The 56,552-nt window shown below is 71.8% G+C and carries 46 protein-coding genes and 2 pseudogenes (1 of these 48 running past the window's edge); 30 read left to right on the plus strand and 18 right to left on the minus strand.

Annotation, left to right across the window (positions count from 1 at the left end; all coding sequences use genetic code 11):
- Nucleotides 1-108: 108 nt before the first annotated feature.
- On the minus strand, nt 109-1,053 hold the full coding sequence (locus ACZ63F_RS38800) for a LysR family transcriptional regulator (protein WP_469718394.1): 945 nt from the start codon (nt 1,051-1,053) through the stop codon (nt 109-111).
- Between the two features lie 801 nt (nt 1,054-1,854).
- On the opposite strand from ACZ63F_RS38800, the gene ACZ63F_RS38805 reads away from it, so the two are divergent.
- Both ACZ63F_RS38805 and ACZ63F_RS38810 read left to right on the plus strand, forming a co-directional pair.
- Complete coding sequence (locus ACZ63F_RS38805; RefSeq protein WP_469718395.1) at nt 1,855-2,553, plus strand: RNA polymerase sigma factor; 699 nt, start codon at nt 1,855-1,857, stop codon at nt 2,551-2,553.
- Nucleotides 2,550-2,783, plus strand: coding sequence for a hypothetical protein (locus ACZ63F_RS38810; RefSeq protein WP_469718396.1), 234 nt, complete (start codon nt 2,550-2,552; stop codon nt 2,781-2,783). Before ACZ63F_RS38805 ends, ACZ63F_RS38810 begins: the two co-directional genes overlap by 4 nt.
- A 34-nt stretch (nt 2,784-2,817) precedes the next feature.
- Here the strand turns inward: ACZ63F_RS38810 and ACZ63F_RS38815 are convergent, their stop codons facing one another.
- Nucleotides 2,818-3,954, minus strand: coding sequence for a lactonase family protein (locus ACZ63F_RS38815; protein WP_469718398.1), 1,137 nt, complete (start codon nt 3,952-3,954; stop codon nt 2,818-2,820).
- Nucleotides 3,955-4,187: 233 nt separating this feature from the next.
- On the opposite strand from ACZ63F_RS38815, the gene ACZ63F_RS38820 reads away from it, so the two are divergent.
- A complete protein-coding gene (locus tag ACZ63F_RS38820) occupies nt 4,188-5,705 on the plus strand; it encodes an amidohydrolase (RefSeq protein ID WP_469718399.1) in 1,518 nt (505 codons plus the stop codon).
- Nucleotides 5,706-5,869: 164 nt separating this feature from the next.
- Here ACZ63F_RS38820 and ACZ63F_RS38825 read toward each other — a convergent pair whose 3' ends face one another.
- The 3 genes from ACZ63F_RS38825 to ACZ63F_RS38835 form a co-directional block, all read right to left on the minus strand.
- The gene (locus tag ACZ63F_RS38825) at nt 5,870-6,670 is read right to left on the minus strand and encodes a histidine phosphatase family protein (protein WP_469718401.1); all 801 of its coding nucleotides are present in this window, start codon (nt 6,668-6,670) and stop codon (nt 5,870-5,872) included.
- 179 nt (nt 6,671-6,849) lie between these two features.
- Entirely contained in the window at nt 6,850-7,962 is a 1,113-nt protein-coding gene (locus ACZ63F_RS38830) for a sensor histidine kinase (RefSeq protein ID WP_469718402.1), read from the minus strand.
- Entirely contained in the window at nt 7,959-8,627 is a 669-nt protein-coding gene (locus ACZ63F_RS38835; RefSeq protein ID WP_469718404.1) for a response regulator, read from the minus strand. Before ACZ63F_RS38835 ends, ACZ63F_RS38830 begins: the two co-directional genes overlap by 4 nt.
- 266 nt (nt 8,628-8,893) lie before the next feature.
- Here ACZ63F_RS38835 and ACZ63F_RS38840 point away from each other — a divergent pair, with 266 nt between their 5' ends.
- The 4 genes from ACZ63F_RS38840 (at nt 8,894) to ACZ63F_RS38855 (ending at nt 12,538) form a co-directional block, all read left to right on the plus strand.
- The gene (locus ACZ63F_RS38840) at nt 8,894-9,892 is read left to right on the plus strand and encodes a serine hydrolase domain-containing protein (RefSeq protein WP_469718405.1); all 999 of its coding nucleotides are present in this window, start codon (nt 8,894-8,896) and stop codon (nt 9,890-9,892) included.
- A gap of 61 nt (nt 9,893-9,953) precedes the next feature.
- Entirely contained in the window at nt 9,954-11,480 is a 1,527-nt protein-coding gene (gene miaB / locus ACZ63F_RS38845) for a tRNA (N6-isopentenyl adenosine(37)-C2)-methylthiotransferase MiaB (protein WP_469718407.1), read from the plus strand.
- A 43-nt stretch (nt 11,481-11,523) separates the two neighbouring features.
- Nucleotides 11,524-11,814: a hypothetical protein gene (locus ACZ63F_RS38850; RefSeq protein ID WP_351961693.1), complete on the plus strand. Its 291-nt coding sequence runs from the start codon at nt 11,524-11,526 to the stop codon at nt 11,812-11,814.
- A gap of 10 nt (nt 11,815-11,824) precedes the next feature.
- Complete coding sequence (locus tag ACZ63F_RS38855; RefSeq protein WP_469718408.1) at nt 11,825-12,538, plus strand: class III extradiol dioxygenase subunit B-like domain-containing protein; 714 nt, start codon at nt 11,825-11,827, stop codon at nt 12,536-12,538.
- A 96-nt stretch (nt 12,539-12,634) separates the two neighbouring features.
- On the opposite strand, the gene ACZ63F_RS38860 is transcribed toward ACZ63F_RS38855, so the two are convergent.
- Together ACZ63F_RS38860 and ACZ63F_RS38865 are read right to left on the minus strand one after the other, a co-directional pair.
- Complete coding sequence (locus tag ACZ63F_RS38860) at nt 12,635-12,922, minus strand: antitoxin (protein ID WP_352366862.1); 288 nt, start codon at nt 12,920-12,922, stop codon at nt 12,635-12,637.
- A 34-nt stretch (nt 12,923-12,956) separates the two neighbouring features.
- Nucleotides 12,957-13,265, minus strand: coding sequence for a hypothetical protein (locus ACZ63F_RS38865; RefSeq protein WP_469718410.1), 309 nt, complete (start codon nt 13,263-13,265; stop codon nt 12,957-12,959).
- Between the two features lie 183 nt (nt 13,266-13,448).
- Here ACZ63F_RS38865 and miaA point away from each other — a divergent pair, with 183 nt between their 5' ends.
- The 7 genes and pseudogenes from miaA to ACZ63F_RS38900 form a co-directional block, all read left to right on the plus strand.
- A complete protein-coding gene (gene miaA / locus ACZ63F_RS38870) occupies nt 13,449-14,387 on the plus strand; it encodes a tRNA (adenosine(37)-N6)-dimethylallyltransferase MiaA (protein WP_351961689.1) in 939 nt (312 codons plus the stop codon).
- Between the two features lie 107 nt (nt 14,388-14,494).
- Nucleotides 14,495-15,010 (plus strand): hypothetical protein, encoded by a 516-nt coding sequence (locus ACZ63F_RS38875; RefSeq protein ID WP_469718495.1) that lies wholly within the window; start codon nt 14,495-14,497, stop codon nt 15,008-15,010.
- Between the two features lie 205 nt (nt 15,011-15,215).
- Nucleotides 15,216-16,079, plus strand: coding sequence for a diaminopimelate epimerase (dapF, locus tag ACZ63F_RS38880; RefSeq protein ID WP_469718411.1), 864 nt, complete (start codon nt 15,216-15,218; stop codon nt 16,077-16,079).
- A gap of 295 nt (nt 16,080-16,374) precedes the next feature.
- Nucleotides 16,375-18,510 (plus strand): RelA/SpoT family protein, encoded by a 2,136-nt coding sequence (locus ACZ63F_RS38885; protein ID WP_469718412.1) that lies wholly within the window; start codon nt 16,375-16,377, stop codon nt 18,508-18,510.
- Nucleotides 18,511-18,579: 69 nt separating this feature from the next.
- Entirely contained in the window at nt 18,580-20,085 is a 1,506-nt protein-coding gene (locus ACZ63F_RS38890) for a M1 family metallopeptidase (RefSeq protein ID WP_469718414.1), read from the plus strand.
- Between the two features lie 238 nt (nt 20,086-20,323).
- The gene (gene hflX / locus ACZ63F_RS38895; RefSeq protein WP_469718415.1) at nt 20,324-21,817 is read left to right on the plus strand and encodes a GTPase HflX; all 1,494 of its coding nucleotides are present in this window, start codon (nt 20,324-20,326) and stop codon (nt 21,815-21,817) included.
- Nucleotides 21,818-22,033: 216 nt separating this feature from the next.
- Nucleotides 22,034-23,148: pseudogene (locus ACZ63F_RS38900) on the plus strand (IS630 family transposase); the annotation flags it as partial.
- 88 nt (nt 23,149-23,236) lie between these two features.
- Here the strand turns inward: ACZ63F_RS38900 and ACZ63F_RS38905 are convergent.
- The 4 genes from ACZ63F_RS38905 to ACZ63F_RS38920 form a co-directional block, all read right to left on the minus strand.
- A complete protein-coding gene (locus ACZ63F_RS38905; protein ID WP_469718416.1) occupies nt 23,237-23,926 on the minus strand; it encodes a response regulator in 690 nt (229 codons plus the stop codon).
- Nucleotides 23,923-25,146, minus strand: a complete 1,224-nt coding sequence (locus tag ACZ63F_RS38910; RefSeq protein ID WP_469718418.1) for a sensor histidine kinase — start codon at nt 25,144-25,146, stop codon at nt 23,923-23,925. The genes ACZ63F_RS38905 and ACZ63F_RS38910 overlap by 4 nt, the downstream gene beginning before the upstream one ends.
- Nucleotides 25,147-25,236: 90 nt before the next feature.
- A complete protein-coding gene (locus ACZ63F_RS38915; RefSeq protein WP_469718419.1) occupies nt 25,237-25,824 on the minus strand; it encodes a hypothetical protein in 588 nt (195 codons plus the stop codon).
- A 362-nt stretch (nt 25,825-26,186) separates the two neighbouring features.
- A complete protein-coding gene (locus tag ACZ63F_RS38920) occupies nt 26,187-26,999 on the minus strand; it encodes a class I SAM-dependent methyltransferase (protein WP_469718496.1) in 813 nt (270 codons plus the stop codon).
- A 147-nt stretch (nt 27,000-27,146) separates the two neighbouring features.
- Between ACZ63F_RS38920 and ACZ63F_RS38925 the strand changes: the two are divergent.
- Nucleotides 27,147-27,950 (plus strand): annotated as a pseudogene (locus ACZ63F_RS38925) (IS5 family transposase).
- Nucleotides 27,951-27,987: 37 nt separating this feature from the next.
- Here ACZ63F_RS38925 and ACZ63F_RS38930 read toward each other — a convergent pair.
- Nucleotides 27,988-29,211, minus strand: coding sequence for a trypsin-like serine peptidase (locus tag ACZ63F_RS38930; RefSeq protein ID WP_469718420.1), 1,224 nt, complete (start codon nt 29,209-29,211; stop codon nt 27,988-27,990).
- 358 nt (nt 29,212-29,569) lie between these two features.
- Between ACZ63F_RS38930 and ACZ63F_RS38935 the strand changes: the two genes are divergently transcribed.
- The 4 genes from ACZ63F_RS38935 to ACZ63F_RS38950 all read left to right on the plus strand — a co-directional run bounded on the left by ACZ63F_RS38935 (nt 29,570) and on the right by ACZ63F_RS38950 (nt 36,769).
- A complete protein-coding gene (locus ACZ63F_RS38935; protein WP_469718422.1) occupies nt 29,570-31,108 on the plus strand; it encodes a diaminobutyrate--2-oxoglutarate transaminase family protein in 1,539 nt (512 codons plus the stop codon).
- A gap of 588 nt (nt 31,109-31,696) precedes the next feature.
- Complete coding sequence (locus ACZ63F_RS38940) at nt 31,697-33,673, plus strand: IucA/IucC family protein (RefSeq protein ID WP_469718423.1); 1,977 nt, start codon at nt 31,697-31,699, stop codon at nt 33,671-33,673.
- Between the two features lie 151 nt (nt 33,674-33,824).
- Nucleotides 33,825-34,589 carry a GNAT family N-acetyltransferase gene (locus ACZ63F_RS38945; RefSeq protein ID WP_469718424.1) on the plus strand — a complete coding sequence of 255 codons (765 nt, stop codon included), beginning with the start codon at nt 33,825-33,827 and terminating at the stop codon, nt 34,587-34,589.
- A gap of 203 nt (nt 34,590-34,792) precedes the next feature.
- Nucleotides 34,793-36,769, plus strand: a complete 1,977-nt coding sequence (locus ACZ63F_RS38950; RefSeq protein ID WP_469718426.1) for an ATP-dependent DNA helicase — start codon at nt 34,793-34,795, stop codon at nt 36,767-36,769.
- A gap of 150 nt (nt 36,770-36,919) precedes the next feature.
- Here ACZ63F_RS38950 and lexA read toward each other — a convergent pair whose 3' ends face one another.
- Entirely contained in the window at nt 36,920-37,699 is a 780-nt protein-coding gene (gene lexA / locus ACZ63F_RS38955; protein ID WP_133028126.1) for a transcriptional repressor LexA, read from the minus strand.
- A 503-nt stretch (nt 37,700-38,202) separates the two neighbouring features.
- On the opposite strand from lexA, the gene nrdR reads away from it, so the two are divergent.
- On the plus strand, nt 38,203-38,754 hold the full coding sequence (gene nrdR / locus ACZ63F_RS38960) for a transcriptional regulator NrdR (RefSeq protein WP_469718428.1): 552 nt from the start codon (nt 38,203-38,205) through the stop codon (nt 38,752-38,754).
- A 164-nt stretch (nt 38,755-38,918) separates the two neighbouring features.
- Nucleotides 38,919-41,813, plus strand: coding sequence for a vitamin B12-dependent ribonucleotide reductase (locus ACZ63F_RS38965; protein ID WP_469718429.1), 2,895 nt, complete (start codon nt 38,919-38,921; stop codon nt 41,811-41,813).
- 87 nt (nt 41,814-41,900) lie between these two features.
- Here the strand turns inward: ACZ63F_RS38965 and ACZ63F_RS38970 are convergent, their stop codons facing one another.
- Nucleotides 41,901-42,434, minus strand: coding sequence for a TerD family protein (locus ACZ63F_RS38970; RefSeq protein ID WP_469718431.1), 534 nt, complete (start codon nt 42,432-42,434; stop codon nt 41,901-41,903).
- 150 nt (nt 42,435-42,584) lie between these two features.
- Between ACZ63F_RS38970 and ACZ63F_RS38975 the strand changes: the two genes are divergently transcribed.
- The 3 genes from ACZ63F_RS38975 to ACZ63F_RS38985 all read left to right on the plus strand — a co-directional run bounded on the left by ACZ63F_RS38975 (nt 42,585) and on the right by ACZ63F_RS38985 (nt 44,876).
- A complete protein-coding gene (locus ACZ63F_RS38975) occupies nt 42,585-43,190 on the plus strand; it encodes a YdbC family protein (RefSeq protein WP_351960235.1) in 606 nt (201 codons plus the stop codon).
- An 86-nt stretch (nt 43,191-43,276) separates the two neighbouring features.
- A complete protein-coding gene (locus ACZ63F_RS38980; protein ID WP_351960234.1) occupies nt 43,277-43,936 on the plus strand; it encodes a histidine phosphatase family protein in 660 nt (219 codons plus the stop codon).
- Nucleotides 43,937-43,946: 10 nt separating this feature from the next.
- On the plus strand, nt 43,947-44,876 hold the full coding sequence (locus tag ACZ63F_RS38985; RefSeq protein WP_469718432.1) for an ADP-ribosylglycohydrolase family protein: 930 nt from the start codon (nt 43,947-43,949) through the stop codon (nt 44,874-44,876).
- Nucleotides 44,877-45,565: 689 nt separating this feature from the next.
- Here the strand turns inward: ACZ63F_RS38985 and ACZ63F_RS38990 are convergent.
- The 3 genes from ACZ63F_RS38990 to ACZ63F_RS39000 form a co-directional block, all read right to left on the minus strand.
- Nucleotides 45,566-47,110 (minus strand): MFS transporter, encoded by a 1,545-nt coding sequence (locus ACZ63F_RS38990; protein ID WP_469718497.1) that lies wholly within the window; start codon nt 47,108-47,110, stop codon nt 45,566-45,568.
- A 251-nt stretch (nt 47,111-47,361) separates the two neighbouring features.
- A complete protein-coding gene (locus ACZ63F_RS38995) occupies nt 47,362-48,021 on the minus strand; it encodes a CoA transferase subunit B (protein ID WP_469718434.1) in 660 nt (219 codons plus the stop codon).
- Between the two features lie 2 nt (nt 48,022-48,023).
- Nucleotides 48,024-48,824: a CoA transferase subunit A gene (locus tag ACZ63F_RS39000; protein WP_469718435.1), complete on the minus strand. Its 801-nt coding sequence runs from the start codon at nt 48,822-48,824 to the stop codon at nt 48,024-48,026.
- Nucleotides 48,825-49,120: 296 nt separating this feature from the next.
- On the opposite strand from ACZ63F_RS39000, the gene ACZ63F_RS39005 reads away from it, so the two are divergent.
- Genes ACZ63F_RS39005 through ACZ63F_RS39030 form a run of 6 tightly spaced genes read left to right on the plus strand, consistent with a single transcriptional unit; the run spans nt 49,121 to nt 54,940 of the window.
- Nucleotides 49,121-50,356, plus strand: a complete 1,236-nt coding sequence (locus ACZ63F_RS39005) for a substrate-binding domain-containing protein (protein WP_469718436.1) — start codon at nt 49,121-49,123, stop codon at nt 50,354-50,356.
- A 4-nt stretch (nt 50,357-50,360) separates the two neighbouring features.
- Nucleotides 50,361-51,173, plus strand: a complete 813-nt coding sequence (locus tag ACZ63F_RS39010) for an ABC transporter ATP-binding protein (protein ID WP_469718438.1) — start codon at nt 50,361-50,363, stop codon at nt 51,171-51,173.
- Nucleotides 51,170-51,958 (plus strand): ABC transporter ATP-binding protein, encoded by a 789-nt coding sequence (locus ACZ63F_RS39015; RefSeq protein ID WP_469718439.1) that lies wholly within the window; start codon nt 51,170-51,172, stop codon nt 51,956-51,958. The genes ACZ63F_RS39010 and ACZ63F_RS39015 overlap by 4 nt, the downstream gene beginning before the upstream one ends.
- Nucleotides 51,958-52,845: a branched-chain amino acid ABC transporter permease gene (locus tag ACZ63F_RS39020; protein WP_469718441.1), complete on the plus strand. Its 888-nt coding sequence runs from the start codon at nt 51,958-51,960 to the stop codon at nt 52,843-52,845. The genes ACZ63F_RS39015 and ACZ63F_RS39020 overlap by 1 nt, the downstream gene beginning before the upstream one ends.
- Nucleotides 52,842-53,972, plus strand: coding sequence for a branched-chain amino acid ABC transporter permease (locus tag ACZ63F_RS39025; protein WP_469718442.1), 1,131 nt, complete (start codon nt 52,842-52,844; stop codon nt 53,970-53,972). The genes ACZ63F_RS39020 and ACZ63F_RS39025 overlap by 4 nt, the downstream gene beginning before the upstream one ends.
- Nucleotides 53,972-54,940 (plus strand): alpha/beta fold hydrolase, encoded by a 969-nt coding sequence (locus ACZ63F_RS39030; RefSeq protein ID WP_469718444.1) that lies wholly within the window; start codon nt 53,972-53,974, stop codon nt 54,938-54,940. Before ACZ63F_RS39025 ends, ACZ63F_RS39030 begins: the two co-directional genes overlap by 1 nt.
- Nucleotides 54,941-55,029: 89 nt before the next feature.
- Here the strand turns inward: ACZ63F_RS39030 and ACZ63F_RS39035 are convergent, their stop codons facing one another.
- A protein-coding gene (locus tag ACZ63F_RS39035) for a helix-turn-helix domain-containing protein (RefSeq protein ID WP_469718445.1) crosses the window boundary here: on the minus strand, nt 55,030-56,552 show its 3' portion. 433 nt of this gene lie beyond the right edge of the window; only the last 1,523 of its 1,956 coding nucleotides appear in the window; its start codon lies off the right edge, out of view — the gene reads right to left on this strand; it ends in the stop codon at nt 55,030-55,032.

Here is a 56,552-nt window from a genome sequence, read left to right on the forward strand (position 1 = left end):
CCCCCCCCCCCCCCCCCCCCCCCCCCCCCCCCCCCCCCCCCCCCCCCCCCCCCCCCCCCCCCCCCCCCCCCCCCCCCCCCCCCCCCCCCCCCGCGCCCGTGCTGCTCCCTACTCCCGCATCGACCGCATGGACCGCATGGACCGCATCGACTCCGCCGACCCCGCCGACCGGTCCAGCGCGGCGACGAAGCGGCCCAGGTCCCGGCGGCGGGAGTCGGCCGGCCACACCGCCCAGGTGCGCCGCACCAGCGGCGCTCCGGCCAGCGGTGACCAGGTCACGTGGTCGGGGAGCGGCTGCTGCCAGCCCGGCGGGGCCAAGGCGAAGGCCTGTCCGGAGGCGACGGCGGCCAGTTTCACGTCGGCGATCAGCGCCTGTCCCTCGGGGGCCTCGGGGCCGAGATCCAGGCCGTGGCCGCGCAGCACCGCGGTCAGCTCGTCGTACCAGGCGGGACTGCCGGCGCGCGGGAACCCGACCCACCGCAGGGTCCCGAGCGCGTCGAGCGGGATGCCGTCGGGTCCGGCGAGCTCGGCGGCCTGCGCGGCGGCGACCAGCACACCGAGCTTCTCCCGGACGACGAGCAGCGCGTCGAACTCCGGCCCGGACGGCCGCTCCCGCAGAAAGCCGACGTCGAGCTCACCGGCCCGCAACGCGGCAAGCTGCTCCGCCGTGGACAGGTGCCGGGCCTGCACCCGGGTCTCCGGATGCGCCGCGGCGAGCTCGGCCAGCGCCGGGTCGAGCAGCCCGGACGGCAGCTCCAGGGGGATGCCGATGCGCAGCGCCCCGCCGCCCGGACCGGCGTACCCGGCCATCACCCGCATCGCCTGGTCGTGCCGGGCGAGCACCGCCCGTGCCTCGCCCAGCAGCGTGGTCCCGGCCTCGGTGGCCTTCACCCCGCTGCTCCCGCGCACCAGCAACCGCACCCCCAGCTGCCGCTCCAGCCCGCTGATCGTCTGGGACAGCGCGGGCTGGCTCACATGCAGCCGCCGGGCGGCGGCCGACAGCCCGCCCTCCTCCACCACCGCGACGAACGCCCGCAACTCCCGCAACTCCATGCCGACATGCCATCACGGCCACGGACGGGAGTCACGCCGGGACGGTCGGCGCCGCGGCGGCCATCTCTTCCGGAGATAACCCCTATCTATGGCTTTCTCCATTGAGCGGAACATTTGAGATCATTTCGGACGTTGCTGTGTACGACGCTGAATAACGGAAGAAAGAGGTATTCACCAGGCGTGATAACCGCCCATCGAGGATCGGAGCCGGCCATGTCGCTGACATCGGGTGAACTGTCCTGCACCGCGCCCGCGGGTGCGGTGGCAGTGCAGGGCAAGAAGGGGGTCGAGTACGCGGGCGGGCGCGACGCCGACGGTACCGACCGGTCGCGCCCCGGCGCACTGCGCGCCGCGGTGTTCGGCGTCAACGACGGCCTGGTCGGCCGTGTTCGAGAGGTTCCGGCGTCCCGGGCAACGCCGTCCTGTTCGCCGGGGTCGCGGGGCTGCTCGCCGGCGCGTTCTCCATGGCGGCCGGCGAGTACATCTCGCCGCTGGTCTCCGGGGCCCGCCAGCTCTTCGTGGGCGCCCTCGCCGCGGCGGCCGTCCACGGGATCGGGCACGTGATCGGCGCCAGGGTCACCTGAGCCCGGCCGCCCGGACCGGCCGACAGCACACGTCTCACCACGCACGGATCAGACGGAACAGATGGATCAGATCGGCACCTGGCAACTCGGCGGGGACCGGGGTGCCTTCGCCGAGGAGGACGCCGCCAGAAAGGCCGTCCGGCGGGCCCGCGCGCTCGGGGTGCAGGGCCCTGAGCCCCGCCCCGGGGCCGGCGTCGGCGCGTCTACGATGGGGCGCATGGCGTCTGCGGTCGGACACGAACAGGGCGAGCACGCGCGGACCGCGGCCGTGACGCCGGCCGGCGGTGCGCGTGACCTCGATCCCGTCTCGGCGTCCTGGGTGCGGGAACTGTCCTCGACCGGCACGGTCTACGAGACGGCGTGCGCCCGGCTGCACGGCGATCTGCTGCGGATCGCGAAGCGCGAACTGGCCAGGCGGCGGCCCCGGTTCGGCTTCGACGGCCCCGAGGCCGACGACCTCGCCCACCAGGCCGCGGCGGACGCCCTCCTGGCCATCACCCGGAAGATCGGGGACTTCCGGGGGGAGAGCCGCTTCACCACCTGGGCCTACCGGTTCGTCGTCCTCGAGGTGTCGGCGAAGGCCGGCCGTCACTTCTGGAGCACACGGCGGGTGGAACTCGACGGCGAGGACTGGGACCGGCTGCCCGACCGGCTCGGGGCCGGTCCCGCGGAGTCGTCCGAGGCGCGTGCCCTGGCCGCCGCAGTGCGCACGGCGGCGGACGAGGTGCTGACCGACCACCAGCGCAGGGTCTTCGTGGCGCTGGTCCTGGACGCCGTGCCGCTGGACGCGCTGGCCCTGGAACTGGGGAGCAGCCGGAACGCCGTCTACAAGACGATGTTCGACGCCCGGCGCAGACTGCGCGACCACCTCGTGGCCCACGGCTACCTGGACGTGATCCCCGGGAGGCGGTCATGACGAACCCGGACCGGCTCTCCGTACGGGCGGCGCTGGAGCGGTTCCTGACCACGGACCCGCAGGACGTGGGCTGTGCGGAGGCCCTGGGTCTGCTCCACGTGTACGCGGACCTGAAGGCGGCCGGGGGCGATCCCGAGCGGCGGTGGCCGGGCGTCGCCGCGCACCTGCGCGCCTGCGGACCCTGCGGCGAGGACTACGAGGGGCTGCTCGCCGCCGTCCTGGAGACCTGACCGGTTCCCGGGCGCAGCGGCGAGCAGCCTGCCGTCAGGAGGCGGCGATGCCCTCGCCGCCGACGGCGTCGGGGACGACGACCGAACCGAGCCGGGTCAGGGAGCCGTCCTCGTTGACGCGGAACTCGTCGACGCCGCCCTCCTTGCCGGTCTGCGCGTACAGGAACCGGCCGTCCGAGGAGACGTCGGCGTCCACCGTCCCGGCGCCGGTCGCGGTGGTGCCGACCGCCGTGAGCGTGCCGTCCGCGCCGACCCGCAGGCCGGACAGGGTGCCGCTGCCCGCGTTGGAGGCGTAGACGTGCCCGCCGTCGCGGACGATCCAGCAGGTCGCCGCCTGGCCGGTCGCCACCTCGGAGACCTTGGTCAGCCGCAGGTCCGCGCCGACCCGGAAGGTGGCGACCGAGTTGGTGCCCGCCTCGGTCACCACCAGCCGCCCGCGGGCGTCGAAGGTGAAGCCAAAGGGCACCGCGCCGGGGGTCGGGGTGACCACGGGACGGGCGGCGATGCCGGACCGGCCCACCGGGAACACGTCTATGGTGTTCGCGCCGGCCTTCGTGGTCACCACCAGCGCGCGGCCGTCCGGGGTGAAGGCCACCTGCCCGGGGGTGTGCGTGAACTGCGGCGTGGCGGCCGGGTCCAGACCGAGGGAGCGGTGCCAGGCGTCCACCTTCACCAGGGAGCCGTGCACGTTCCGGAAGCCCTGTACGGAACCGCCGCCCAGCGCGTTGAGCACGTACACCAGGTCGCCGTGGACGGCCACGCCGACCGGGAAGTCGCCTCCCGACGGGACGACCTGACGGCGCACCAGCCGGTCGCCGCGGACCGCGAACACGGTGACCGTGTCGCTGCCGGCGTTCACGGCGTAGAGCAGGCCGTGCGCCTTGTCGTACGTCAGCGACCCCTGCGAGGCGAGGTGGTCGACCGCCGACCCGTCGAGGACACCGCCGAGCCCACCGGTCCGGTACACGCCGCTCTGGCGCAACTCTCCGTCCGCGGAACGGCTGTAGGCCACCACGGCGTTGCCGTTCACCCCGTCCGTCTGGACGAACACGGCACCGTGGGCACCGCCGGAGTGGGCCGACGCGGCTCCGGTGCTCAGCGCGAGAGACGCGGCGGCGGCCACGGTCACGGCGACCGCGGCGGCGGCCTTCGACTTCTTGCCCATCGTCATTTCCCTTGTGCTCCTGTTGACGTGGCGGCACAGCGGCCGCCGGCGGTGACGTGGGACCCGGTTCGGTCTCACACCGGATCTGCGTCGCCGGCGGCAAGGTCCTTTCCTCGCCGGACGGTCACGAAAGATCTCCGTAAGGACTCGGCGGGCCGGGGGAGTCCGGCACCGACCGCAGCCGAGTAAGGAACCCTGGGTGGGTGTTGTTGTCGCTGTTGTGGGCGGACGGAGGCTCGATGACGGAGGTCGCAGGCACACCGCGCAGGCCGGCGCTGACGCTTGGCCGGGTGCGACTGGGGGCGGGCGGACCACTGGTCGGGGTGCGGGTGGCGGACGGCAGGGTCACCCATGTGGTCCCGGACCCGGGGGCCGTGCCGCCCGCCGGGCCGGTCGCGGGCGAGCGGGTCCTCGACCTGGACGGGCGCGTCCTGCTGCCCGGCCTGTGGGACGCCCATGTCCACCTCGCCGAGTGGGCGAGCGCGCGCCGTCGGCTCGACCTCTCCGGCACCGCCTCCGCGCGCCAGGTGGCCGACCGGGTGCGCACGCACGGCAGTACGGCGCCCGGCGCGGGAACGGTCCTGTTCGGGTACGGCTTCCGGGACGCCCTGTGGCCCGACGCCCCGGACAAGCGGCTCCTCGACGCGGCCCTGCCGGACCGGCCGGTCGCCCTGGTCAGCGCCGACCTGCACGCCGTGTGGCTGAACTCAGCCTGCCTGGCGCTGGCCGGCCGCGCCGGCCACCCGACCGGCCTGATCCGGGAGGCGGAGGGCCACGAAGTCCTCTCGGCCCTGCCCGAGGTGCCGGCCGCGACACTCGACGACTGGATCGCCGACGCCTGCCGGGCCGCCGCCGCCCGCGGGGTCACCGGGGTCATCGACTTTCAGTACGGCGACACCGTGGGCGCCTGGGAGCGGCGCTCGGCGCAGGCCCCGCCGGCCGTACGGGTGTCCGCCGCCGTCTACCCGGGCCACCTGGACGCGGCCGTCGCGCGCGGTCTGCGCACCGGCTCCGAGATCGGCGCGTCCGGCGGCCTGGTGCGGGTCGGCCCGCTCAAGCTCTTCACGGACGGCTCGCTCAACACCCGTACCGCACTGTGCCGGGACCCCTACCCGGGTCTCGAGAACACCGAGGGCTCGCACGGCATCGAGCAGACGGCACCGGACGAACTGGTACGGCTCATGCGTCGGTCCGCCGCCCACGGCATCGAACCGGCCGTGCACGCCATCGGGGACCGGGCCAACACCGTCGCCCTGGACGCCTTCGACGCGGTGCGCTGCCGCGGCCGGATCGAGCACGCGCAGCTGCTGAGCCCCGGGGACCTGCCGCGCTTCGCCGAGTTGGGGGTCACTGCAGGGGTGCAGCCGCGGCACGCGACGGACGACCGCGACGTGGCGGACCGGTACTGGGCCGGACGCACCTCACGCGCCTTCGCCTACGCCGGCCTGCTGGCCGCCGGGGCGCGGCTGGAGTTCGGCTCCGACGCCCCCGTCTCGCCGCTGGACCCCTGGCTCGCCGTCGCGTCGGCCGTCACCCGGACCGACGACGACCGGCCCGCCTGGCACCCGGAGCAGCGCCTGCCGGTGCCCGACGCGCTGGCCGCGGCGGCCCGCGGACGCCGGCTCATCAGGGTCGGGGACCCCGCGGACCTGGTGGTCGTGGACGTGGATCCGCTGACGGCGGCCCCGGACACGCTGCGCGCGATGCCGGTGCACGCCACGATGACGGCCGGACGCTGGACCCACGGGCCGTACTGACAGCACCCGCCTTCGACGGCCTCGGACAGATTCCGTGGCCCGCAGGGGACCTTACCGTCCGGGCCACGGGAGTACGGGGGCGGCGGGTCAGGTCGCGCCGGTTCCCCTGATCCCGCCGGCCACTCCCCGGAGACGGGGTCGGCTGGGCCGCCGGGGCCTCTGGGTCAGGCCCTGAGCGGGTCCGACGAAGTCCGCTGCGGCCGAACAGCGCCCCGAGGGAGCGCGGGGAACTGCGCGACCGGCCACGACGGTGCCGCACACGCACCCGACTGACGGCATTCCTTCCCGCCGCCCCCGCCGTCCCTGTCGTCGCCGTCGTCCCTGTCGTGGCTGTCGTCCCTGTCGTGGCTGTCGTCCAGGCGGACGGCCGTCGGCCGAGAGAGCAGCCGCCGCTGTGCCTCCGGGAGGGAGCCGTGCCCGAACCGGACGTCCCAGTAGCTGCCTCGCCAGGTGAGGAGGATCGCGTCCAGGGGCGGCACGGACAGGTGCCAGAACGTTCTCGCCGGCATGGCCAGAGCGCGGATGAGCACGGCTCGGACGACGGCCGTCTCGGTGACCGCCACCGTGTGGCCCGAGCCCCGCGCCACGCTGCTCAGCCAGTCCGCCGACCGGCGGCAGAGCCCGCGTACGGACTCTCCGCCGTGGGGCGCGGCATCCGGATCCGTGAGCCAGGCGCTGAACCCGTCGGGGTCGGCCGCGGCGACCTCAGCGACGGTGCGGCCGCGCCAGGCGCCCACGTCGAGATCGCGGAGCACGGGTTCGGGTGCCGCCGTCAGGCCGATGGCGTCGGCGGTCTGCGCACAACGGGTCGAGGGCGTCCGGACGGCCTGCCCATGGAGAGAGAGCGCTGCTCTCGCGGCGCCTGCCAGGCGCAGGTCGCGCTCGCCCAGGGGGGCGTCGCCGAGCAGCGGGTCCAGAGTGGCGTCACCGCCGGGCGCGCGGAGAAGCGTCAGGTGGATCGACATGGGACCGGCCTCCTTCTTGGGCACGCGGTGCCTCACGTGCTCCAGAGTCGGCGCAGACCCCCCGGCCGGACCATCCGCCAGGTGGCCGGAACCACCCCGCCGACTGGCCGGCCTGTCCCCCTTGTCTCCCATGGTCTGCCCCACAGCGCGGCCGAACCGGCACGGTCACCCGTCACCCCTCACCGGTTCCGTTCGACGGGCAGTTCGAGGCGGAGCTCGTAGCCCCCCTGGGCCGTGGGACCGGACGTGACCGTGCCGCCCAGCAGCTCCGCGCGCTGGGCGAGGCCGACCAGACCGTTCTGGGCGCTCGGCAGGGCGACGGCGGGCCGGGTGGGGGCGGTGTTGGCCACGGTGGCGCACAGGACGCCGTCCCGGTGCCTGACGCGGACGGTCGCCGCGGCACCGGGGGCGTGCTTGCGGACGTTGGTCAGCGCCTCCTGGACGGTGCGGTAGACGGCGCGCTGCACCGTGGGCGGAAGCTCCTCCGGCAGGTCCGTCTCCAGCTTCGCCTCGATGCCGCTGGCCTCGACCAGGTGATCCAGGTCGGCGAGCGAAGGCTGCGGCGTGAGCTCCGTCGGCCTGCTGCCGGAGGCCCGCAGCACCCCGACCATGTGCCGCAGCTCCTCCAGGGTCTGCACGCTCAGCCGGCGGATCGTGGCCGCGGCCTGTCTCGTCTCGGCGTCCCGGCCGCTCACCTGGAGCGCTCCGGCCTGTACGGCGATGAGGCTGACCTGGTGGGAGACCACGTCGTGCATCTCCCGGGCAAGCTGGGCGCGCTCCTTCGCCAGCACGCTCTGGGCGGTCAGCAGCCGCTCCTGCTCACGGGCCTCGGAGATGTCGGCGAGCCGCAGCGACAGTTCGCGCCGGGCCTGGACCAGCTGGCCGAGGAAGACGGGAGCGGCAGCGGTGGCCAGCGTGTAGCTGAGATGGAACAGGTTGTTCGTCTGGGACAGCTCGGTGGCGTCCAGGGACGACCACGGCCAGGGCAGGAAGTCGATGATCGCGTAGGCCAGCGCGCAGCCGCCCAGCAGGGACCGGTGGCGGTTGAGGGAGGAGAGCGTGTACAGCGCGGCCATGGGGGCGACCACCGCGTCGGTGACCAGGGCGGTGGGGAGCGTGAGGACGAAGGTCGTCAGGGGCAGCCGGTGCCGCAGCAGCAGGGCGACGGCGCCGAGCAACGCGCAGTAGGCCGGCGGCTGGTCCTCGACCCCGACGTGTGCCCAGCCGTCCGCCAGCGCGATCGCGACGAAGCCGAGGTCGAGGAGCACGCCCGACGGCCGGCGGGAGCTCACCGGGCGCCCTCGTCCTGCGAGGGGGTGAGCAGGCCCGCGCGCTCGGCGATGAGGGCCGCCTGGACACGGCTGCCCACCCGCAGTTTGCCGAGCACGTTGGTGACATGGCCCTTGATGGTTCCGGTGCTCAGGTGCAGTCGTTCGCCGATCTCGGTGTTGGCGAGTCCTTCGGCCATGAGGACGAGCACGGCACGTTCCCGCTCGGTGAGCCGGGCGGTGAGCCGGACCGCGGCGGGCTCGCGCACGTTGTTGTCGAGATAGCCGCCCACCACCAGGCGGGTGACCTTGGACGACAGTACGGTCCCGCCCTCGGCCAGGGTGCGCACCAGATGGGGCAGCTGCTCGGGGTCGGTGTCCTTGAGCAGGAAACCGGCGGCGCCCGAGCGCAGCGCGGTCGCCACGTATTCGTCGGTGTCGAACGTGGTGAGCATGGCGACCACCGGGGCCTCGGGCATGCCGCGGAGGTCGGCCAGGATCGTGAGCCCGTCCACGTCCGGCATCCGGATGTCGAGCAGGACGACGTCGGGCCGCAGCTCCCGCACCGTGCGCAGGGCCTGGCCGCCCGCCACCGCCGCGACCACCTCGATGTCGTCCGCCGCATCCAGAATGTGCGTGAAACCCGTGCGGATCAGGGCTTCGTCATCGACCACCAGTACCCGGATCACGTGCGCTCCGCTCGTCGCATGCCCGGTCGATGCGTACCCCGCGGGCACGTTCCTTCCGGCGGCCGGCACGGAGAACCCGCCGGTTGGCCGCGTGACCTCAGCCGGTCGGCGGGGCGCCCGCCGCCGCGGCGGTGAGCCCACCAGCCCCGCGCGGCACCTCGGCGCACGGCGTCCGCGGCCCGCCCGTGGCGCAACCAGGACCTGCGCACGCGTCTGACTACGCTGAGCGACGGGACACCACACCGCCCAGGACAGATCGGGAGACCATGGCCCTCGACCTAGACATCGACCGCATCCGCGAGCTCGTCGGCGAAGGCGTCCGCGACAAGGTCTACCCCGGCGCCGTCTGGGCCGTCGGCGACCGCTCGAACATGGTCATCGGCACCCCGGGCGTCCTCGATCCCGACCGGCCCGACGAACCGATGCGGCACGACACCGTCTTCGACGTCGGCGCCCTCACGCAGATCCTCGCGGTGTGGTCAGCCATCGGAACCCTCGTCGAGGACGGCACGCTGCGGCTCGACGAGGAACTGGGCGAGCTCTGGTCCGCGCTGCGCGGCCGCCCCCTGGCCCGGGTGACCGCCCGCCACCTGCTCACCCACACCGCCGGCGTTTCGGTCCGCACCGGCCCGCCCCGGGACATCCGCGACGGCGTGCTCCACGACCCGGTACGCCGTCCGCCCGGGGAGGCCGTGGAGTACACCGACCGCGCCGCCCTCGTCCTCGGGCGCCTCGCCGAAGAGCTCTCCGGCCGGCCCCTCGACGTCCTCGCGGCCACCCGCGTGTGGCAGCCCCTCGACATGACACGCACCTGCTACGGCCCCCTGCCCGACGAAGCGGCCGCCCGCTGCGCGCCGACCGAACTGGACGACGCCACGGGCTCCCGCCTGCGAGGCACCGCCCACGGCTCACCGGCACACGCCCAGGGCGGGGTGTTCTCCGTCCTCCCCGACCTCGCGGCCTTCCTCCGCCACCTGCTCCAGCCGGGACACGGCGGCGGACAGCCCGGCTTCGGCCCCGCCTGGGTCCAGGAGTCGCTGCGCGTCCACACCGGCGACCTCACACCCCCCGGCGGCCTGTTCTGGCACCCGGTCCCGGAAACCCACGACATCTGGATGCCCCACGGCTCTCCGGGAGCAGGCGCGTGGCTCTCTCCGCAGCAGGGCCGCTGGGCAGTCCTGCTGACCAACGAGCTCTACTTCACGAGGGACCCCGCCCCCCTCAGCCACATCCGCGACACCTTCCCCACCCTCGCCTTCGCCTGACGGCGCTGCCACACCGGATGGGCCGGGGCAGCGGTCTCCGGGGACCGCCTACCCTTGACCCATGACCACCAGCAGCGACCGGAGCCCGGTAGTGGACGTTCAGGCACCCAGGACCTACGAAGTGCGCACTTACGGGTGCCAGATGAACGTCCACGACTCCGAGCGATTGTCCGGGCTGCTGGAGGACGCCGGGTACGTGCGCGCCCCCGAGGGGGCGGACGGGGACGCCGACGTGGTCGTGTTCAACACCTGCGCGGTCCGGGAGAACGCCGACAACCGGCTCTACGGCAACCTCGGCCGGCTCGCGCCGAGGAAGGCGTCCCGTCCCGGCATGCAGATCGCGGTCGGCGGGTGCCTGGCGCAGAAGGACCGCGATACCATCGTGAAGAAGGCGCCCTGGGTCGACGTCGTCTTCGGTACGCACAACATCGGCAAGCTGCCGGTCCTGCTGGAGCGCGCCCGGGTCCAGGAAGAGGCCCAGGTGGAGATCGCGGAGTCGCTGGAGGCGTTCCCCTCCACCCTGCCGACCCGCCGCGAGAGCGCCTACGCGGCCTGGGTGTCGATCTCCGTCGGCTGCAACAACACCTGCACCTTCTGCATCGTCCCGGCCCTGCGCGGCAAGGAGAAGGACCGCCGCACCGGTGACATCCTCGCCGAGATCGAGGCCCTGGTCGCCGAGGGCGTCTCCGAGATCACCCTGCTCGGCCAGAACGTCAACGCCTACGGCTCCGACATCGGCGACCGCGAGGCCTTCAGCAAGCTGCTGCGGGCCTGCGGGACCATCGAGGGCCTGGAGCGGGTGCGGTTCACGTCCCCGCACCCCCGTGACTTCACCGACGACGTGATCGCGGCCATGGCCGAGACCCCGAACGTGATGCCGCAGCTGCACATGCCGATGCAGTCCGGCTCGGACAGTGTCCTGAAGGCGATGCGCCGCTCGTACCGGCAGGAGCGCTACCTCGGCATCATCGAGAAGGTACGGGCCGCGATCCCGCACGCGGCGATCACCACCGACATCATCGTGGGCTTCCCCGGCGAGACCGAGGAGGACTTCGAGCAGACGATGTACGCCGTGCGCCAGGCCCGCTTCACGCAGGCCTTCACCTTCCAGTACTCCAAGCGGCCCGGCACCCCCGCCGCGACCATGGAGAACCAGATCCCCAAGGAGGTCGTCCAGGCGCGCTACGAGCGTCTCGTCGCTCTCCAGGAGGAGATCTCCTGGGACGAGAACAAGAAGCAGGTCGGCCGCACGCTCGACCTGATGGTCGCCGAGGGCGAGGGCCGCAAGGACGGCGCCACCCACCGCCTCTCCGGCCGTGCCCCCGACAACCGCCTGGTCCACTTCACCAAGCCCGACCAGGACGTCCGCCCCGGCGACGTCGTCACGGTCGAGATCACCTACGCCGCCCCGCACCACCTCCTCGCCGAGGGCCCGGTGCTCGGCGTACGGCGCACCCGCGCGGGCGACGCCTGGGAGAAGCGCAACGCGGCCGAGGCGGCCAAGCCGGCGGGCGTGCTGCTGGGGCTGCCCAAGATCGGCGTGCCCGAGCCGCTGCCGGCGGCGACCGGGGGCTGCGCGGCGCACTGATCACCCGCCATACTCCTCTCGTCGATCGGGAGCGGGGGGAAGCATGGCGCGCTGGGTGGTTGTCGTGCAGTTCGGGACCGGGGAGCACTACAGGGTCGACGAGGTCACCCGCTTCGAGAGCACCCCGGAGCAGGCCCGGGCCACCCTCTACGAGGTCGCCTGCACCCACCTGCCCCGCCCGGGCCTGCGCCAGCAGCGCCGCGAGGTGTTCCGGATGGGGGACGAGGACGCGTACTACGTGCACATCAACGGCTGGATGTCCACGTGGCGGGTGTTCTACCGGCTGGCGGAACTGGCGTGGAGCAGCGGTCCCGCGCCGGTGTACCAGCAGTAGGCTGCCGATCATGCTTGCCGCAGCAGCAGTCTGTCCCTGCCCGCCCGTCCTCGTCCCCGAGGTCGCCGCGGGAGCCGCGCCCGAGCTGGACGCCGCGCGTGCCGCCTGCGCCGACGCGCTCGGGGTGCTCGCCGCCGCCCGCCCCGACCTGCTGGTCGTGGTGGGGCCCGCCGAACAGCCGGGGCGGGGCCCGTTCCCGCAGGGCAGCAGGGGCACGTTCCGGGGCTTCGGGGCCGCGGTCGACGTGCAGCTGGGAGGCGGTCCGGAGGCGGTCGGCGGGCGCGAGCTGCCGCCCTCGCTGGCCGTCGGCGCCTGGCTGCTGGAGCGTACCGGCTGGGCCGACGCCCCCATCGAGGGGCTCGGCGTCGGCGAGCCGCTGGAGACCGAGCGGTGCGTCCAGGTGGGCCGGGAGATCGCCGGCCGGGCCGCCCGCGTGGCGATGCTGGTCATGGGCGACGCCAGCGCCTGCCGCACCCTCAAGGCGCCGGGCTACCTCGACGAACGGGCGGCCCCCTTCGACGCCGAGGCCGCCCGGGCGCTGGGCGCGGCCGACATCGAGGCGATCAAGGCCCTGGACGCCGACCTGGCGTACCGGCTCAAGGCCGCCGGCCGCGCCCCCTGGCAGGTCCTCGCCGGCGCGGCCGAGGACGCGGACCTCGCCGGAGCGCTCCTCTACGACGACGCGCCGTACGGCGTCTGCTACCTCGTGGCGACCTGGTCCTGAACGCGCTGAACGCGCTGAACGCCCGCCGGAACGGCGGACGGCCGGGAGTCGGGTGACTCTCGGCCGTCCGCCGATCTTCTCCGGGACCCGCCCGGCTCAGGAAGCCGGCGGCGGCCCCTCCGGCCTGGTCGGGGCGGTGGGACCGGGCGTCGTACCGCCCATGGCGTCCGGGTGCACGAACCGGTCCATGGCGCCCTTGGCCCTGCCCGTACCCGTCTGGATCTTGTCGCTGTACTTGCCCTTGGTCTTCTCGTCGACGACTCGCGCGGCCTTGTCGATGCCGTGCTGGAGCTTGTCGACCTTGTCCTCGTGCTGTTGCGCGAAGTGAGAGGCCTTGTCCTTGGCCGGGGCGAGCTTGGCCTTCAAATTGTCCAAAAGACCCATGGTTACCTTCCCTATGGCTTCCCCTCGCGGACCGTTATGTCCGGGCGCCCTCGCCGGCCTCGTTGTCGGCGGCCTCCTTGGCGGACTGCTGCTGGGGAATCTCGGTGTTGTCGGCGGCGGCCCCGGCGGGCTCCGGGTCCGTCCCCGCGTCCGCGTCCCGGCCGTCGTCCTCGCCGGAACCCTTCGGCGCAGCCTCGGCCTCGGCCGCCTCCTCCGCGGCGTTCTCCGGCCCGGGCCCCTCGGGCTCGGCACCGGCCGACGCGCTGACCTCCGGCTCTTCCGGGGTCGTCGGCTCTTCCGACGCCTTCTGCTTCTTCCCAAAGAACCGTGCAAAAACGCCCATATCCACTCCATACGTTACTCGTGCGAGCGAAATCCCGCGTGACCCCGGTGCGTCCGATTGCGCCGGACCGGTCGCGGCCTCTCGGCGGCGGTGGCGGGAACCTCGCAACGGGCAACGAAGCCGGACACGCTCCGTCACGTAACTCGTTCGAGACCCGCCTCCGAGGTTTGCGAGACTGGTGCGGTGAGCAGCGCACCCCTCGCCCCCCGTGTCATCGCCGTCGTCGGCCCCACCGCGGCCGGAAAGTCCGACCTCGGCGTCTTCCTGGCCCAGCGGCTCGGCGGCGAGGTCGTCAACGCCGACTCCATGCAGCTGTACCGGGGGATGGACATCGGCACCGCCAAGCTGACGCCCGGGGAGCGCGCCGGCGTCCCGCACCACCTGCTCGACATCTGGGACGTGACCGTCACCGCCTCCGTCGCCGAGTACCAGCGGCTCGCCCGCGCCCGCATCGACGCCCTGCTCGCCGAGGGCCGCTGGCCGATCCTGGTCGGCGGCAGCGGGCTTTACGTCCGCGGCGCCGTCGACAACCTGGAGTTCCCCGGCACCGACCCCGAGGTCAGGGCCCGCCTGGAGGACGAGCTCGCCCTGCGCGGTTCCGGCGCCCTGCACGCCCGGCTGTCCGCCGCCGACCCGGAGGCGGGCCGCGCGATCCTGCCCAGCAACGGCCGCCGTATCGTCCGCGCACTGGAGGTGATCGAGATCACCGGGCGCCCCTTCACCGCCAACCTGCCCGGCCACGACTCGGTCTACGACACCGTCCAGATCGGCGTCGACGTGGCCCGCCCCGAACTCGACGAGCGCATCGCGCTGCGCGTCGACCGGATGTGGGAGGCGGGACTCGTGGCCGAGGTGCGCGCACTGGAGGCGCACGGGCTGCGCGAGGGACGCACGGCCTCGCGCGCCCTCGGCTACCAGCAGGTCCTGGCGGCGCTCGCCGGCGAGTGCACCGAAGCGGAAGCCCGGGCGGAGACCGTCCGTGCCACCAAGCGCTTCGCGCGCCGCCAGGATTCGTGGTTCAGGCGCGACCCGCGGGTGCACTGGCTTAGTGGGGCGGCAGCGGACCGCGAAGAACTTCCCCGGCAGGCCCTGGCGTTGGTCGAACGACCGGTCACAGCCTGATCACGTCATGGCATCGGGATGCGCCACCGGTCATCGGGGCCTCCGGCGCCGTGCCATCATCGAGCTTCGATCGCAAGTGGAGTCCTAGGTTGGGAGGGCGCGTGGCGATGGAGGCCGGCCCTCGCGACACCGCACACGACACCGAGCACGTCGCCGTCGAGGCCCTTGAACCGGGTGTCGACGAGGAGGGTGAGGGGCGACTCTCGCCGGACGGTCCGGACGACACGGTGGGCGGCGGTGTCACCGCCGACGGCCCCGAGCCGGAGGAGATGTTCGCGAGCGGCCCCGAGGTCGAGGTCGAGCTCCGCCCGCAGCGTCGCCTGCGCCTGTGGCAGCTGGCCCCGATCGTCGGCCTGGCTGCGGTCGGCTCCCTGATGTTCGCCTTCCCGCTGGCTTTCGACTTCGGCGACAGCGGCGCGGTGATCGCCATGCTGGGTCTGCTGATCTGCTCCTGCGCGGCCGGCTGGGGAATGATGGCCGCGAGGAAGGTCGGTTACACGTGGCCCGGCATCCCGGCACGGGGCTCGGGCCGCAGGCCCGACTGGCGCGTGGTGCTCGGATACGTGGTCCTGGTCGCGATCGTGGTCGTCCTGGCGGTATGGCGCGTGGCGCGCCTGCGCTGACGTAACCCTGCGTCGACGTAGGCCTGCGCCGACGTGAGCCTCCGCCCGGAACGCCCCGCACTGGAGCGCCCCGAAAGGGGCGCTGGGGGTGCCCCCGGCCGAAGGCTGGGGGAGGAACTGCGCGACCAGCCCCCACCGGGCCCGCACCCGAGCCACTTCCGAACCACCTCCGAGCCATCCCTCCCCCCTCCCTTACCCTCGAAGAATGAGCATCCCCTTCCTCAAGGGCCACGGCACCGAGAACGACTTCGTGATCGTCCCGGACCCCGACAACGCCCTGGACCTCACCCCCGCCGCCGTGGCCGCCCTGTGCGACCGCCGGTCAGGCATCGGCGCCGACGGCGTGCTGCACGTCGTACGGTCCGCCGCGCACCCCGAGGCCAAGGGGATGGCCGCCGACGCCGAGTGGTTCATGGACTACCGCAACGGCGACGGCTCGATCGCCGAGATGTGCGGCAACGGCGTCCGCGTCTTCGCCCGCTACCTCCAGCACGCCGGCCACGTCACGGAGGGGGACCTCGCCGTCGCCACCCGCGGCGGCGTCAAGACCGTGCACGTCGCGAAGGACGGAGACGTCACCGTCGGCATGGGCAGCGCCCGCCTCTCCGAGGGCGACGTGATTGTGAGCGTCGGCGACCGCACCTGGCCCGCGCGGAACGTGAACATGGGCAACCCGCACGCCGTCGCCTTCGTCGAGGACCTCGCCGACGCGGGCGACCTCTACACCCCGCCCCCCTTCAGCCCCCCGTCGGCCTACCCCGAAGGGGTCAACGTCGAGTTCGTCGCCGACCGCGGTCCCCGTCACGTCGCGATGCGCGTGCACGAGCGCGGCTCCGGTGAGACCCGCTCCTGCGGCACCGGCGCCTGCGCCGTGGCCGTGGCCGCCGCCCGCCGCGACGGCACCGACCCCTCGGTCACCGGAACCCCGGTGACGTACACCGTGGACGTGCCCGGCGGACGGCTCGTCATCACCGAGCGCCCCGACGGCGAGATCGAGATGACCGGCCCCGCAGTGATTGTCGCCACGGGCGAGATCGACACCGAGTGGCTGGAAAACGCCGTCCGCTGAGCCGGTCGCCCGTCGGGAACCGAGGTCAGGGCCGTCCCCCAACGCCTGGATCCACGGCCTGCGTTGCCGCTCCTGGCGAGAAACATCGGCCACCCCCCGAACAGGTGGCGCAAAATCGTAAACCTCGAAATCGTCGCTCGATTGGGTGATCCGTTTCACGCTCGGCGGGAGCCGGTCAATCGGGCGCGATGGGCTCGATAGCATCAAGCACCGGCACGGACGGGGGAACGTCGCCAATCCCTGAGCCTCGTATGCCCTGGGGCCCCGTCCGCCGGTCCACGAGCCGGAGGTGCCCATGAGTGCGGAGGCCACGAACCCTGCGACGCCCGGTCCCGCAGCGCCCGCGGCGGCGGTCCGCAGGAAGGCCCGCCCCCGGATCGACCTGCGCCGGCTCGGCCGGGCCGCGCTGCTCGGCAACGCCGCCCGCGGCAGACTCCCCGACGCCATCGGCCACGTCGCCGAGGCGCACCGCGCCCACTACCCCGATGCCGACCTCGAACCCCTGCGCCGCGCCTACGTCCTGGCCGAGTCCTCGCACCGCGGCCAGATGCGCAAGAGCGGCGAGCCGTACATCACCCACCCCCTCGCGGTCACCCTCATCCTCGCCGAACTCGGCGCCGAGACCACGACCCTGACGGCCTCTCTGCTCCACGACACCGTCGAGGACACCGACGTGACGCTCGACCAGGTGCGGGAGCAGTTCGGCGAGGAGGTCCGTTATCTGGTCGACGGGGTGACGAAACTCGAGAAGGTCGACTACGGGGCCGCCGCCGAACCCGAGACGTTCCGGAAGATGCTCGTCGCCACCGGCAGCGACGTGCGGGTGATGTCGATCAAGCTCGCCGACCGTCTGCACAACATGCGCACCCTCGGTGTGATGCGCCGCGAGAAACAGGAGCGCATCGCCAAGGTCACCCGTGACGTCCTCATCCCGCTCGCCGAACGGCTCGGCGTGCAGGCGCTCAAGACCGAGCTGGAGGACCTGGTCTTCGCCATCCTGCACCCCGAGGAGTACGAGCACACGCGGGAGCTCATCGCCGCGAACGCGGCCCGCGCCGACGACCCCCTCGCGGGCATCGCCGAGGAGGTGCGCGGGGTCCTGCGCGAGGCCGACATCCCCGCCGAAGTCCTCATCCGGCCGCGGCACTTCGTCTCCGTCCACCGCGTCAGCCGCAAACGCGGCGAACTGCGCGGCGCCGACTTCGGCCGGCTCCTGGTGCTGGTCAACGAGGACGCGGACTGTTACGCCGTACTCGGCGAACTGCACACCTGTATGACCCCGGTGGTCTCGGAGTTCAAGGACTTCATCGCGGTACCGAAGTTCAACCTGTACCAGTCGCTCCACACGGCGGTCGCCCGCGCCGACGGACAGGTCGCCGAAGTCCTCATCCGCACCCACCAGATGCACAAGGTCGCCGAGGCAGGCGTCGTCGCCCTCGGCAACCCCTACGCCCCGGCCGCCGACGCCCCCACGGCCGAGGCCACGGGCGCGGCCGCCCCGGCCGACGGCGAGCGCGCCGACCCCACCCGGCCCGGCTGGCTCTCCCGCCTCCTCGACTGGCAGAAGGCCGCCCCGGACACCGACACCTTCTGGTCCACCCTGCGCGAGGACCTCGCCCAGGACCGCGAGATCACCGTCTTCCGCCCCGACGGCGGCACCCTCGGCCTCCCCGAGGGCGCCACCTGCGTCGACGCCGCCTACGCCCAGTACGGCGAGGACGCGCACGCCTGCATCGGCGCCCGCGTCAACGGCCGCCTCGCGACCCTCAGCACCGTCCTCACGGACGGCGACACCGTCCAGCTCCTGATGGGCCAGGACCCGGCCTCCGAGCCCTCCCGGGAGTGGCTGGAGCACGCCCACACCCCGGCGGCCCGGATCGCCATCCAGCGCTGGCTCGCGGCCCACCCGGACAGCACCGAGGAACCGCCGGCCCCCGCCCCCAGCCGCCCCGTACCCGACTTCCCCGCCTCGGGCACCGCCCCCCGGACCGCCAGCGCCGTGGTCACCGACCGCCCGGACGCGACCGTACGGCTCGCCGGCTGCTGCACCCCGGTACCGCCCGACGAGGTCACCGGCTTCGCCGTGCGCGGGGGAGTGGTCACCGTGCACCGCGTGGAGTGCGCCTCGGTGGCGCACATGAAGAGCACCGGGCGCCCCGAGACGGCCGTGAGCTGGGGCGACAGCAACGGCTGCCGGGTCACCCTGGTCGCCGAATCGTTCGGCCGGCCCCATCTGCTCGCCGACCTCACCGAGGCGATGGCCCAGGAGGGCGCCGAGATCGTCTCGGCGACCGTGGAACCTCCCAGCCAGCAGCGCGTCCGGCACACGTACACCGTGGAGCTGCCCGACGCGGCCCATCTGCCCGCCCTGATGCGCGCGATGCGCAACGTGCCCGGCGTGTACGACGTCGGCCGAGCGCAACACCAGTGACCTACTCGTTCGAGTGGATCGGGCGCGCGTCGGCTCCGTGAGCTCGGGGTGTGCTGGTAGCGGTGGTCCATGCCGCTCACCCTCCGCACCCGCCCGTCACGGCGTGCCACCCGACCGCTCCGGCACCGGCGGGCCGCCGCCCTCCTCGCCTCCGCCGTCTCCGTCGCCCTCCTCGGCGCGAGCGCCCCGCCGGCCCCGCTCGGCGTCGGCGACCGCCTCTTCCCGTACCTCGGCAACCCGGGGTACGACGTGGCGTCCTACGACCTGTCCTTCACCTATCCGGGCAGCAACGACAAGCCGCTGCAGGCCGTCACCACCATCGACGCCCGGACCACCAGCGACCTCGACCGCCTCAACCTCGACTTCGCGCACGGCAAGGTCGAGTCCGTCGAGGTCGACGGCCGGCCCGCCGCCTTCCAGAGCGCCGGCGAGGACCTTGTCGTCACGCCGGACAATCCGCTGCGCCGGGGCGACTGGACGCGGATCACGGTGAAGCACACCAGCGACCCGGTCTCCGCCAAGGGCCAGGACGGCGGCTGGGTGCGCACCACCGACGGGCTCGCCATGGCCAACCAGGCCGACGCCGCTCACCTGGTCTTCCCGTGCAACGACCACCCGTCCGACAAGGCGATGTTCACCTTCCACGTGACCGCCCCGAACGGCTATGCCGTCGTCGCCAACGGACTGCCCACCGGCTCCGTCCGGGTCGGCGGCCGGACCACCTGGACCTACCGCACCCTGCATCCCATGGCCACCGAGCTGGCCCAGGTCTCCATCGGCCGCTCCGCCGTGCTGCACCGGGCCGGACCGCACGGACTGCCCGTCCGGGACGTCGTCCCGAGCGCCGACGCCAAGAAGCTCGAACCCTGGCTGGCCAAGACCCCGGACCAGATCGCCTGGCTGGAGAGCAAGGTCGGCACGTACCCGTTCGAGACGTACGGCGTGCTCATGGCGCAGGCGTCCACCGGCTTCGAGCTGGAGACCCAGACCCTCTCCCTCTTCGAGAAGAACCTGTTCACCGAGCCCGCGTACCCCAAGTGGTACATCGAGTCGGTCATGGTGCACGAGCTGTCCCACCAGTGGTTCGGCGACAGCGTGAGCCCGCGCGTCTGGTCCGACGTCTGGCTGAACGAGGGCCACGCCACCTGGTACGAGGAGCTGTACGCGGAGGAGAAGGGCCACCAGCCCATGATCAACCGCATGAAGGCCGCGTACGGCGCCTCCGACCGCTGGCGCGCCGCAGGCGGACCGCCCGCCCTGCCCAAGGCCCCCGACCCCGGCCAGAAGATCAGCATTTTCCGCCCCAACATCTACGACGGCGCCGCCCTCGCGCTCTACGCCCTGCGCCAGGAGATCGGCAAGCCCGCCTTCGAGCGCCTGGAGCGGATCTGGGTCCAGCGGTACCGGGACGCCACCGCCACCACCGCCGACTTCGTCCGCCTCGCCTCCGCGGTCGCGGGCCGCGACCTCACCGGCTTCTTCGACGCCTGGCTCTACGGCGCGAAGACCCCGCCGATGCCCGGCCACCCGGACTGGAAGCAGGTCCCGGCGCCGAAGAAGCACACCAAGAAGTGACGGCGGGGCGGCCCCCCGAATAACACGGTGCCAGGACGGGGCGTACCGTGCGACCATCGTGGGGTCGGCACAGCCCGGCAGCGCCGGCGGCGCCGATTCGCAGGCGGGCTCGGACCGGCTCAGGTCGGCTCAGACCGGCTCAGGTCGGCACGGTACGGGTCGCGGGGAATCTCCCGGGGTACTCGTACGTTGAGAAGTCGACGGCCGGCTTCGGCACTCCCATCGACGTAAGGACCCAATGACCTCCTCTTCTTCCCCTTCCCAGGACACCAGGCGCCTCGCGCAGGACTACCCCGACGGTCTTCGGGCCGATGCCCTGATGGAAGAGGACGTCGCCTGGAGCCACGAGATCGACGGAGAGCGGGACGGCGACCAGTTCGACCGCTCCGAGCGCGCGGCCCTGCGCCGCGTCGTGGGCCTCTCCACCGAGCTCGAGGACGTCACCGAGGTCGAGTACCGACAGCTCCGCCTGGAGCGGGTCGTGCTGGTCGGCGTGTGGACCTCGGGCACCGTGCAGGACGCGGACAACTCCCTCGCGGAGCTGGCCGCCCTCGCCGAGACCGCGGGCGCGCTCGTCCTCGACGGCGTCATCCAGCGCCGCGACAAGCCCGACGCAGCTACCTACATCGGCTCCGGCAAGGCCCTGGAGCTGCGCGACATCGTCGTCGAGACCGGCGCCGACACCGTCATCTGCGACGGTGAGCTCAGCCCTGGCCAGCTGATCCAGCTGGAGGACGTCGTCAAGGTCAAGGTCATCGACCGGACGGCCCTGATCCTGGACATCTTCGCCCAGCACGCCAAGTCCCGGGAGGGCAAGGCGCAGGTCTCGCTCGCGCAGATGCAGTACATGCTGCCGAGGCTGCGAGGCTGGGGTCAGTCGCTGTCGCGCCAGATGGGTGGCGGCAAGGGCGGCGGCCTCGCCACCCGTGGTCCCGGTGAGACCAAGATCGAGACGGACCGGCGGCGGATCCGCGAGAAGATGGCGAAGATGCGCCGGGAGATCGCGGAGATGAAGACCGGCCGCGAGATCAAGCGCCAGGAGCGCCGCCGCAACAAGGTGCCGTCCGTGGCCATCGCGGGCTACACCAACGCCGGCAAGTCCTCCCTGCTCAACCGCCTCACCGGTGCCGGTGTCCTGGTCGAGAACGCCCTGTTCGCGACCCTGGACCCGACCGTCCGCCGTGCGGAGACGCCGAGTGGCCGCCTCTACACCCTGGCGGACACCGTCGGCTTCGTCCGTCACCTGCCCCACCACCTCGTCGAGGCGTTCCGCTCCACCATGGAGGAGGTCGGCGACTCCGACCTGATCCTCCACGTGGTCGACGGCGCGCACCCGGCACCGGAGGAGCAGCTGGCCGCCGTGCGCGAGGTGATCAGGGACGTCGGCGCCACCGACGTACCCGAGATCGTCGTGATCAACAAGGCCGACGCGGCCGACCCGCTGGTCCTCCAGCGCCTGCTGCGCAACGAGAAGCGCGCCCTCGCGGTCTCGGCCCGCACCGGCCAGGGCATCCAGGAACTCCTGGCCCTCATCGACAACGACCTGCCCCGCCCGTCGGTCGAGATCGAGGCCCTGGTCCCGTACACCCACGGCAAGCTCGTGGCCCGCGCCCACAACGAGGGCGAGGTCCTCTCGGAGGAGCACACCGCCGAGGGCACCCTCCTCAAGGTCCGCGTCCACGAGGAACTGGCGGCGGACCTGGCACCGTACGTCCCGGCTCCGGCTGCCTGACGGTTCGTAAGCGAAAGGCCCGCTCCCTGGAAAGGGAGCGGGCCTTTCGGCACCCTTTCAGGGGCGCGGGGAACCGCGCGAGCAACCCACGACGGCCGTCAGCCGCCCACTGACGGACAGCCCCCTGGCTAGTGCTGTGGACCAGGAAGGTTCACCGGGTTGGTGGTCGGAGCGGTTGGACATGGCGTGTCGTTCGATCCGGCTGTCGGGAGTGCGGTGGCTGAGCCCGTTCGTGTGCGCAGGTTGCCCGACCAGGAGGGGCAGAAGCTGCAGCAGATCGTGTGCCGTGGCAGCACCAGTTCGGTCCGCTACCGGCGGGCGATGATGTTGCTGGCCGCGACCGGCGGGAACCGGGTGCCGGTGATCGCGAAGCTGGTGCAGGCCGACGAGGACACCGTCCGCGACGTGATCCACCGGTTCAACGAGATCGGCCTGGCCTGCCTGGACCCTCGGGGCGGGAGGCCGTCCCCGCCTTCTCAGTCCGGACGACGAGGATTTCGTCGTCCGGACGGCCACCACCCGCCCGACCAAGCTCGGCCAGCCCTCCACCCGCTGGTCCATCCGCAAACTCGCGGCCTACCCGCGGATAGTGCACGGCCGCGTGATCCGGATCGGCCGCGAGGCGTTACGGTGCCTGCTCGCTCGCTGCGGCATCACCTTCCAGCGCACCAAGACGTGGAAGGAGTCGCCCGACCCTGCGCGCGCGGCCAAGTTCGACCGGATCGAACAGGTCTTGCAGCAGTGCCCGGACCGGGTGTTCGCGTTCGACGAGTTCGGGCCGCTCGGTATCCGGCCCGCCGCCGGGTCGTGCTGGGCCGAGCAGGGACATCCTGAGCGGCAGCCCGCGACCTATCACCGCACGCACGGGCGCGCTACTTCCACGGCTGCTGTTCGGTCGGCGACGACAAGGTGTGGGGCGTCAACCGCAGCAAGAAGGGCGCCGCGAACACCCTGACCGCGCTGAGGCCGATCCGGGGGCCCGCCCGGACGGCGCTCCGATCTACGTGATCCTGGACAACCTGCCTGCGCACAAGGGCGAGACGATCCGGCGCTGGGCGAAGAAGAACCGGGCCGAGCTGTGCTTCACGCCGATCTACGCGTCCTGGGCCGATTCGATCGAGGCGCACTTCGGGCCGTTGCGGCAGTTCACCGTCGCCAACTCCGACCACCGCAATCACACCGCGCGGACCCAAGTCCTGCACGCGTATCTGCGCTGGCGTAACGCCAACGCCCGCCACCCCGAGGTCCTCGCTGCCCAGCGTCGCGAACGTGCCCGCATCCGCAGCGAGAAGGGCATCCGCTGGGGCGGGCGCCCGCTCGCCACCGCGGCCCGAAGAACCCGGCGAACTGTGCCCCGGACGGACGAAGCTGCCGCAGGGGGCCATGAGTTGATCTTTAAGCTCTGAGGGGCCCGGCCTGTCACCCGTTCCGCTGGGCTGGATCCTCCTCGGTGCGGATCCCATGCCGGTGTGCGTACACAATGGCCTGCGGGCGGTCGCGGCTGCCGGTCTTGGCGAAGATCTGATGGATATGGGTCTTCACCGTGGAGCGGCTCAGGTATAGCCTGGCGGCGATCTCCGCGTTGGACAGGCCCTGCGCGATCAGGCCGAGCACCTGGGCCTCGCGTTCGGTGAGGCCGTCGGGGAGGGCTGCGTTCTTCGCGGCGTGTCCCGGGTCGGTGCGGCGGCTTGCGCGGATCAGGCGGGCGGCGGCGAGCGGGTCGAGCATGGCGTGGCCGCAGGCGGCGGCCTCGATGGCGCGGTGGATGTCCGCGGCGGAGGCGTTCTTGGTCAGGTAGCCGGTGGCGCCGGCTTCGAGCGCGGCGAGGATGGAGTCGTCGTCGGTATAGGTGGTGAGGACCACGACGGCCGTGGCCGGACGCTCGGTCCTGAGCCGGCGCGTGGCCTCGACGCCGTCGGTGCCGGGCATGTGAAGGTCCATCAGGACCACGTCGGCCTCGTGCCGGGCGGCGAGATCGACGGCCTGCGCGCCGTCCGCGGCCAATCCGGCGACGTGCACCCCGTCGACGGCGCCGAGGATGGTGGCCAGGCCCTCGCGGACGACCCGGTGGTCGTCGGCGATGATCACAGAGATCGGTGTGGGGCTCATCGGTCGCTCCCGTCGCTGCGGTTGTCCAGGTTGCCCCGTCGGTAGGGGATGCGTGCGGCGACCCGCCATCCGCCGTCGGACGTGGGGCCGGCCTGGAGATCGCCGCCCGCCTGCTCGACGCGTTGCCTCATGCCCTGGAGCCCGAACCCGCCGCCGCTCGCGCGCAGTGCCGCGGGTGTCTCCGGGTCCGGGGCGGGTCTGGTATTGCCGACCTGTACGGTCACGTCCTGCAAACCGAAGCCGACCCGGACGTTCACCTGCGTGCCGGGGGCGTGTTTGGCGGCGTTGGTCAGTGCTTCCTGGGCGAGCCGGTAGAGCACGAGCGTGGTGTCGGCGTCCAGCTCCTGCCGGCTACCGTCCAGTTCGAGTTCTGCCTGGTGCAGTTCGCAGAGCCGTTCGAGCTGCGCGGCCAGCGGCGTGGCCTCGCCGCGCAGCGCGCGGACGGCTTGGCGTGCCTCGTCCAGGCCCGTGCTGACCAGCTCGTGGCCGAGCTCGATCTGCGTGATGAGCTTCTCGCGCGATGCGTCGGCGCGGGCGAGGGTGTCGATCGCGGTGAGCTGGATCGACAGGGCGCCGAGGGTGTGGGCGAGGACGTCGTGGAGCTCGCGGCCGAGACGGTTGCGTTCGTCGGCGAGTTCCGCCTCGGCCCGGGCGAGCTCGGTACGCCGGCGTTCCGTGGCGACCAGCGTGCTGTGCCGGGCACGCTGGTCGGTCTCGCGTCGGCTCGCACCGGCCACCAGTCCGGCGAGGGCCACGGCGGCGGTGCTCAACAGGCGCCCGGGAAACGGCCCGTGGGGGATCGCCGCGAGGCAGTAGGCGACGGGAGCGGCGGTAGACAGCACGAGGGCGGCGACCGGATCGAACGCGACGGCGGCCTGGCTCGCCGCCACGCCGGTGAAGATCAGTCCATTGGCGTCGGTGACCGCGAGCACCGCCCCGGCCGCGCACATCGCCGCGGCGACCGCGGCCACGTGCGCACCCCGGGTGCCGGCGGTCAGCAGGGTGCCGGCGATCAGGACGAGCCAGGCCAGCGCGGCGACGGCCAGGGCGACGGGCACCACGCCCCCCGGGTCGGCGGGGAGCGTGGCGACGTTGATCCAGACCGACACGCCCAGCCCCACCAGCATGGCCGCGGCTCGCGCCCGCGGGTCGGGGATCATGCCGCTCAGCCCGATCCCGGGATGGTCCGCGGCCGGGCTGAATCTACTGGTGATAGTCATCGGTCCGGATTATCCCAGGACGGTGTGCCTGAAGAGCGGCCCGCAGCGCACGGACAGCGCAGGCGATCAGTGTGAGCAGCGGTAGGAGGATCACCGCGCGCCTCCCGTCGCATGCGCGGCGCCCATGACCGGGCCGGCCTGGGCCAGGCACGCGCGGCCTCGCACCCACAGCCCCAGGCTGCGGAACAGACTCATGCTCACGGACAGGAAGATGAAGCCGTTCGTCAGACCGGTGCCGCTCAGGTGGTGGTGGGTCAGGAACACGCCGAGCCCCACCGGAAAGACGTGCTGGGCGCCGTAGGCGAAGCCGAGCCGCGCGGCGGTCACGGCGATCCAGACCGCCGCGTAACCAGCCCCCGAGCGGCTGACCGCGGCGGGGCTGCCTGGGGTGGGCGAGGTGCGCGGCCAACGGCCTCGCCAACCCGGGTGGTAGTCGACGGACACCAGCAGCGGGCAGACCGAGAACAGCCCGAGTGCCGCCCCGGCCAGCGCGCCGGCGCCCTGCAGCAGCAGGTCGTTTTCACCGGTGGGCAGCGAGGTGAAGAAGAACGGCACGATGGCGGCGACGCCGACGATCGGCCGTCCCACGCGGAACCAGCCGATCTTGCGGCGGCCGAGATCGGACTCGAGCACCACGGCCAGAAGCGCCAGCTGCATGATCACGATATTCGCTGTCATGCACCCACCCTCGCCGCGACGCCCGGCCCTGCCATCGGCCTCCGGGCGGGTCCCCGGGCGGAGATGCGGGGGCGGGGGGTGGAGGCCACGGTCCACCCCCCTCCTGCCTGACGATCAGTGACAACCGCCACCATGAAACAGGACCAAACCCCTCAAGATCCCCTTCCGCTCAAGCACCACCCAGGCACCGCGCCTCGCCACACCACTGACCGCCAACCCGGTGAACCTTCCTGGTCACAGCTCTAGGGCGCGTATCGAGTCGTGATCAATCCGTGGCATTCGCCCGTCTCCGTGGGGCTGGACCGGGTCCTGTGACAGTGACCTTGACCGATTGCCACTGAAGTTGGGCTGCCTGGAGGCGTTTAGCGGACCGCCGAGATCAGTCCGCCGGGGCGCTCCTCGCGCTGCGGCGGGGTGCTGATCGGGCGGCCGTAGGCGGCAGCGCACTCGCGCAGGGTGTGGCTGTCGGCCTCCCAGCCGTGCCCGGCCAGCCAGCCCACCGGGTCGTCGGGCATCTCCGAGACCCACATGGACGCTGCCGATCCTGGCACGGCATCCGCGCCAAAGCGCTCGATCACGCCGCGCGAGCCCAATGTCAGCCCCATCCGACTGCCTGCCGCCGACTGCGCGCTGATCCGGGCCAGCAGCAGCTCCACCGCGTCCTCGGGCAGATAGATCAGCAGTCCTTCGGCGATCCACACGGTCGGCACCGCCGGGTCGTGCCCTGCAGCGGCCAGCGCGCCTGGCCAGTCCTCACGCAGATCCACCGCGACGGTGATCCGCTCGCAGCGTGCGACGGCCCGCTCCTGGCACAACACCGAAGCCTTGAAGTCCAGTGGCGCGGCGGTGTCGACCTCGAACAGCCGGGTGCCCTCGGGCCAGTCCATCCGGAAGGCCCGGCTGTCCATGCCGGCTCCGAGCAGCACCACCTGCCGGACCCCGGACGCGGAGGCCTGCTGCAACAAGTCGTCGAGGAACTTCGTCCTGATGACGATGGAGAACGCCACGCCCAGCCAGCGGCGGCGCGCGGCCTCGTCAGCGGGCAGCGGCGGCGAGGAGGGCCACATGCCGCCGGCGGTGGCGAAGGCCTGTGCCAGGGGGTCGCGGAACAGCGCGTTCTCCCGCTCGGTCTCCAGCGCCCGCACCCTGGCCACCCCCACCGCCGTGGCCCACACTCCCGACGGCTGCACGTGCTGCTGCTCATCAGTCACCACGCCAGCCTAGGTGATCGATTCCAAGGGGCTGATGAGTAGCGGTGGTCAAAGTTCAGTGGCAATCGAACGAGATTCGCTTTCACAGGACAGACTGCTAGATCGACTTGTATGACGAGGGCGCAACTGAGTGACAGCGAACGGGAGTTCGTTGAGCCGTACTTGCCGATCGGTGAGTACGGGCCGCACCCCGAGCGGCTGCGGCAGCAGTTCGAGGGTGTGATCCGGAGGTTCACGGTCGGAGGGCAGCGGCGTGAGATGCCGCGGGAGTTCGGTGCCTGGTCGACCGTTTCGAACCGCTTCCGGCAGTGGCGTGACGCGGGTGTCTTCGAGGCCCGCTGGAGGGCCTGATCGCGGAAGCCGCGAAGCGGGGCGAGGTGGACTTGCCGGCGCCGGCACAAGCTCCGGCTGAAGGCCGCCCTGGGACGCTCGCGGGGCGGGCAGACCAGCAAGGTCTACCTCGCCCCCGATCGCGAGTGTCGCCCGCTGGCGTTCGCCCTGACCGCTGGCCAGGAAGCCGACAGCCCGCAGTTCGTCCCGGTGCTGGAGAAGATCCGGGGACGGGGCCCTGCCGGCCGCCCCCGCACCCGCCCGGACGCAGTCGCCGGGGACAAGGTCTACTCATCCCGCGGCAACCGCGCCCACCCAGGCAAACGCCACGTCAAAACAGTCATCCCGGAGAAGAAGGACCAGACCGCCAACCGGAAGAAGAAGGGAAGCAAGGGCGGCCGACCCATCAGTCACGACACCGGCCTCTACAAGGAGAGGAACACCGTCGAGCGCCTGATCAACAAACTCAAGGAGTGGCGAGGCATCGCCACCCGGTACGACAGGACTCCGGACAGCTGTCTCGCCGGCCTCCGACTGCACGCCTCGACGATCTGGATCAAAGACCTCACCAGGGCCACCCCTTGATCACGACTCAATACGCACCCTGGAGGGCGAGCATCACTCAGCGGTCGGCGAACTCCCTGCTGACCCCCTCATAAACCCCCTTGGCCACGGCGCCGAACCGCGGCCCCGCCAGCCACCCCGAACTGACCGGGCCGATCGACGTGTTGGACACCAGCGCCGGCTTGCCGTCGGCGCCCGTCTCCACCCAGCCACCACCCGACGCCCCGCCGGTCATCGTGCACCCGATCCGGTACATCGTCGGCGCCGACGCGTCCACCGACAGCCGTCCCGGCTTGTCGGCGCACCGGTACAGCAGCGACCCGTCGTACGGCTTCGCCGCCGGATACCCCGTGGCGGTGATGCTCGACACCTTCGGCACCGCGGGTGCGTCGAAGTTCACCGGCAACGCCGAACCGACCGTCTCCTCGAGCGACTTGCCGCCACTGCCCTGCTCGGGCGTCACATGGATCACGGCGTAGTCGTACGACGCACCGTCGCCGCCCGTCTCGCCACCCTGGTCGATCCACTGCTGCGAGGTCTGCGCCCCGTCGCCCCACCAGACCCCGTACGGTGCGACCTCCGAACGGGTCGCCGCCGTGAGCGCCGAACCGGTCAGCCCCTTGTCGTTGTACGACGGCACGAACGCGATGTTGCGGTACCAGCCGCCGTTCCTGCCGGCGTGCACACAGTGTCCCGCCGTCCACACCAGGTTGGACTTGCCCGGGTGCGCCGGGTCCTCGACGACCGTCGCCGAACAGACCATCGTGCCCTCGGGGGAGTCGAAGAAGACCTTCCCGGCCGAGGCCGCGCTCGCGTGGTAGGTGGGCCGCACCGCCTGCGCCTGGACCGGCTCCGGCGTGGGGTCGGTGACCCCCTGGTCACCCGAGAGGTCGTTGTCGTCGACTCCCTTTCCCTTGTCGGGGTCGTTGGCGTCGCGCATCCGGTCCGGGTCCCACAGGCCCTTGATGATGGGGTTGATGAAGTCGTTGGCCTCGCGCAGCCAGTCGTCCTTGTTCCAGTTCTTCCAGGCCCCGTGCTTCCACTTGTCGATGTCGATCCCGTGCTGTTTGAGCTTGTTCCTGATGTCGTCCGGGATCTTGATCTTGCCGTCCCCGGTGTCGGCCGTGGCGGACGCGGACGCCGGGCCACCGGCGTTGTCGTCGCCGGAGCCGCCGCAGGCGGTGGCGGTCAGCGCCAGGGCCGAGGCGAGGGCGACGGCCGCCACCGCACGGGGCGCGCCCCCTCCACCTCGACGGGCGAACGGCGGCCGGATGGATCGCATGGTGGTGACTCCCCCTGTTGGCAAGGAACTTCAGCGCCACACACTATGCGCTCGCTGTGCGGCGCTCCCGATGGCCGGGCAACGGTTCTGCTACGGCCCTCACCGGCGAGGCAACCGCAGTTCTCGGGTGGGATCGACGCGTCGCGAGCAGCGGGTGTTGTGCGGGCGGCAGGAGTGGCCGGGGTCCGGGGTCGGGGTTGGAGTTGGGGTCGCGAGGTCCCGGCAAGGTCATGGCAAGGATCTTGAGACGACCCGTAACCCGTCGGCCGGTCCGGGGTTGTAGCGGTGGGGGTCCGGCTGCCTGTGTCCGGTGCCCGCCGAGCAAGTCGCCTCTGGACAGCGGGGAGGACAGCGAGCCGTGGCCGTGACGGAGCCGGTGACCGGGGAGACGTTCGGGGGAGCGCGCGCGGCACAGGAGGGGATCCTGAGGCGCCAGTCGGCGCGTGAGTCGCGGGCACGTACCTACGCGCGCGCCCTGCCCATCGTGCCGGTGCGGGCCCGCGGCCTCACCATCGAGGGTGCCGACGGGCGGCGCTACCTGGACTGCCTCTCCGGCGCCGGTACCCTCGCCCTCGGTCACAACCACCCCGTCGTACTGGAAGCGATCCGCAAGGTCCTCGACTCCGGTGCCCCGCTCTCCGTCCTCGACCTGGCGACCCCCGTCAAGGACGCCTTCATCACCGAACTGTTCCGGACCCTGCCGCCCGGCCTCGCCGACCACGCCCGCGTCCAGTTCTGCGGGCCCGCCGGCACGGACGCCGTCGAGGCCGCCTTCAAACTCGTCCGGGCCGCGACCGGCCGCACCGGCATCCTCGCTTTCACCGGCGCCTACCACGGGATGACCACCGGCGCCCTGGCCGCCTCCGGCGGAGCCGGCGACGTCCGCGTGGCCCGGCTGCCCTATCCCCAGGACTACCGTTGCCCGTTCGGCGTCGGCGGCACCCGCGGCGCCGAACTCGCCGCCCGGTGGACCGAGACCGTCCTCGACGACCCCAAGTCCGGCGTTCCCCTCCCCGCCGGGATGATCCTCGAACCCGTGCAGGGCGAGGGCGGGGTGATCCCGGCGCCGGACGACTGGCTCCGCCGGATGCGCCGGCTCACCGCCGACCGGTCCGTTCCCCTGATCGCCGACGAGATCCAGACCGGGGTGGGCAGGACCGGCGCCTTCTGGGCCGTCGAGCACAGCGGCGTCACCCCCGATGTGATGGTCCTGTCCAAGGCCATCGGCGGCAGCCTCCCCCTCGCCGTCGTCGTCTACCGCGAGGACCTCGACGTCTGGGAGCCCGGCGCCCACGCCGGCACCTTCCGCGGCAACCAGCTCGCCATGGCCGCCGGGACCGCCACCCTCGCCCACGTCCGGGAGAACGCCCTCGCCGAACGCGCAGGCCTGCTCGGCGCCCGGATGCTCTCCCAACTGCGGCGGCTCCAGGACGACTTCGCGTGCGTGGGAGACGTGCGGGGGCGGGGGCTGATGATCGGGGTGGAGCTGGTGGACCCGGAGGGCGAGGGGCCGCCGGGGGATACGGACGACCACGCGAGGGAGACGGGGGCGCAAGGGGGACGCCGTGACGCGGTTGCCGCGGCGCGGAGCGGTGCGGAGAGCGCTGCGCAGACCGGGTGGGACGGCGCGCCCCGGTACGGTCCGAGACCCGCCGCTCCCGAACTGGCCTCGGCCGTGCAGCGCGCCTGCCTGGAACGCGGCCTGATCGTCGAACTCGGCGGCCGCCACGCCGGTGTCGTGCGACTGCTGCCGCCTCTGACCATCACCGACGAGCAGGCGGACGCCGTGCTGGACCGCCTCGCCGACGCGGTGACGGCCGTGGCCCGCGACCCGGCCGCTCACGGTCATGTCGCCAGGCGCCGACGTCCCGAGGGCCGCAGGGAACCGGACGACTGACCGGCGCACCGGGAAGGCGAAGACCGGCCGGCGCACCGGGAAGGCGAAGGCCGGCCGGCGCACCGGGAAGGCCCAGGCCGCTCGACGCACCCGGCACGGGCCCGCCGACCGCACCGTCCGCAGGGAGCCCGCCGCCGGGATCGCCCGCACCGCCGGGGCAGCCAGGACCGCCGAGACCGCCCCGACCGCTCGGAGCATCCAGACGGCTAGGACGGCTGGGACGGCTGGGACGGCTGGGACGGCTAGGACGGCTAGGACGGCTAGGACGGCTGGGACGGCTAGGACGGCCCGGACCAGCCGGGCCGCGCCGAGCGTCCAGGTCGTCCAGATGATCCGGAACGCCCGGATCATCCGTACGGGACCTGCCGGACGCCGACCCGTCGACAGCGGCCCGACCGACCGGCGCACCCCGCACGAACCGTCCGGCCGATGGCCCCGCAGCGAACCGACTGCCCCACGAAACGAGCCACCGCACATCATCCGTAACCCCTCTCATCTGGACACTCCGCACTCGACTCGCCACCCCACCAGCCCGGTTCACCGGCACGACGCCGAACACCGCACCGCCCGAGCCCCGAGGAACCCTCCTTGAACGCCACCCCCGCGCCCGACGACAACGGAGATCAGGTCCCACAGGGACGCCCCGTTCCGCTCGCCGAGTCGGTCCCCCCGCAACGAGGCCGTACCTCCCAGCCCGAGCGGCCACGCGACGACACGGGAGACCTCCTCGAACACCCCGACCCGCACATCGCCGCCCAGGCCGCCGCCGTGGAGAACCTGCTCCGCTGCTGGGTACGCGAGACCAACCTGTCCGCGCCCGGCACCGACACCCTCCATATCCCGCTCCCCGCCAGCGGTACCGCACTGATCACCCCGGTCCGGCACTGGTCCCCGACCGGCTGGCACCGCTTCGGGGCACCCCGTTTGGCCGGCGCTCCCGACACCGCCCCCGCCGTCGACGCGGTCACCCTCGCCGCCCTGCTCACCCGCGAGACGACCACGGGACCAGCCGGTACGACCGAGCGCGCTGGGAGCAGCACCGGTCATGCCGAAGGCAGCACCGGCCAAACCCTCGCCCAGGCCACCTCCGACGACGGCGACCTCGTGGCCCGGGTCGCCGACTCCCTGCGTCGCACCGTCACCTTCATCGCGGACCGGCGCGCCCACCCCGCCGACAGCCCCGACCGGTTCCTCGCGGCCGAGCAGGCACTCCTCCTCGGGCACCCGCTGCACCCGACCCCGAAGAGCCGCGAGGGCCTGACGGAGTCCGAGGCCCCGCTCTACTCACCGGAGTTGCGCGGCTCCTTCCCCCTGCACTGGATCGCGGTCGCCTCCTCCCTGCTCGTCACCGACTCAGCCTGGACCGAGCGCGGCCGTCCCGTCCCCGCACCGCACCTCATGGAACGCCTGGCCGGAACAGCCCTGCCCCTGCCCCACGGCTGCGCCGCCGCCGTGCCCCTGCACCCCTGGCAGGCCCGCGAGATCAAGCACCGCGAGGAGACCGCGGCCCTCCTCGACGCAGGGCTCCTGCGCGACCTGGGCCCGCTCGGCGCCCCCTGGCATCCCACCTCCTCCGTACGAACCGTCCACCGCACCGGTGCCCCCGCCATGCTCAAGCTGTCGCTCGGCCTGCGCATCACCAACTCACGCCGGGAGAACCTCCGCAAGGAACTCCACCGGGGCGTCGAGGTGCACCGCCTGCTGCGCACCGGCCTCGCCAAGCAGTGGCAGGCAGCCCACCCCGGCTTCGACATCGTGCGCGACCCGGCCTGGCTGGCCGTCGACAGCCTGGACGGCCGGCCCGTACCCGGACTCGACGTGGTGATCCGGCACAACCCGTTCGCCCCCGGCGACGACGTGTCCTGCGTCGCCGGGCTGGTCACGCCCCGGCCCCTCGACGCCCCGGCGGTGAACGGCAGGCCCCGCCCGTACCGCTCCCGGCTGGCCCGGGTGGTCTCCCGGCTCGCCGAACGCACCGGCCGGCCCGTGGGTGCCGTCAGCGCCGAGTGGTTCCTGCGCTACCTGGAGCAGGTCGTCCGCCCGGTGCTCTGGCTCGACGGGGAGGCAGGCATCGCCCTGGAGGCGCACCAGCAGAACACCCTCCTCGTGCTGGACGCCGACGGCTGGCCGGCCGGCGGGCGCTACCGCGACAACCAGGGCTACTACTTCCGCGAGTCCCGACGCGGCGACCTCGACAGCAGGCTGCCCGGTATCGGCGAGCACAGCGACACCTTCGTCTCCGACGAGGTCACCGACGAACGCTTCGCCTACTACCTCGGCATCAACAATGTGTTCGGCCTGATCGGCGCGTTCGGCTCCCAGCGGCTCGCCGACGAGCGGCTGCTGCTCGCGGCGTTCCGCCGGTTCCTCACCGACGCGGCCACCGGACCCGCCCGGCTGCGCAGCCCCCTGCCCGGCCGTCTGCTCGACTCACCCGTCCTGCGCTGCAAGGCCAACCTGCTGACCCGGCTGCACGGCCTCGACGAACTCGTCGGCCCGGTCGACGGCCAGTCCGTCTACGTCACCATCACCAACCCCCTCCACTCCGCACCCTCGCCTTCCTGACCCAGCCGATTCCTGACCCAGCCGCCACCGACACCGTCACCGGCCTCTCCCGCTCCCACCCCACCGCCCTTCACTCGCCGCCTTTTACTCACCGCCTTTCATCCAGCAACCGAGGAACATGACCCACCTCGTCTCCTGAGAGGAGCGCACCATGCCTCCCACCGACGCGAGCGCCGACACAGGTGCCGTCCCGGTCCACCCCGGCCGTCCCGGACCCGCCGAGGACAGCGGGGACTGCGAGGACACCCTGGACCTCCGCCTGCCCGACGCATTCCTCGCCCTCGTCGCCGGGACGACGCCCGACTCGCCCGGCTCGTACAGCTCCCCGAGCCGGCTCGACGTGCGCGACCTGCTCGACCAGGTCGGCACCTGGGGCCCCACCAAGACCCCGGTCGGCCTCTTCCATCTGCTGCCGGTCCAGCTCGAACGCGACCTGCCGATCATCAGCGGCTGGATGAACGACCCCGGCGTCGCCGCGTTCTGGCAGCTGGCCGGCTCACGGGCGCAGACGGAGGACCATCTGCGGGCCCAGCTCGCGGGGGACGGACGCAGCGTGCCGTGCCTGGGCATGCTCGACGGCGCCCCGATGAGCTATTGGGAGATCTACCGGGCCGACCTGGACCCCCTCGCCCGCCACTATCCGGCCCGGCCGCACGACACCGGCGTCCACCTCCTCGTCGGCGAGGTCGCCGACCGGGGACGGGGACTGGGGTCCGCCCTGCTCAGAGCCGTGGCCGACCTCGTGCTCGACCATCGCCCCGCCTGTGCGCGCGTCGTCGCCGAACCCGACCTTCACAACACTCCCTCCGTGGCCGCCTTCCTCAACGCGGGCTTCCGCTACGCCTGCGAGGTCGACCTGCCTGCCAAACGGGCCGCCCTCATGATCCGGGACCGGTCCCTACGACATCTGATGTAGCGCTGAGTGATTGCGCGTACACATGTAGTACGAAGCGGCGACCGGTCGAGTTCCCGGCCGTCCGAAAGAATTCCGAGCACGTCGGACTTCGGCCTGCCCTTGTCCCTTGGCCTGGCGGTCCCGGAACCCCGGCCCTGATCCCACCCCCCTGTCCCTGCCTTGATCGCCCGGTTGTCAGTGCTGGGCCGTAGGGTGGTCGCGCTATGACGAAGCCCTCACTCCCCGAACTCCTGCATGCCGCTGTCACAGCTGTCGGCGGTACGGAGCGCCCCGGCCAGGTGACCATGGCCGAATCGGTCGCCGAGGCGATCGACGACGGATCCCATCTGCTGGTCCAGGCCGGCACCGGCACCGGAAAGTCGCTCGGCTACCTGGTGCCCGCGCTCGCCCACGGAGAGCGGGTGGTCGTCGCGACGGCGACCCTCGCCCTGCAGAGACAGCTCGTGGAGCGGGATCTGCCGCGCACCGTCGACGCCCTGCACCCGCTGCTGCGCCGGCGCCCGGAGTTCGCCATGCTCAAGGGCAGGTCGAACTATCTGTGCCTGCACCGGCTGCACGAGGGCATGCCGCAGGACGAGGAGGAGGGCCTCTTCGACCAGTTCGAGGCGGCCGCGCCCACCAGCAAGCTCGGTCAGGACCTGCTGCGCCTGCGCGACTGGGCCGACGAGACCGAGAACGGCGACCGCGACGACCTCACACCGGGTGTCTCGGACAAGGCCTGGGCGCAGGTCTCGGTCTCCTCCCGGGAGTGCCTCGGCGCGTCCAAGTGCGCCTACGGCGCCGAGTGCTTCGCCGAGATGGCCCGCGAGCGCGCGAAGCTCGCCGAGGTGGTCGTGACCAATCACGCCCTGCTCGCGATCGACGCCATCGAGGGCGCCCCGGTGCTCCCGCAGCACGAGGTGCTGATCGTGGACGAGGCGCACGAACTGGTCTCCCGTGTCACCGGCGTCGCCACCGGCGAACTCACCCCGGGCCAGGTCAACCGCGCGGTCCGGCGCGCCGCCAAGCTGGTCGACGAGAAGGCCGCCGACCAGCTCCAGACCGCCGCCGAGGGCTTCGAGCGGCTGATGGAGCTGGCGCTGCCGGGGCGCCTGGAGGAGGTTCCGGAGGATCTCGGTTACGCCCTGGCGGCGCTCCGGGACGCCGCCCGCACCGTGATCTCCGCGCTCGGTACCACCCGCGACAAGTCGGTCCAGGACGAGGACGCGGTCCGCAAGCAGGCGCTGGCCTCCGTGGAGACCGTGCATGACGTGGCGGAGCGGATCGTGAACGGCTCCGAGTGGGATGTCGTCTGGTACGAACGCCACGACCGCTTCGGCGCCTCCCTGCGGGTCGCCCCGATGTCGGTGTCCGGCCTGCTCAGGGAGAAGCTCTTCGCGGACCGCTCGGTCGTCCTCACCTCGGCGACCCTCAAGCTCGGCGGCGACTTCAACGGGGTCGGCGCGTCCCTGGGCCTCGCCCCGGAGGGTACCGAGGGCGAGGACCTCCCGCCGTGGAAGGGCGTTGACGTGGGTTCGCCCTTCGACTATCCGAAACAGGGCATCCTCTACGTCGCCAAGCATCTGTCCCGCCCCGCGCGGGACGGCGACCGCGCCGACATGCTCGACGAACTGACCGAGCTGATCCAGGCCGCGGGCGGCCGCACCCTCGGCCTCTTCTCCTCGATGCGCGCCGCACAGCAGGCCGCCGAGGAACTGCGCGTCCGGATTCCCGAGTTCCCGGTACTCCTCCAGGGCGAGGAGACCCTCGGTGAACTGATCAAGAACTTCGCCGCGGACCCCAGGACCTGCCTCTTCGGCACGCTGTCCCTCTGGCAGGGCGTCGATGTCCCCGGCCCCAGCTGCCAGCTGGTCGTCATGGACAAGATCCCGTTCCCGCGTCCGGACGACCCGCTGATGAGCGCCCGGCAGAAGGCCGTCGAGGACGCCGGCGGCAACGGCTTCATGGCGGTCGCCGCCACGCACGCCGCGCTCCTGATGGCTCAGGGTGCCGGGCGGCTCGTTCGCGCGTCCGGGGACCGCGGTGTGGTCGCCGTGCTCGACCAGAGGCTGGCCACCGCGCGGTACGGCGGATATCTCAAGTCCTCACTGCCCGACTTCTGGTACACCACGGACCGTAACCAGGTCCGCAGGTCGCTGGCGGCGATCGACGAGGCAGCACGGCAGGCGGAGGCGGAGTGATCGCGGGTTAGCCTGACCGGCGCCGGTCAGGCTAACCCGCGATCGCAGGCAGGCGGTCGCCGGGGTCCGGGCAGTGCAGGACCCCGGAACCGGCGCAGGGGTCCCGGGGCCCGGTCGGAGGGCGGGCGGGATGACCGCCCGCCGCAGGCGTCACACGCGTCGCAGGACCGCGACGACCTTGCCCAGGATGGTCGCGTCGTCGCCGGGGATCGGCTCGTAGGCCGCGTTGTGGGGGAGGAGCCAGACGTGGCCGTCCTCGCGCTTGAAGCGCTTGACGGTCGCCTCGCCGTCGAGCATGGCGGCGACGATGTCGCCGTTCTCGGCCACCGGCTGGCGGCGGACGGTGACCCAGTCGCCGTCGCAGATCGCGGCCTCGATCATGGAGTCACCGACGACCTTGAGCACGAACAGCTCGCCGTCACCGACCAGCTGCCGGGGCAGTGGGAAGACGTCCTCGACCGACTCCTCGGCGAGGATCGGTCCGCCGGCGGCGATCCGGCCGACCAGCGGAACGTACGACGCCGCGGGCTTGCCGGCGGTGTCCGTGGGCTGCACGGTCACGGCCTGGTCGGAGCCGCGCACCTCGTACGCACGCGGGCGGTGCGGGTCGCGGCGCAGGAAGCCCTTGCGCTCCAGTGCCATCAGCTGGTGCGCCACCGAGGACGTGCTGGACAGGCCGACGGCCTGGCCGATCTCCCGCATCGACGGCGGGTAGCCCCGCCGCTGTACGGAGTCCCGGATCACCTCGATCACCCGGCGCTGCCGGTCGGTGAGGCCCGAGCTGTCCGCCCGGATGCCTGGAGGTCGGCCCGGCAGGGAACGCTTGTGTCCCTCGGGATTCACGGCTTCGTTCATGGCATGCACCGGGTCGAGTCGGCCCTGGGAGCGGTCCTGGGCGGTGATGGTGGCACTGTCTGCGGTCGTGGTCACGTCGGCCCCTCTCGATGGTCTCCCTGCTGGACAACGGTAGTTGCTTTCGAAAGGTTGCGCCAAACACACGTTCGAGTGAAAAAACGCGGTTCACCGTACGTGATCGCAGGTCTGGGTGTATGGCTCACGCGATACCCGGCAGGCAAAAGGGCCCATTGTTGTACTCTTCACCGCCGGGGGACGGCCTTGTGGGTGTGCCCAGTCTGCCATCCGGGCCGCCGCCGACCGGGATGTCCGTCCCCATCTGCGCCGGAGTCGCACGTGACCTCCGTGCGGCGCCCACGGTATCTCCGTATCGGCCGTAGCGGTACGTGTGCGACACGCGCAACCTGGCGATGTATCTGCCAATCACCACATCTAGTGGTTGGATTGCTACAGCTGCCCACAAGTTGTGGTCCCCCGGGTCTCCGCTCTCTCTGAGATCGCCTATGCTTGGGGCTGCTTCGCGGGGCCCATGTGGCCCAGTGGGGCTATTGAGTCTGCTGTGAGGAGGGTTGGAGATCATGCACTGCCCCTTCTGCAGGCACCCCGACAGCCGCGTGGTCGACAGTCGTACGACCGACGACGGCACGTCGATCCGCAGGCGCCGCCAGTGTCCGGACTGCTCCCGTCGCTTCACGACCGTGGAGACGTGCTCGCTCATGGTGGTCAAGCGGTCCGGAGTCACCGAGCCGTTCAGCCGTACCAAGGTCATCAACGGCGTGCGCAAGGCATGCCAGGGACGGCCTGTCACCGAGGACGCACTCGCCCAGCTCGGCCAGCGGGTCGAGGAGGCGGTGCGGGCCACCGGAAGCGCCGAGCTGACCACCCACGACGTGGGGCTGGCCATACTCGGCCCGTTGCAGGAGCTCGATCTGGTCGCCTACCTGCGATTCGCCTCCGTCTACCGGGCGTTCGACTCGCTCGAGGACTTCGAGGCCGCGATCGCGGAGCTCAGGCGGGCGGCCCAGGATCCCGTCGCGGACGACGAAGACGCGGGAGCGGGGGGCCAGGAGGACGATGACGGGCCGGGCGGGGGCGTGCAGGTGCCCGCACCCGTTCACATCGCCGGCTGACGGACGGAACGGAACCGGGCGGAGGGCCCGGATCCGGTTGCCGGACGGCGATCCAGGACTTGTCGCGGGTGGCGGCTGAGGGCACCCGCGACGCGAAAACAGAACAGTGTGTCACGGGAACATCGTGGCATTTCAGGGCGTTTTAGCCCGTACAGGGAGGCGGCATGACAGAGACGGCGAGCGGTCCGGCACGGAGTTCCCGCGCGAAGGGCACCAAGGCCACCAAGGGACTGCGTATCGAGCGCATCCACACCACCCCCGGCGTACACCCGTACGACGAGGTGAGCTGGGAGCGCCGTGACGTCGTCATGACCAACTGGCGCGACGGCTCGGTCAACTTCGAGCAGCGTGGCGTCGAGTTCCCCGACTTCTGGTCGGTGAACGCGGTCAACATCGTCACCAGCAAGTACTTCCGCGGTGCCGTCGGCACCCCGCAGCGCGAGACCGGCCTCAGGCAGCTGATCGACCGCATCGTGAAGACGTACCGGAAGGCCGGCGAGGACCACAAGTACTTCGCCTCGCCCGCCGACGCCGAGATCTTCGAGCACGAGCTGGCGTACGCCCTCCTGCACCAGATCTTCAGCTTCAACAGCCCCGTGTGGTTCAACGTGGGCACCCCGCAGCCCCAGCAGGTCTCGGCCTGCTTCATCCTGTCCGTCGACGACTCCATGGAGTCGATCCTCGACTGGTACAAGGAAGAGGGCATGATCTTCAAGGGCGGCTCCGGCGCCGGCCTGAACCTCTCCCGCATCCGCTCCTCCAAGGAGCTGCTCTCCTCCGGCGGCAACGCCTCCGGCCCGGTCTCCTTCATGCGCGGCGCCGACGCCTCCGCGGGCACCATCAAGTCCGGCGGTGCCACCCGCCGCGCCGCCAAGATGGTCATCCTCGACGTCGACCACCCCGACATCGAGGACTTCATCGAGACCAAGGTCAAGGAGGAGGAGAAGATCCGCGCCCTCCGCGACGCGGGCTTCGACATGGACCTGGGCGGCGACGACATCACCTCCGTCCAGTACCAGAACGCCAACAACTCGGTCCGCGTCAACGACGAGTTCATGAAGGCGGTCGAGCAGGGCGGCCAGTTCGGTCTGCGCGCCCGGATGACCGGCGAGGTCATCGAGGAGGTCCAGGCCAAGAGCCTGTTCCGCAAGATGGCCGAGGCCGCCTGGGCCTGTGCCGACCCGGGCATCCAGTACGACGACACCATCAACCACTGGCACACCTGCCCGGAGTCCGGCCGGATCAACGGCTCGAATCCCTGCAGCGAGTACATGCACCTGGACAACACGTCCTGCAACCTCGCCTCGCTGAACCTGATGAAGTTCCTGAAGGACGACGGCAAGGGCCACCAGTCCTTCGAGGTCGAGCGCTTCGCGAAGGTCGTCGAGCTCGTCATCACCGCGATGGACATCTCCATCTGCTTCGCGGACTTCCCGACCCAGAAGATCGGCGAGAACACCCGCGCCTTCCGCCAGCTCGGCATCGGCTACGCCAACCTCGGCGCCCTGCTGATGGCGACCGGCCACGCCTACGACTCCGACGGCGGCCGCGCCCTCGCCGGTGCCATCACCTCCCTGATGACCGGCACCGCCTACAAGCGCTCCGCCGAACTCGCCGCGGTCGTCGGCCCCTACGACGGCTACGCACGCAACGCCGACGCCCACAACCGCGTCATGCAGCAGCACGCCGACGCCAACACCGTCGCCGTCCGCATGGACGACCTGGACACCCCGGTCTGGGCTGCGGCCACGGAGGCCTGGCAGGACGTCGTGCGTCTCGGCGAGAAGAACGGTTTCCGTAACTCCCAGGCGTCCGTCCTCGCCCCGACCGGCACCATCGGTCTGGCCATGTCCTGCGACACCACCGGCGTCGAGCCCGACCTCGCCCTGGTGAAGTTCAAGAAGCTGGTCGGCGGCGGCTCGATGCAGATCGTCAACGGCACGGTCCCGCAGGCCCTGCGCCGCCTGGGCTACCAGGAGGAACAGATCGAGGCGATCGTCGCCCACATCGCCGAGAACGGCAACGTGATCGACGCTCCCGGCCTCAAGCACGAGCACTACGAGGTCTTCGACTGCGCCATGGGCGAGCGCGCCATCTCCCCGATGGGCCACGTCCGCATGATGGCCGCGATCCAGCCGTGGATCTCCGGTGCCATCTCCAAGACGGTCAACATGCCGGAGTCGGCGACCGTCGAGGAGGTCGAGGAGATCTACTTCGAGGCCTGGAAGCTCGGCGTCAAGGCGCTCGCGATCTACCGTGACAACTGCAAGGTCGGCCAGCCCCTCTCCGCCAAGACCAAGGAGAAGGAGAAGGCCGAGGTCACGGAGAAGGCCGAGGCGACCATCCGCGAGACGGTCGAGAAGGTCATCGAGTACCGCCCGGTCCGCAAGCGCCTCCCGAAGGGTCGTCCCGGCATCACCACGTCCTTCACCGTCGGCGGTGCCGAGGGCTACATGACGGCCAACTCCTACCCGGACGACGGCCTGGGCGAGGTCTTCCTGAAGATGTCCAAGCAGGGCTCGACCCTCGCGGGCATGATGGACGCCTTCTCCATCGCGGTCTCCGTCGGCCTCCAGTACGGCGTGCCACTGGAGACGTACGTCTCGAAGTTCACCAACATGCGCTTCGAGCCGGCCGGCATGACGGACGACCCGGACGTGCGGATGGCGCAGTCGATCGTCGACTACATCTTCCGCCGCCTGGCGCTCGACTTCCTGCCGTTCGAGACGCGCTCCGCGCTCGGCATCCACTCCGCCGAGGAGCGCCAGCGGCACCTGGAGACCGGTTCGTACGAGCCGTCCATCGACGATGACGACGTGGACGTCGAGGGGCTGGCCCAGTCGGCGCCGCGCGCCCAGGAGCTGAAGGCCGTCGCCGCGCCCAAGATCGAGGTGGCCAAGCCCGCCCCGAAGCAGGCGCACACCAGCGCCGAACTGGTGGAGATGCAGCTGGGCATCCAGGCGGACGCCCCGCTCTGCTTCTCCTGCGGTACGAAGATGCAGCGGGCCGGTTCCTGCTACATCTGCGAGGGCTGCGGCTCGACCAGCGGCTGCAGCTGACGAGTCGATGTGACGTGAAGTAAGGGGCGCCGGCCACGGCCGGCGCCCCTTACCGTTCACCTGTCCCGGCCGGTCGGCCGACCGCCGTCAGGGGCGGCCGAGTCCGCCCATCTCCCGGCTGAAGACCACCGGATCGTCCTCGAACCCGTGCAGCCCGGGCCGGAAACCCCAGTCGCCGGACCCGTCCCGCACGAACTCCGCCACAGTGGCCGCCGTCGCCCCGAGGACCGAGCCGAAGTCGTCCTCGGCCAGCACGTTGTAGCCCTCTCGGACACGGACGGCCGGGTTCAGGACGTTCACGAACGTCCGGTGCGCGGCCCGCTGCTGGATGACCACGCCGACGACCACGCGCGTGTACCGGTCGCTGAGCCGGTCCAGTTCGAGCGTCATCACCTCGTCCCAGCCGAAGCCCTTGCCGTCCTGGCTGTCCCGGTTGAGAAAGATGGTGCCGTCGGGCGAACGGCTGTCGAAGTGCACCAGATAGGCCGGAGCTCCGTACGGGTCGGCCGTCGTGAACGTCCCGGCGATGACGTCGAGGTCGGTGGGCGGCTGCCCGGAAGGGCTGGGATCCCACTTCACCGCGACCTCGACCTTGCGGAGCGTCTTGCTGAAACCGCTCACCACGCGTCCCCTTCCCCCTAGAGGTCACTACCCCAACTGATGGCTTGCCAAGGCTCTTTGTCCATCGTGCCACGCGCGCGGGGGCGCATGCGCGGGTGATCTCAGCCGGAGCGTGACCGACGCCACGCCCTGTGGCCTTACGATGGCGCGGTGCTGGTCAAGTGGATTCGCTGCACCGTGGTTGACCGCCGGGGCTTCGAGCGGGGGCAGCGGAAATGGGCGGGGCTTCCGGGGGAGCCGGGATTTCGGGGACAGGGCGGGGGCTGGAGTCGGCAGCGGCCTGGAGTGGCGCACATCTTCGCCTTCTGGGAGAGCCGTGCCTTCTACGACTCCTTCATGGCGCGTTCGCACGACCGCCTGGCCGCGTCCCAGTCCGGCACGTACAAGGATCAACAGGTCAAACTGTTCGAGTACCGGTTCGACGTGAAGACCGGTTTCGAGCCCCGCTTCACCGACAGCGACCTCGTCCGGGTGGCTTTCTGCCGGGTGCACGAGGAGCGTGTCGAGCACTTCACGCTGATGCAGGAGAAGGTCTGGAACCCGGCGATGGCCGGTTCGCCCGGCATGATCCGCGGCATGTTCGCGGAGGCGCCGGAGCACGAGTTCATGATCCTCTCGATGTGGCGGTCGGCCGCCGAGCACGGCAAGTACCGCACCGAACGGGTGGAGCGGCTGGCGCTGCGGGCCCAGACGGAGGCTGACATCGCCGCCCTCACGGGTGACATCGTGGAGCTCGAACCGAGCTGGATCGTTTGAATACCCAACCCTCGATTTGTGTGACCTGCGCCGTATGGGGCCCCTCCGAGTGCTCGATTTTTCGTCACTCGATCTAGGGTTTTGGCATGGCACGACCACGGCGCATCGTCCTTGTCCGGCACGGCGAGTCAACCGGCAATGTCGACGACTCCGTGTACGAGCGGGAACCCGACCACGCGCTGGCCCTCACCGAGCGGGGCTGGCGGCAGGCCGAGGAGACCGGAAAGCGCGTCCGGGAGATCTTCGGCCAGGAGCGCGTCAGCGTGTACGTCTCCCCTTACCGCCGTACGCACGAGACCCTCCGCGCCTTCCACCTCGACCCGGATCTCATACGCGTGCGCGAGGAGCCCAGGCTGCGAGAGCAGGACTGGGGAAACTGGCAGGACCGCGACGACGTACGGCTGCAGAAGACGTACCGGGACGCGTACGGGCACTTCTTCTTCCGCTTCCCCCAGGGTGAGTCGGGGGCCGACGTCTATGACCGCGTCGGCGGCTTCCTGGAGAGCCTGTTCCGTAGCTTCGAGGCGCCGGACCACCCGCCCAACGTGCTCCTGGTGACCCATGGCCTGGCGATGCGGCTGTTCTGCATGCGCTGGTTCCACTGGACGGTCGCGGAGTTCGAGTCGCTCTCCAACCCCGGGAACGCCGAGATGCGGATGCTCGTTCTCGGGGACGACGGCAAGTACACGCTCAACCAGCCCTTCGACCGCTGGCGGGACCCGGAGCCCTACTGGATGAGCGGCTAGGCTGGCGGCGATGACCTCCTCCTCTGATTCCCCGATCCCGGGGCGCCTGGAGCGCGCCCTGGCCAGCCTGCGCGGACTCGCGGTCGGCGACGCGCTGGGCTCGCAGTTCTTCGTGCCGGTGAACTACCCGCTGCTGAAGCGCCGGGAGCTGCCTCCGGCCCCCTGGCAGTGGACCGACGACACCGAGATGGCCTGCTCCGTCGTCGCCGTCCTGGCCGCCCACCACCGCGTCGACCAGGACGCACTGGCCCACTCCTTCGCCGCGCACCACGACTTCGACCGGGGGTACGGCCCCGCCGTCAACCGCTTGCTGCGCCTCGTCCGGGAGGGCGGCGACTGGCGCGAGCTGGCCGCCGGGCTCTTCGACGGGCGCGGATCGTGGGGCAACGGCGCGGCGATGCGGATCGCACCCCTGGGTGCCTGGTACGCGGACGATCCTGAGCAGGCCACGCACCAGGCCGAGATCTCCGCCTACCCCACCCACCAGCACCGGGAGGCCGTGGCCGGGGCCATGGCCGTGGCGGCCGCAGCGGCCATGGCAGCCGCGCCCGGCGGCCCGCCGGACCCCGAGGCACTCCTCGACGGGGTCGTCGCCCTGGTCCCCAAGAGCGCCGTCGGCCAGGGCCTGCGGCGCGCCCGCGACATGCTCGACTACGCCGACGCGGGCACCGTCGCGGCCGTCCTGGGCTGCGGACGCCGTACGACCGCCCATGACACCGTCCCCTTCGCCCTCTGGTCGGCGGCTCGTGCCCTCGGTGACTACGAGAAGGCGTTCTGGGCGACCGCCCAGGTCGGCGGCGACGTGGACACCACCTGCGCCATCGTGGGCGGCGTGCTCGCGGGCGCCAGGGCGGGAACGCCGCCGACCGCATGGACGGAGCGGACAGAGGCGCTGCCGGAATGGGTGCCTACGGGGGCGGAGACCGGCGTCGGCCGGTGACCGGCTGAGGCCGGGGTGCGGAGCCTGTGCGGACCTTTGTGCACAACGTTGCGCGGACCGTTGTGCGGACCGTGTGTGGTGACGACGCGGTTCGGTGACTCTTCGGAGCCGGCTCGTGCCAAGAGCCGCGAGGGCCGCGCCGCCCCCAGAGGCGATTGGACGCATCGGAGACGTGTGACGGGGCCGGGGCGCTGGTGCCGTGGCGGACTGGCTGTTCGAGCCTGTCGAAGCGCGTCAGCGCAGAGCCTCGTCGGTGGGAAGCGGGATCCGGCCCCGGCGTCTGCGGGGCCTGGCTCCGACATCTGCGGCCCGAGTCGAAAGCCGCCGTCCGTATAGGAAACTCTCCGTACCTGGCGGGAACTCTACGTGACCATCAGGCGTTTTCCCCACAGCCGCCTCCCGGCGCATGCGCCGGGAGGCGGGCGGGAGGCGGGCGGGAGGCGTAGTCGCGGGGAGGTGTCGGGGTGTGGGTCGGGTCGGCACTGCCGATGGTGCGCGCCGTGCTGATGATCGCGGCGCCGGTGTTCGTCATGGGGACGGCCGTGATGCGAGTGGCCGTGCTGCCCGGGGCGATGAGGCGGGAGGTCGTGATGCGGGAGGTCGTGATGCGGGAGGCCGGACGTCGCTCCCTGCCGTCTGTTTCCCGGCGGAGGTCCGGCCGTCCGCGGCTCCGTGCGGATCCGGTGCGGTCAGCCCGTCCCCGGCCCGGCCGTGCCGGCGAGCGCGTCGAGGTCGCTCTTGCGGACCTTGATCACCAGCCATGCGGTGAGGAGCCCGAGTCCGGCCATGACGGCGGCGGGGATGAACGCGGTCGAGATGCCGTGCGCGAGCACTTCGTTCCCCCAGGGCGCCGGCAGCTGGTGGGTCTTGGCGAACTCGCCCTTCTGTTCCGGCGAACCGCCGGCGAGGAACTTCGGCAGCTGCTTCTTCGCCTCGTCCTTGCTGGCCGAGCCGAACACCGTGGTCAGAATGGACAGCCCCAGCGAACCGCCCACCTGTTGCATGGCGTTGAGCAGCCCGGAAGCCGCTCCGGCCTCGTGCTGGGCGACACCGGAGACCGCGGTGACGGTCGCCGTCACGAAGTTCAGCCCCATGCCGAAGCCGAAGACCAGCATGGGTCCGAGGATGCCGCCGAGGTAGGAGCTGTCGGGCTTGATGAAGGTCTGCCAGGTGAGTCCGACGACCACGAGCGCCGAACCGGCCATCATGAACGGCTTCGGGCCCAGGACGGGCAGGAACCGCTGCGAGAGCCCCGCGCCGACGGCGATGGCCGCCGTCACGGGCAGGAAGGCCAGACCGGCCCTGATCGGGCTGTAGCCGAGCACGTTCTGCACGAACAGCACGATGTAGAAGAACATGCCGAACATCGCTGCGGCGAGGCTGAGCATGATCACGTAGGTGCCGGAGCGGTTGCGGTCGGCGAACATCCGCAGCGGGGTGATGGGTTCCTTCGCCCGCGTCTCGATGAAGACGAAGGTCAGCAGCAGGATCACCGCTGCGGCGAACGAGCCGAGTGTCAGACCGTCGCGCCAGCCGTCCTCCGCGGCCCGGATGAAGCCGTAGACCAGGGCGGCCATGCCGAGGGTGGAGGTCAGCGCACCCGAGATGTCGAAGCGCCCGGGGTGCCGCTGGGACTCGTTGATGTACTGCGGGGTGAGGACGGCGATCAGCAGCCCGATCGGTACGTTGACGAAGAGCACCCAGCGCCAGTCGAGCCAGTCGGTGAGCATGCCGCCGGCCAGCAGACCGATGGCCCCACCGCCCGCGGAGACGGCGGCGAACACGCCGAACGCCCGGTTCCGCTCCGGACCTTCGGGAAACGTCGTGGTGATCAGCGCCAGCGAGGTCGGCGACGCGATCGCGCCACCGACACCCTGAAGGGCGCGGGCCGCCAGCAGCTGCCAGGGTTCCTGGGCGAGACCGCCGAGGAGCGAGGCGAAGGTGAACAGCAGGATGCCGGTCATGAACACCCGGCGCCGGCCGAGGATGTCGCCGGCCCGTGCGCCGAGGAGCAGCAGGCCGCCGAAGGTGAGCGTGTAGGCGCTGACCACCCACGTGAGGTCCGTGGTGCTGAACTTGAGCGCCTCTTGAATGTGCGGGAGCGCGATGTTCACAATCGTCGCGTCAAGCACCACCATCAGTTGGCACGCAGCGATGACCGTGAGCGCGATGCCGGGGTGCGATGAGCGTGAGGCTGGACCTGGCGGGGCTGGGACGGGTGACTGCGTCTGTATCTGATCGTGCGTCACAGGGGGTCCCCCAGAGGTGAAGTAGTGAACGTGTGCGTTCACTAAATGCGACGATACCGAGTCGACCTTTGTGAACACAAGCGTTCTCTAGCAGGGTTGACCCTGGAGGGTGACTGCGGGTTGAGAGGGGGGTGGGGCTGGGTGGGTCTGCCGCACGAGTTCCTCGGCCTGCAGGACGTTCGTCGCGCCGAGCACGATCGCGCAGGCCGGCCGGACCAACGCCGAGTCGCGATGGGTCAGCCGGATGCGAGCGCCGACGAGCTCTGGTCGACGAGGAGGCGGGCGGCGGTCGCGGCCATCACCTCTCGCACGGTGACGCCCGGAGCGGTTTCCACCAGTCGCAGCCCTTCGGGGGCGACATCGATGACGGCCAGGTCGGTGATGACCCGGTCCACCACACGGCGGCCCGTGGCGGGAAGGCTCAACTCCTCGACGATCTTCGGACTGCCGTTCTTGGCGACGTGCTCCATCACGACCAGAAGCCGGCGGGCACCGTGGACCAGGTCCATGGCACCGCCCATACCCTTGACCATCTTGCCGGGGATCATCCAGTTGGCCAGGTCGCCGTGGGCTGATACCTGCATGGCGCCGAGTATGGAGACGTCGATTCGGCCGGCCCGGATCATGCCGAAGGAGAGGGCTGAATCGAAGTAGGCGGTGCCGGAGACGGTGGTCACCGTCTCCTTCCCGGCGTTGATCAGATCCGGGTGTTCCTCGCCGTCGTAGGGGTAGGGGCCCACGCCCAGGATGCCGTTCTCGGAGTGCAGCACCACGTGCATCCCGTCCGGCAGGTGGTTGGGGATCAGAGTGGGCAGACCGATGCCGAGGTTGACGTACTGGCCGTCGCGTAGCTCCCGGGCGGCGCGGGCGGCGAGCTGGTCACGGTCGAGCGGCATGGTCACTTCTCCTCGGAGTGGGTGCGCGAGACGGCTTGTTCAGCGCCGGTGTGCGCAGGGCGCACGGTGCGGCGCTCGATGCGCTTGTCCAGCGAGTCGTCGGCCCGGATCACGCGGTCCACGTACACGCCCGGCAGATGGACGGTGTCCGGCGGCAGTTCGCCGGCCTCCACGACGCGTTCGGCCTCCACGACGGTGACCCGTCCCGCCATCGCGCACAGCGGGTTGAAGTTGCGTGCCGCCGCGTGGAAGACGCAGTTGCCGTGCCGGTCGGCGACCGCGGCCCGCACCAGGGCGAAGTCGGCCGTGATGGCTTCCTCCAGCAGGTAGCGGCGACCGCCGAACTCCCTTGTCTCCTTGGGCGGGGAGGCCAGCGCGACCTTTCCGTCGGCGTTGTGGCGCCAGGGCAGACCGCCCTCCTCCACCTGGGTGCCCACTCCCGCCGGGGTGTAGAACGCGGGGATGCCGGTGCCGCCGGCCCGCAGCCGCTCGGCGAGGGTGCCCTGCGGTGTCAGCTCCACCTCCAGTTCGCCGGCCAGGTACTGGCGGGCGAACTCCTTGTTCTCACCCACGTAGGAAGAGGTCATCCGGGCGATCCGGCCGGACCGCAGCAGCAGTCCCAGCCCCCAGTCGTCCACCCCGCAGTTGTTGGACACCACCCGCAGGCCTGACGCGCTCGTCTCGGTCAGCGCGGCGATCAGCGTCGACGGTATGCCGCACAGGCCGAACCCGCCGACCGCGAGTGTCGCACCGTCAGGGATGTCCGCCACTGCCTGCGCGGCCGCGGCCATCACTTTGTCCATGCCGTTTCCTTCCCCACCGGGGTGTTGCGTTCGTCGACCCGGCCTTCTCACCACGTCGCGGCCAGGACCGGGTGTTGCTCACCTTTGCCTGGGCCGACCGTCACAGACCATGTGCGTCAGCGCCATGACTGGGCCTCAAAGAACGGTGATTGGCAACATGCCGCCGGTCGAACGGCACTCCTAGGGTTCCGGCAATCACGCACCGCACTCCCGTCGTCGCGTACGAGGCCGCTGTTCCGGACAAGTCCTGCGGAACCCGGCGACGGGCGGGCGACACACTGTCAGGAGCCGATCGCATGCGTTCCCGCCTCAAGGACACCTTCAGAAGCAGATCTGTTCGCGCCCTCTCCCTGATCGCCCTCGGCGCCCTGGTCGCGGGCTGCTCCTCGGCCGGCACCGCCGGCACCGAGTCCGCCGACTCGGTCGGCAAGTCCGCCCCCGTGAAGGTGGGGCTGGTCTACTCCCGCAGCGGACTGCTGGCCGCCTACGGCAAGCAGTACGAGGAAGGCTTCAAGGCAGGCCTGGCCTACGCCACGCACGGCACGAACAAGGCCGGCGGCCACCCGATCCGGGTCACCGAACAGGACGACGCCGGTGACCCGGCGAAGGCGGTAGCGGAGGCCAAGGCCCTCGTGGGCAAGGGCTGCAAGATCCTCGCCGGTACCACCGACTCGGGTGTGGCACTCCAGATGGCGCCGCTGGCCGCGCAGAACAAGATGCTCTACGTCAGCGGCCCCGCCGCCACCGACGCGGTCACCGGCATCAACGCCTACACCTTCCGCTCGGGCCGGCAGTCGTACCAGGACATCCTCGCCGCCGGGGCACTGCTCGGTGACGCCAAAGGCAAGAAGGTCACCGTGCTCGCCCAGAACTCCGCGTTCGGACAGGCCAACGTGGCAGCGGTGAAGGCCGTCCTGGGTGCGAAGGGCGCGCACGTCGGCTCCGTGCTGGCCCCGCCCAGCGCCACCGACCTCACGCCCTTTGCCCGCCAGACCAGGGCCGGTGAACCGGACCTGGTGTTCGTCGCCTGGGCGGGCGCCACCGCCCCCGCCTTGTGGACCGCGCTGAACCAGCAGGGTGTGCTGGACGCGAGCAAGGTCGTCACCGGACTCGCGGGAACCGCCTCGTATCCGATCTTCGGCCCGGCCGGCTCCAAGGTCGCCTTCCTTGCGCACTACTTCCCGGGCGCCGGCGGCGGCAACCCGGTGGAGAAGGCCATGCTCGACGGCATCACCAAGGGCGGCGGCACTCCCGACCTGTTCAGTCCGGACGGCTTCACCGCCGCCCAGATGATCGTGCACGCGATCGAGTCCGGCAGCGCCACCGACACCACGGCCATGGCCAGGGCGCTGGAGGGCTGGACCTTCGACGGGCCCAAGGGCAGGGAGCAGATCCGCGCGAAGGACCACGCCCTGCTGCAACCGATGTTCACGGCCCGGCTCAAGGGCAGCGGCAGCGCAGCCCGGCCCGAGCTGATCGACAGCATCCCGATGACAGCAGTCGCCCCACCGGCCGCGAGGACGGCGGGCTGAGACGATGTCCTCCTCGAACACGACGTCACCGAGCGGCGCGGGGTCTGCGGAATCCGGGGAGACCCGTGCCGTCCCGGCGCCGGTGCTGCGGCTGCGGGACATCGGCTGGACGGTCGGTGGCGCGACCATCGTCGACTCCGTCTCCTTCGACGTCCGCGAAGGCGAGTTCCTCGCCTTCATCGGCCCCAACGGCGCGGGCAAGACTTCGCTGTTCAACCTGGTCAGCGGGCTCAGCCCGGTCTCCCGGGGCACGATCGAACTGGACGGCCGCGACATCACCGCGGAGGCCGCCTACGCTCGGGCCCGCCGCGGCCTCGGGCGCACCTTCCAGACCTCCAGCCTGTGGCCGGGCATGACGGTCGCCGACCATGTGAGGCTCGCGGCCCAGGCCGCCGACGGCGGTTCGTACCAGGTTTGGCGCCGAGCTGACACCGACCCGGAACGGGTCGAGCGGGTGCTGGCCCGCACTCAGCTCACGCACCGCGCGGACACCTGCGCAGATGCCCTCTCGCACGGCGAGAAACGCAAGCTCGAACTCGCGGTCCTGCTCGTCGGCGAGCCCCGGCTGATGCTGCTGGACGAGCCGATGGCGGGCGTGAGCGCCGAGGAGGTGCCCGCGCTGACCGAACTCATCAGGTCGCTGCACATGGAGGAGGGACGGACCGTGCTCATGGTCGAGCACCACATGGACGTGCTGCTGGACCTGGCCGACCGGCTGGCCGTGATGCACCACGGCACGCTGCTGGCGCTGGACACACCGCAGTCCGTGATGGCCGACTCCACCGTGCAGCAGGCCTACCTCGGGGAGGAGCTGTGACCCCTGCTCCGGCACCGCTGCTGGCCGTGCGCGATCTGCGGGTCGTGATCGGGGGCAGGCACATCCTGCACGGCGTCGATCTGGAGGTGGCCGCCTCGGGTACCACTGCTCTCCTGGGCCGCAACGGCGCCGGCAAGACGACCACCGTGCGCGGCATTCTCGGACTGGTGCCCCGGACCGGCAGCGTGCTGCTGGCCGGCGAGGAGACGGTGCGCCTTGCCACCCATGCCCTGGTGCGCCGGGGCATCGGCTACGCCCCTGAGGACCGTGGCGTCTTCGCCGCCCTCAGCGTGGCCGAGAACCTGCGCCTGGCCGAGCGGCCCGGCGCGGGAGAACCGGCCTACGACCTGGTCCACGAGCTCTTCCCGGAGCTGAGGCGACGCGCCCGGCAGGCCGCCGGCACCCTGTCCGGCGGTCAGCAGCAGATGGTCGCCATCGCTCGGACTCTGCTCAACGGCAACCGGCTGATCATCGCCGACGAACCCACCAAGGGCCTGGCGCCCAAGGTGGTCACCGAGGTCGCCCAGGTGCTGGAGCGCGCCGCCGAGGCGGTGCCGGTTCTGCTCGTGGAGCAGAACCTCGCCGTGGTGCGCCGCCTCGCCCGCCACTGCGTCGTCCTCGCCGACGGCCGCACCGCGCACCAGGGGCCGGCCGCCGGCCTCCTCGCCGACGCCGAGGCGGCCCATCGGCTGCTCGGTGTCGGCAGCACCGGAAGGCAGACTGCCGGTGCGCCTGATCGCACCGCGGCGCGCTCCGCCGCCCGGACCACGGAGGCAGACGCCTGATGTCCACCGTCGTGCTGCTCACCTTCACCGGACTCGGCCTGGGCGCCCTGTACTTCCTGGTCGCCTCCGGCTTGTCGCTGATCTTCGGGCTGATGGACGTGCTCAACTTCGCCCACGGCGCCCTCCTGTCCATCGGCGCCTACGGCACCTGGTGGGCCGCCTCCGGCCACCTGCCCGGTGCCGGGTCCGGAAGGGCCGGGTTCGCCCTCGCCGTCGTCTTCGGCACCGCCGTGGGTACCGTCGCCGCCGTGCTGCTCGAACTCGCCGTGATCCGCCCGCTCTACACCCGCCCCCGCGAGCAGGTCCTCGCGACGGTGGGCGTCGGCCTGGCCGTACCGGCCCTGCTGTCCGCGATCTGGGGATCCGACGCCCGCCCCCTCCCCGGGCCGAAGGCACTGTCCGGCACCTTCGCCCTGCTGGGCGCCGAAGTGCCGCTCAATCGCCCGGTGCTGATCGGCGCGGCCCTGGTCGTGCTGACCGCGCTCAAGCTGTTCCTCGGCCGAACCCGGCACGGACTGGTCGTCCGCGCGGGGGTGGAGGACCGGGCGATGGTCACCGCGCTCGGCATCGACGTGCGCAAGGCCTTCACCCTGGTCTTCGCCATCGGCGGTGCGGCTGCGGCCCTCGGCGGTGCCCTCGGCGGCCTCTACTTCGGCTCCGTCGACCCCGAACAGGGCAGTTCACTGCTCATCTTCGCCTTCGTGGTCGTCGTGACGGGCGGCATGGGCTCGCTCACCGGCGCCGCACTGGCCTCGGTGGCCGTGGGCCTCGTCCAGCAGTTCGCCAACTACTACACCACCGCCGGACTCGGCGATCTCGCTGTCGTCGTCCTGCTCGCCGCCCTCCTGCTCGTCAGGCCGCGAGGGCTCACCGGGAGGCTCGCATGACCACCGCCACCCAGCCGCGCGGCCGGGCCCGCGCGGCAGACCACCCCGTCGCCTCCCGCTCCGAGCGGCTACGGCGAGCCACCCGCTGGTGGCCCGCCCTGCTGCTGGTTGCGCTCTTCACCGTGCCCTACAGCGCGCTGCCGCTCCCGGGCCTGCTCGACGGGCCGATCGGCGGCCCCGGCAACCTGCAACTGCTGGCCCTGTGCCTGCTCTTCGGCGGCCTGGCCACCGGCTATGATCTGCTGCTCGGCCGTACAGGGCTGCTGTCCTTCGGGCATGCGCTCTACTTCGCCGCGGGCACCTACGTCACCAACACCCTGATGCTGGAAGCGGGCCTGCCGTTCCCCGCGTCGGCGCTGCTCGGCCTGCTCGCGGGCACCGTGCTGTCCGCCCTGCTCGGCGCAGTCAGCCTCCGCGTCAGCGGCATCGGGTTCTCCATGGTCACCCTGGCCTTCGCGCAGGCCGCGTCGATCCTCGTCCAGCGCGATCCCGGAGGCGTCACCGGCGGCGAGGAGGGCAAGGCCGCGCCCGCGGACAGGCTGCCTGCCTCGCTGGTCGGCATCGAGCACACCGCCAACCTGTACTGGATCGCTCTGGCCTACCTCGTGGTGGTGCTGGCCGCCGTGCAGTGGGTGGTCCGCTCACCCGTCGGCCGGGTCTGGGAGGGCATCAAGGAGAACGAGCGCCGGGTGGAGGTGCTGGGGCTTCGCCCGTACGGCTTCAAGCTGGTCGCCTTCGTCCTGGCCGGCACCATGGCCGCGCTCGGCGGCATCGTCTACCTGTTGCTGACGGGCGGCGCCACCCCGCAGACGACCACCTCCGACTTCACCCTGTCCCTGCTGGTGATGGTGGTGCTGGGCGGTTCGGGCAGCCGGTGGGGCCCCATGATCGGAGGCATCCTCTACACCTGGGCCGACCACCGGCTCGCCGACCTGGCCGGATCGAACGCGGTCGCCGGTCTGCCCGCCGTGGTCCGTGTGCCGCTGTCGCAGCCTCTGTTCCTGCTCGGTGCGCTGTTCGTCGCGGTGATATACCTGCTGCCTGGCGGCGTGGCGCGGCTCCCGGGCAGGCGGCGCGCCGCCCACACGTCCCGCGCCACCGCCGACCGCGAGGAGGTCATTGCGTGATGGTTCCCAGTACGCAGAACGGCGCGACGGCCGGACAGCAGGGGGCCGCACCGGTGCGCGAGGAGTTTCAGGTGCCAGTGCCGGGCGGGAAGCTGGCCGTGTCGCGCTGGCCGGCCGACGACCCGGGCGCGCCGGTGGTCCTGGCCCTGCACGGCATCACGGCCAACGGCCTGAGCTGGGCGCGCGTCGCCCACCACCTGGCTCGCCGGATCACCCTGGTGGCGCCCGACCTACGCGGCCGGGGCCGCAGCGGGCGACTGCCCGGCCCGTACGGCATCGTGGCCCACGCCGACGACATGGCAGCCGTGGTGGACACGCTGGGCGCTGGGCGGGTGGTGCTGACCGGCCACTCCATGGGCGCCTTCGCGGCGGCCCTGACCGCGGTACGCCACCCGCACCTGCTGACGGGCCTGCTGCTGGTGGACGGCGGCGTGGGTTTCCCCGTTCCCGCCGGGCTGGATCCCGACGAGCTGATCACGTCGGTGATCGGCCCGGCCATGCGACGGCTGTCGATGACGTTCCCGGACCGGGAGGCCTACCGCGCGTTCTGGCAGTCGCATCCGGCATTCGCCGGCTTCTGGTCACCGTGGGTGGATGCTTACATCCAGCGCGATCTCGTCGGGCAGGAGCCCGAACTGCGCTCGTCCTGCAGCCTGGAGGCGGTCCGCGTCGACGGCGTGGACCAACTCGGTGCGGAGGTGTCGGGCGCGGTGCACCGGCTGCCCCGCCCGGCCGTGCTGCTGTGGGCGGAACGCGGCCTGATGGACGAGCCGCTGGGCCTGTACGACGAGCAACGGCTCGGCGCCGCCGGCCTCGATCCACGCATGGTCCGCACGCAGCTCGTCCCCGGCACCAACCACTACACGATCATCATCGGCGACGAGGGCGCCCGGGTCGTGGCACAGCACCTGCTGGCCGCGGCCGGTGTGGGGGGAACCGAGGGGCCTGGCGGCACGCCGTCACGGTGACCCGGGCCGGCTCCCGTCCCGGGACCTCGCGGGACCGGAAGAACCGCGCGTCGGCCCCGGTGACGTTCTCGCGCACACCCGTTGGGGCGTCAGGCACCCGACATCAGTTGCAAGCGCAGGGCGAGCTGGAGTTCCAGCGTCTGTTCGGGGGTGTGCCAGTCGGGGCCGAGCAGCGCCTGGATGCGGTCCAGGCGCTGCACGACCGTGTTCACGTGCACGTGCAGCTCCTCCTTCGCCCGGCTCAGGCTCCCGCCGCAGTCGAAGTAGGCGCGCAGCGTGCGCACCAGGTGGGTGCCGCGCTGGGCGTCGTACTCCAGCAGCGGTCCCAAAGTGGCCGTGACGAAGCCGTCCACGTCGTGCATGTCACCCAGCAACACGCCCAGAAAGCCCAGTTCGGTGACACTCGCCCCGTGCCCGTCGCGGCCGAGGACGTGCAGCGCCCGCAGGCAGCGCAGGGCCTCGGCGTGCCCGTCGGCGATGGCCCGCGGCCCGGCAGCCGGCCCGGCGCCGGCCACCGTGACCGGTGCGCCGACCAGCTGGCCGAGCTGCCCGGCCGCGATGCGGGCCGCCTCACCCGGACCGGTACCGTCGCACGGGAGCAGCAGCACCACGTCGCCCTCGTGCTCCGCGCTGCCCCCGCCGCACCCGAACAGGTACTGCACGGCGGCGTCGGCGAGCCGTTCCCGGACCGCGTCGCCGGTCCGGGCGACGAGCAGCACGTGGGGCCGGTCGAGGTCGAAGCCGAGGCGGCGGCCGCGGGCCACCAGGCCGGCCGGGTCGCGGCCGGGCGCGGTGAGCAGATCGGTGATCAGATCGCCGCGTACGCGGTTCTCGGTCTCCGCGACCGAACGCCTCAGCAGGAGCAGCAGCGAGGTCACTACGCTGCTGCGCTCGAACAGGCGCCGGTCGGGACCGTCGAGATCCGGCCGCCCGGACAGGACCAGACAGCCCAGCAGTTCCTGCCCGGCCAGCACCGCGCAGACCCAGCGCCCGTCATGGAACACCGCGTGCGCGGCGGCGCGTGAGCTCTTCGCCGCCTCGACCAGCGCCGCCGCCTCCTCCTCCGTGGCACCGTCGTCCTCCGTACCCCTGGCGACCGCGCCACCGTGCTCGCCGACCGAGGCGAGCGGCCACCCGGAGCCGTCGTGGACCGCGACGTCCCCCTTCAGCAGACCGGCCACGGCGGCGGCCACGTCCGAGACGTCGCCGCCCCGCAGCACCAGATCGGTGAGCCGGTCATGCGATTCCTCGGCACGCTGCATGGCGGCGGAGTGCTCGCGGATCACGGCGTTGGCCTCGGCCAGTTCGGCCACCGCGACACGCGCGTCGGCCATGGCCTTGGCGGTGTCGATGGCGATGGCGGCGTGGTCGGCCAGCGAGCACAGCAGGGCGACCTCCTCCGGGGCGAACATGCGTGGTGTGCGATCTGCGGCGAAGAGCGCCCCGATGACCTGGCCGCCGCTTCCCGATCCCAGCAGCAGCGGCACGCCGAGGATCGCGACCAGGCCCTCGTCCAGGACCCCGGCGTCGATGCTGCCGGTGTGCAGGAAGCGGTCGTCGGTGCGGTAGTCGGGGGAGGCGTAGGGGCGTGCGGTCTGCGCGACCAGGCCGC

Source organism: Streptomyces sp. NPDC104761 (assembly GCF_055583445.1).

What these genes read in the sequence shown, in the direction of transcription:
- ACZ63F_RS38800 (WP_469718394.1), bottom strand. Translation starts at nt 1,053, where the DNA reads ATGGAGTTGCGGGAGTTGCGGGCGTTCGTCGCGGTGGTGGAGGAGGGC.
- ACZ63F_RS38805 (WP_469718395.1), top strand. Translation starts at nt 1,855, where the DNA reads ATGGCGTCTGCGGTCGGACACGAACAGGGCGAGCACGCGCGGACCGCG.
- ACZ63F_RS38810 (WP_469718396.1), top strand. Translation starts at nt 2,550, where the DNA reads ATGACGAACCCGGACCGGCTCTCCGTACGGGCGGCGCTGGAGCGGTTC.
- ACZ63F_RS38815 (WP_469718398.1), bottom strand. Translation starts at nt 3,954, where the DNA reads ATGACGATGGGCAAGAAGTCGAAGGCCGCCGCCGCGGTCGCCGTGACC.
- ACZ63F_RS38820 (WP_469718399.1), top strand. Translation starts at nt 4,188, where the DNA reads ATGACGGAGGTCGCAGGCACACCGCGCAGGCCGGCGCTGACGCTTGGC.
- ACZ63F_RS38825 (WP_469718401.1), bottom strand. Translation starts at nt 6,670, where the DNA reads ATGTCGATCCACCTGACGCTTCTCCGCGCGCCCGGCGGTGACGCCACT.
- ACZ63F_RS38840 (WP_469718405.1), top strand. Translation starts at nt 8,894, where the DNA reads ATGGCCCTCGACCTAGACATCGACCGCATCCGCGAGCTCGTCGGCGAA.
- miaB (WP_469718407.1), top strand. Translation starts at nt 9,954, where the DNA reads ATGACCACCAGCAGCGACCGGAGCCCGGTAGTGGACGTTCAGGCACCC.
- ACZ63F_RS38850 (WP_351961693.1), top strand. Translation starts at nt 11,524, where the DNA reads ATGGCGCGCTGGGTGGTTGTCGTGCAGTTCGGGACCGGGGAGCACTAC.
- ACZ63F_RS38855 (WP_469718408.1), top strand. Translation starts at nt 11,825, where the DNA reads ATGCTTGCCGCAGCAGCAGTCTGTCCCTGCCCGCCCGTCCTCGTCCCC.
- ACZ63F_RS38860 (WP_352366862.1), bottom strand. Translation starts at nt 12,922, where the DNA reads ATGGGTCTTTTGGACAATTTGAAGGCCAAGCTCGCCCCGGCCAAGGAC.
- ACZ63F_RS38865 (WP_469718410.1), bottom strand. Translation starts at nt 13,265, where the DNA reads ATGGGCGTTTTTGCACGGTTCTTTGGGAAGAAGCAGAAGGCGTCGGAA.
- ACZ63F_RS38875 (WP_469718495.1), top strand. Translation starts at nt 14,495, where the DNA reads ATGGAGGCCGGCCCTCGCGACACCGCACACGACACCGAGCACGTCGCC.
- dapF (WP_469718411.1), top strand. Translation starts at nt 15,216, where the DNA reads ATGAGCATCCCCTTCCTCAAGGGCCACGGCACCGAGAACGACTTCGTG.
- ACZ63F_RS38885 (WP_469718412.1), top strand. Translation starts at nt 16,375, where the DNA reads ATGAGTGCGGAGGCCACGAACCCTGCGACGCCCGGTCCCGCAGCGCCC.
- ACZ63F_RS38890 (WP_469718414.1), top strand. Translation starts at nt 18,580, where the DNA reads ATGCCGCTCACCCTCCGCACCCGCCCGTCACGGCGTGCCACCCGACCG.
- hflX (WP_469718415.1), top strand. Translation starts at nt 20,324, where the DNA reads ATGACCTCCTCTTCTTCCCCTTCCCAGGACACCAGGCGCCTCGCGCAG.
- ACZ63F_RS38905 (WP_469718416.1), bottom strand. Translation starts at nt 23,926, where the DNA reads ATGAGCCCCACACCGATCTCTGTGATCATCGCCGACGACCACCGGGTC.
- ACZ63F_RS38910 (WP_469718418.1), bottom strand. Translation starts at nt 25,146, where the DNA reads ATGACTATCACCAGTAGATTCAGCCCGGCCGCGGACCATCCCGGGATC.
- ACZ63F_RS38915 (WP_469718419.1), bottom strand. Translation starts at nt 25,824, where the DNA reads ATGACAGCGAATATCGTGATCATGCAGCTGGCGCTTCTGGCCGTGGTG.
- ACZ63F_RS38930 (WP_469718420.1), bottom strand. Translation starts at nt 29,211, where the DNA reads ATGCGATCCATCCGGCCGCCGTTCGCCCGTCGAGGTGGAGGGGGCGCG.
- ACZ63F_RS38945 (WP_469718424.1), top strand. Translation starts at nt 33,825, where the DNA reads ATGCCTCCCACCGACGCGAGCGCCGACACAGGTGCCGTCCCGGTCCAC.
- ACZ63F_RS38950 (WP_469718426.1), top strand. Translation starts at nt 34,793, where the DNA reads ATGACGAAGCCCTCACTCCCCGAACTCCTGCATGCCGCTGTCACAGCT.
- nrdR (WP_469718428.1), top strand. Translation starts at nt 38,203, where the DNA reads ATGCACTGCCCCTTCTGCAGGCACCCCGACAGCCGCGTGGTCGACAGT.
- ACZ63F_RS38965 (WP_469718429.1), top strand. Translation starts at nt 38,919, where the DNA reads ATGACAGAGACGGCGAGCGGTCCGGCACGGAGTTCCCGCGCGAAGGGC.
- ACZ63F_RS38980 (WP_351960234.1), top strand. Translation starts at nt 43,277, where the DNA reads ATGGCACGACCACGGCGCATCGTCCTTGTCCGGCACGGCGAGTCAACC.
- ACZ63F_RS38985 (WP_469718432.1), top strand. Translation starts at nt 43,947, where the DNA reads ATGACCTCCTCCTCTGATTCCCCGATCCCGGGGCGCCTGGAGCGCGCC.
- ACZ63F_RS38995 (WP_469718434.1), bottom strand. Translation starts at nt 48,021, where the DNA reads ATGCCGCTCGACCGTGACCAGCTCGCCGCCCGCGCCGCCCGGGAGCTA.
- ACZ63F_RS39000 (WP_469718435.1), bottom strand. Translation starts at nt 48,824, where the DNA reads ATGGACAAAGTGATGGCCGCGGCCGCGCAGGCAGTGGCGGACATCCCT.
- ACZ63F_RS39005 (WP_469718436.1), top strand. Translation starts at nt 49,121, where the DNA reads ATGCGTTCCCGCCTCAAGGACACCTTCAGAAGCAGATCTGTTCGCGCC.
- ACZ63F_RS39010 (WP_469718438.1), top strand. Translation starts at nt 50,361, where the DNA reads ATGTCCTCCTCGAACACGACGTCACCGAGCGGCGCGGGGTCTGCGGAA.
- ACZ63F_RS39020 (WP_469718441.1), top strand. Translation starts at nt 51,958, where the DNA reads ATGTCCACCGTCGTGCTGCTCACCTTCACCGGACTCGGCCTGGGCGCC.
- ACZ63F_RS39025 (WP_469718442.1), top strand. Translation starts at nt 52,842, where the DNA reads ATGACCACCGCCACCCAGCCGCGCGGCCGGGCCCGCGCGGCAGACCAC.
- ACZ63F_RS39030 (WP_469718444.1), top strand. Translation starts at nt 53,972, where the DNA reads ATGGTTCCCAGTACGCAGAACGGCGCGACGGCCGGACAGCAGGGGGCC.